Origin of the sequence: Nocardia suismassiliense, assembly GCF_900269665.1 — a bacterium.
Classification (GTDB): Bacteria; Actinomycetota; Actinomycetes; order Mycobacteriales; family Mycobacteriaceae; genus Nocardia; species Nocardia suismassiliense.
In genome coordinates, this window is sequence record NZ_LT985361.1 from 1,811,474 (window position 1) to 1,867,951 (window position 56,478).

Annotated in this window: 58 protein-coding genes and 1 pseudogene (2 of these 59 only partly in view); 39 read left to right on the plus strand and 20 right to left on the minus strand. The window is 67.9% G+C overall.

Going from position 1 to position 56,478, the window contains the following annotated elements:
• The 3 genes from DBO33_RS08085 to DBO33_RS08095 all read right to left on the minus strand — a co-directional run.
• Positions 1–1,440 carry the 5' portion of an alpha-1,4-glucan--maltose-1-phosphate maltosyltransferase gene (locus tag DBO33_RS08085; RefSeq protein WP_107654468.1) on the minus strand. 561 nt of this gene lie to the left of the window's left edge, so only the first 1,440 of its 2,001 coding nucleotides appear in the window; the start codon lies at positions 1,438–1,440; its stop codon lies beyond the left edge, outside the window.
• Positions 1,441–1,492: 52 nt separating this feature from the next.
• On the minus strand, positions 1,493–2,134 hold the full coding sequence (locus DBO33_RS08090) for a LysE family translocator (RefSeq protein ID WP_107654469.1): 642 nt from the start codon (positions 2,132–2,134) through the stop codon (positions 1,493–1,495).
• Between the two features lie 159 nt (positions 2,135–2,293).
• Positions 2,294–2,890, minus strand: coding sequence for a TetR/AcrR family transcriptional regulator (locus DBO33_RS08095; protein WP_107654470.1), 597 nt, complete (start codon positions 2,888–2,890; stop codon positions 2,294–2,296).
• An 80-nt stretch (positions 2,891–2,970) separates the two neighbouring features.
• On the opposite strand from DBO33_RS08095, the gene DBO33_RS08100 reads away from it, so the two are divergent.
• Positions 2,971–3,414 carry a VOC family protein gene (locus DBO33_RS08100; RefSeq protein ID WP_107660072.1) on the plus strand — a complete coding sequence of 148 codons (444 nt, stop codon included), beginning with the start codon at positions 2,971–2,973 and terminating at the stop codon, positions 3,412–3,414.
• A 64-nt stretch (positions 3,415–3,478) separates the two neighbouring features.
• Here the strand turns inward: DBO33_RS08100 and DBO33_RS08105 are convergent, their stop codons facing one another.
• Positions 3,479–3,985: a nuclear transport factor 2 family protein gene (locus DBO33_RS08105; RefSeq protein ID WP_325050702.1), complete on the minus strand. Its 507-nt coding sequence runs from the start codon at positions 3,983–3,985 to the stop codon at positions 3,479–3,481.
• A gap of 421 nt (positions 3,986–4,406) precedes the next feature.
• On the opposite strand from DBO33_RS08105, the gene glgP reads away from it, so the two are divergent.
• The 8 genes from glgP (at position 4,407) to DBO33_RS08145 (ending at position 13,037) form a co-directional block, all read left to right on the plus strand.
• Positions 4,407–6,995 (plus strand): alpha-glucan family phosphorylase, encoded by a 2,589-nt coding sequence (gene glgP / locus DBO33_RS08110; RefSeq protein WP_107654472.1) that lies wholly within the window; start codon positions 4,407–4,409, stop codon positions 6,993–6,995.
• 141 nt (positions 6,996–7,136) lie between these two features.
• Positions 7,137–8,498: an NCS2 family permease gene (locus DBO33_RS08115; protein ID WP_107654473.1), complete on the plus strand. Its 1,362-nt coding sequence runs from the start codon at positions 7,137–7,139 to the stop codon at positions 8,496–8,498.
• A gap of 150 nt (positions 8,499–8,648) precedes the next feature.
• A complete protein-coding gene (locus DBO33_RS08120) occupies positions 8,649–9,188 on the plus strand; it encodes a DoxX family protein (RefSeq protein ID WP_107654474.1) in 540 nt (179 codons plus the stop codon).
• Positions 9,189–9,316: 128 nt separating this feature from the next.
• Entirely contained in the window at positions 9,317–9,712 is a 396-nt protein-coding gene (locus tag DBO33_RS08125; RefSeq protein ID WP_107654475.1) for a RidA family protein, read from the plus strand.
• A 161-nt stretch (positions 9,713–9,873) separates the two neighbouring features.
• A complete protein-coding gene (locus DBO33_RS08130; protein ID WP_107660073.1) occupies positions 9,874–10,455 on the plus strand; it encodes a DUF3558 domain-containing protein in 582 nt (193 codons plus the stop codon).
• Between the two features lie 121 nt (positions 10,456–10,576).
• A complete protein-coding gene (locus DBO33_RS08135) occupies positions 10,577–10,954 on the plus strand; it encodes a hypothetical protein (RefSeq protein WP_107654476.1) in 378 nt (125 codons plus the stop codon).
• Positions 10,954–12,273 (plus strand): hypothetical protein, encoded by a 1,320-nt coding sequence (locus tag DBO33_RS08140; protein WP_107654477.1) that lies wholly within the window; start codon positions 10,954–10,956, stop codon positions 12,271–12,273. The genes DBO33_RS08135 and DBO33_RS08140 overlap by 1 nt, the downstream gene beginning before the upstream one ends.
• Positions 12,270–13,037: an ESX secretion-associated protein EspG gene (locus DBO33_RS08145; protein ID WP_199856551.1), complete on the plus strand. Its 768-nt coding sequence runs from the start codon at positions 12,270–12,272 to the stop codon at positions 13,035–13,037. Before DBO33_RS08140 ends, DBO33_RS08145 begins: the two co-directional genes overlap by 4 nt.
• On the opposite strand, the gene DBO33_RS08150 is transcribed toward DBO33_RS08145, so the two are convergent.
• The 4 genes from DBO33_RS08150 to DBO33_RS08165 all read right to left on the minus strand — a co-directional run bounded on the left by DBO33_RS08150 (position 13,038) and on the right by DBO33_RS08165 (position 18,007).
• The gene (locus tag DBO33_RS08150; RefSeq protein ID WP_234390731.1) at positions 13,038–13,733 is read right to left on the minus strand and encodes a methyltransferase domain-containing protein; all 696 of its coding nucleotides are present in this window, start codon (positions 13,731–13,733) and stop codon (positions 13,038–13,040) included. It abuts the gene before it with no gap.
• Between the two features lie 187 nt (positions 13,734–13,920).
• A complete protein-coding gene (locus DBO33_RS08155) occupies positions 13,921–15,963 on the minus strand; it encodes an ATP-dependent DNA helicase (RefSeq protein ID WP_107654479.1) in 2,043 nt (680 codons plus the stop codon).
• A 54-nt stretch (positions 15,964–16,017) separates the two neighbouring features.
• Positions 16,018–16,584, minus strand: a complete 567-nt coding sequence (gene pncA, locus DBO33_RS08160) for a pyrazinamidase PncA (protein WP_107654480.1) — start codon at positions 16,582–16,584, stop codon at positions 16,018–16,020.
• Positions 16,585–16,672: 88 nt separating this feature from the next.
• The gene (locus DBO33_RS08165; RefSeq protein ID WP_107654481.1) at positions 16,673–18,007 is read right to left on the minus strand and encodes a nicotinate phosphoribosyltransferase; all 1,335 of its coding nucleotides are present in this window, start codon (positions 18,005–18,007) and stop codon (positions 16,673–16,675) included.
• 148 nt (positions 18,008–18,155) lie between these two features.
• Here DBO33_RS08165 and clpS point away from each other — a divergent pair, with 148 nt between their 5' ends.
• The 10 genes from clpS to rdgB all read left to right on the plus strand — a co-directional run bounded on the left by clpS (position 18,156) and on the right by rdgB (position 25,182).
• On the plus strand, positions 18,156–18,506 hold the full coding sequence (gene clpS, locus DBO33_RS08170; protein ID WP_107654482.1) for an ATP-dependent Clp protease adapter ClpS: 351 nt from the start codon (positions 18,156–18,158) through the stop codon (positions 18,504–18,506).
• A gap of 22 nt (positions 18,507–18,528) precedes the next feature.
• Positions 18,529–19,098 (plus strand): oxidative stress transcriptional regulator AosR, encoded by a 570-nt coding sequence (aosR, locus tag DBO33_RS08175; RefSeq protein ID WP_107654483.1) that lies wholly within the window; start codon positions 18,529–18,531, stop codon positions 19,096–19,098.
• A 131-nt stretch (positions 19,099–19,229) separates the two neighbouring features.
• Positions 19,230–20,291, plus strand: a complete 1,062-nt coding sequence (locus DBO33_RS08180; protein WP_147136294.1) for a P1 family peptidase — start codon at positions 19,230–19,232, stop codon at positions 20,289–20,291.
• 102 nt (positions 20,292–20,393) lie between these two features.
• Entirely contained in the window at positions 20,394–20,816 is a 423-nt protein-coding gene (locus DBO33_RS08185) for a Mov34/MPN/PAD-1 family protein (RefSeq protein ID WP_107654485.1), read from the plus strand.
• Between the two features lie 34 nt (positions 20,817–20,850).
• Entirely contained in the window at positions 20,851–21,123 is a 273-nt protein-coding gene (locus tag DBO33_RS08190; protein WP_107654486.1) for a MoaD/ThiS family protein, read from the plus strand.
• Between the two features lie 8 nt (positions 21,124–21,131).
• A complete protein-coding gene (locus DBO33_RS08195) occupies positions 21,132–22,094 on the plus strand; it encodes a PLP-dependent cysteine synthase family protein (RefSeq protein WP_107654487.1) in 963 nt (320 codons plus the stop codon).
• A gap of 93 nt (positions 22,095–22,187) precedes the next feature.
• Complete coding sequence (locus DBO33_RS08200; protein ID WP_107660075.1) at positions 22,188–22,922, plus strand: rhomboid family protein; 735 nt, start codon at positions 22,188–22,190, stop codon at positions 22,920–22,922.
• A gap of 69 nt (positions 22,923–22,991) precedes the next feature.
• Positions 22,992–23,756, plus strand: coding sequence for a cyclic nucleotide-degrading phosphodiesterase (locus DBO33_RS08205; RefSeq protein ID WP_107654488.1), 765 nt, complete (start codon positions 22,992–22,994; stop codon positions 23,754–23,756).
• 41 nt (positions 23,757–23,797) lie between these two features.
• Positions 23,798–24,568: a ribonuclease PH gene (gene rph / locus DBO33_RS08210; RefSeq protein ID WP_107654489.1), complete on the plus strand. Its 771-nt coding sequence runs from the start codon at positions 23,798–23,800 to the stop codon at positions 24,566–24,568.
• Between the two features lie 2 nt (positions 24,569–24,570).
• Entirely contained in the window at positions 24,571–25,182 is a 612-nt protein-coding gene (rdgB, locus tag DBO33_RS08215; protein ID WP_107654490.1) for an RdgB/HAM1 family non-canonical purine NTP pyrophosphatase, read from the plus strand.
• A 135-nt stretch (positions 25,183–25,317) separates the two neighbouring features.
• On the opposite strand, the gene DBO33_RS08220 is transcribed toward rdgB, so the two are convergent.
• From DBO33_RS08220 to DBO33_RS08235, 4 genes are all read right to left on the minus strand, one after another.
• Positions 25,318–25,707, minus strand: coding sequence for a DUF3817 domain-containing protein (locus DBO33_RS08220; RefSeq protein WP_407670497.1), 390 nt, complete (start codon positions 25,705–25,707; stop codon positions 25,318–25,320).
• Positions 25,704–26,153, minus strand: coding sequence for a transcriptional regulator (locus tag DBO33_RS08225; RefSeq protein WP_107654491.1), 450 nt, complete (start codon positions 26,151–26,153; stop codon positions 25,704–25,706). Before DBO33_RS08225 ends, DBO33_RS08220 begins: the two co-directional genes overlap by 4 nt.
• 97 nt (positions 26,154–26,250) lie before the next feature.
• Entirely contained in the window at positions 26,251–27,126 is an 876-nt protein-coding gene (locus DBO33_RS08230) for an oxidoreductase (protein ID WP_107654492.1), read from the minus strand.
• 204 nt (positions 27,127–27,330) lie between these two features.
• Positions 27,331–28,737: a lipase family protein gene (locus DBO33_RS08235; RefSeq protein WP_107654493.1), complete on the minus strand. Its 1,407-nt coding sequence runs from the start codon at positions 28,735–28,737 to the stop codon at positions 27,331–27,333.
• A 203-nt stretch (positions 28,738–28,940) separates the two neighbouring features.
• On the opposite strand from DBO33_RS08235, the gene DBO33_RS08240 reads away from it, so the two are divergent.
• Positions 28,941–29,579, plus strand: a complete 639-nt coding sequence (locus DBO33_RS08240) for a TetR/AcrR family transcriptional regulator (protein WP_234391338.1) — start codon at positions 28,941–28,943, stop codon at positions 29,577–29,579.
• On the opposite strand, the gene DBO33_RS08245 is transcribed toward DBO33_RS08240, so the two are convergent.
• Positions 29,564–30,199, minus strand: a complete 636-nt coding sequence (locus tag DBO33_RS08245) for a TetR/AcrR family transcriptional regulator (protein WP_107654494.1) — start codon at positions 30,197–30,199, stop codon at positions 29,564–29,566. The genes DBO33_RS08240 and DBO33_RS08245 overlap by 16 nt on opposite strands.
• Before the next feature lie 100 nt (positions 30,200–30,299).
• Between DBO33_RS08245 and DBO33_RS08250 the strand changes: the two genes are divergently transcribed.
• The 8 genes from DBO33_RS08250 (at position 30,300) to DBO33_RS08285 (ending at position 39,211) form a co-directional block, all read left to right on the plus strand.
• Positions 30,300–30,575 carry a hypothetical protein gene (locus tag DBO33_RS08250; protein ID WP_107654495.1) on the plus strand — a complete coding sequence of 92 codons (276 nt, stop codon included), beginning with the start codon at positions 30,300–30,302 and terminating at the stop codon, positions 30,573–30,575.
• An 80-nt stretch (positions 30,576–30,655) separates the two neighbouring features.
• Positions 30,656–31,609: a sigma-70 family RNA polymerase sigma factor gene (locus tag DBO33_RS08255; RefSeq protein ID WP_107654496.1), complete on the plus strand. Its 954-nt coding sequence runs from the start codon at positions 30,656–30,658 to the stop codon at positions 31,607–31,609.
• 78 nt (positions 31,610–31,687) lie between these two features.
• A complete protein-coding gene (locus DBO33_RS08260; protein WP_107654497.1) occupies positions 31,688–33,721 on the plus strand; it encodes an MDR family MFS transporter in 2,034 nt (677 codons plus the stop codon).
• 83 nt (positions 33,722–33,804) lie between these two features.
• Positions 33,805–34,464, plus strand: coding sequence for a PadR family transcriptional regulator (locus DBO33_RS08265; protein ID WP_107654498.1), 660 nt, complete (start codon positions 33,805–33,807; stop codon positions 34,462–34,464).
• Positions 34,465–34,647: 183 nt separating this feature from the next.
• Entirely contained in the window at positions 34,648–35,850 is a 1,203-nt protein-coding gene (locus tag DBO33_RS08270; protein ID WP_107654499.1) for an FAD-dependent oxidoreductase, read from the plus strand.
• A 73-nt stretch (positions 35,851–35,923) separates the two neighbouring features.
• On the plus strand, positions 35,924–36,691 hold the full coding sequence (locus tag DBO33_RS08275; RefSeq protein WP_107654500.1) for an ABC transporter ATP-binding protein: 768 nt from the start codon (positions 35,924–35,926) through the stop codon (positions 36,689–36,691).
• The gene (locus DBO33_RS08280) at positions 36,676–38,241 is read left to right on the plus strand and encodes a hypothetical protein (protein WP_107654501.1); all 1,566 of its coding nucleotides are present in this window, start codon (positions 36,676–36,678) and stop codon (positions 38,239–38,241) included. The genes DBO33_RS08275 and DBO33_RS08280 overlap by 16 nt, the downstream gene beginning before the upstream one ends.
• Before the next feature lie 46 nt (positions 38,242–38,287).
• Positions 38,288–39,211, plus strand: a complete 924-nt coding sequence (locus DBO33_RS08285) for a LysR family transcriptional regulator (protein WP_107654502.1) — start codon at positions 38,288–38,290, stop codon at positions 39,209–39,211.
• A gap of 160 nt (positions 39,212–39,371) precedes the next feature.
• On the opposite strand, the pseudogene DBO33_RS08290 reads toward DBO33_RS08285, so the two are convergent.
• Positions 39,372–40,163: pseudogene (locus DBO33_RS08290) on the minus strand (helix-turn-helix domain-containing protein).
• Between the two features lie 128 nt (positions 40,164–40,291).
• On the opposite strand from DBO33_RS08290, the gene DBO33_RS08295 reads away from it, so the two are divergent.
• Together DBO33_RS08295 and DBO33_RS08300 are read left to right on the plus strand one after the other, a co-directional pair.
• Complete coding sequence (locus DBO33_RS08295; protein WP_107654503.1) at positions 40,292–40,738, plus strand: hypothetical protein; 447 nt, start codon at positions 40,292–40,294, stop codon at positions 40,736–40,738.
• The gene (locus DBO33_RS08300; RefSeq protein WP_107654504.1) at positions 40,735–41,754 is read left to right on the plus strand and encodes a zinc-dependent alcohol dehydrogenase family protein; all 1,020 of its coding nucleotides are present in this window, start codon (positions 40,735–40,737) and stop codon (positions 41,752–41,754) included. Before DBO33_RS08295 ends, DBO33_RS08300 begins: the two co-directional genes overlap by 4 nt.
• A gap of 9 nt (positions 41,755–41,763) precedes the next feature.
• Here the strand turns inward: DBO33_RS08300 and DBO33_RS08305 are convergent, their stop codons facing one another.
• Together DBO33_RS08305 and DBO33_RS08310 are read right to left on the minus strand one after the other, a co-directional pair.
• Positions 41,764–42,486, minus strand: coding sequence for an HNH endonuclease family protein (locus DBO33_RS08305; protein ID WP_107654505.1), 723 nt, complete (start codon positions 42,484–42,486; stop codon positions 41,764–41,766).
• Between the two features lie 477 nt (positions 42,487–42,963).
• Positions 42,964–43,893: a TetR/AcrR family transcriptional regulator C-terminal domain-containing protein gene (locus DBO33_RS08310; RefSeq protein ID WP_107654506.1), complete on the minus strand. Its 930-nt coding sequence runs from the start codon at positions 43,891–43,893 to the stop codon at positions 42,964–42,966.
• 117 nt (positions 43,894–44,010) lie between these two features.
• On the opposite strand from DBO33_RS08310, the gene DBO33_RS08315 reads away from it, so the two are divergent.
• Entirely contained in the window at positions 44,011–45,150 is a 1,140-nt protein-coding gene (locus DBO33_RS08315) for an FAD-dependent monooxygenase (RefSeq protein ID WP_107654507.1), read from the plus strand.
• Positions 45,151–45,154: 4 nt separating this feature from the next.
• On the opposite strand, the gene DBO33_RS08320 is transcribed toward DBO33_RS08315, so the two are convergent.
• Positions 45,155–46,303, minus strand: coding sequence for a TDT family transporter (locus DBO33_RS08320; protein ID WP_107654508.1), 1,149 nt, complete (start codon positions 46,301–46,303; stop codon positions 45,155–45,157).
• A 70-nt stretch (positions 46,304–46,373) separates the two neighbouring features.
• Here DBO33_RS08320 and DBO33_RS08325 point away from each other — a divergent pair, with 70 nt between their 5' ends.
• A complete protein-coding gene (locus tag DBO33_RS08325) occupies positions 46,374–47,285 on the plus strand; it encodes a LysR family transcriptional regulator (RefSeq protein WP_107654509.1) in 912 nt (303 codons plus the stop codon).
• Between the two features lie 3 nt (positions 47,286–47,288).
• Here DBO33_RS08325 and DBO33_RS08330 read toward each other — a convergent pair whose 3' ends face one another.
• The gene (locus tag DBO33_RS08330; protein WP_234390732.1) at positions 47,289–47,954 is read right to left on the minus strand and encodes a phosphate signaling complex PhoU family protein; all 666 of its coding nucleotides are present in this window, start codon (positions 47,952–47,954) and stop codon (positions 47,289–47,291) included.
• Positions 47,955–48,095: 141 nt separating this feature from the next.
• Between DBO33_RS08330 and DBO33_RS08335 the strand changes: the two genes are divergently transcribed.
• Positions 48,096–48,899: a transglutaminase-like domain-containing protein gene (locus DBO33_RS08335; RefSeq protein WP_107654511.1), complete on the plus strand. Its 804-nt coding sequence runs from the start codon at positions 48,096–48,098 to the stop codon at positions 48,897–48,899.
• A gap of 6 nt (positions 48,900–48,905) precedes the next feature.
• Here DBO33_RS08335 and DBO33_RS08340 read toward each other — a convergent pair whose 3' ends face one another.
• Complete coding sequence (locus DBO33_RS08340) at positions 48,906–50,066, minus strand: FG-GAP repeat domain-containing protein (RefSeq protein WP_107654512.1); 1,161 nt, start codon at positions 50,064–50,066, stop codon at positions 48,906–48,908.
• Between the two features lie 192 nt (positions 50,067–50,258).
• On the opposite strand from DBO33_RS08340, the gene DBO33_RS08345 reads away from it, so the two are divergent.
• On the plus strand, positions 50,259–50,654 hold the full coding sequence (locus DBO33_RS08345) for a nitroreductase/quinone reductase family protein (protein WP_107654513.1): 396 nt from the start codon (positions 50,259–50,261) through the stop codon (positions 50,652–50,654).
• 7 nt (positions 50,655–50,661) lie between these two features.
• Here the strand turns inward: DBO33_RS08345 and DBO33_RS08350 are convergent, their stop codons facing one another.
• A complete protein-coding gene (locus DBO33_RS08350) occupies positions 50,662–51,654 on the minus strand; it encodes a DUF4189 domain-containing protein (protein ID WP_107654514.1) in 993 nt (330 codons plus the stop codon).
• Between the two features lie 276 nt (positions 51,655–51,930).
• Here DBO33_RS08350 and DBO33_RS08355 point away from each other — a divergent pair, with 276 nt between their 5' ends.
• The 5 genes from DBO33_RS08355 to DBO33_RS08375 form a co-directional block, all read left to right on the plus strand.
• On the plus strand, positions 51,931–53,022 hold the full coding sequence (locus DBO33_RS08355) for a calcium:proton antiporter (protein WP_199856552.1): 1,092 nt from the start codon (positions 51,931–51,933) through the stop codon (positions 53,020–53,022).
• Between the two features lie 428 nt (positions 53,023–53,450).
• The gene (locus DBO33_RS08360; RefSeq protein ID WP_107654516.1) at positions 53,451–54,287 is read left to right on the plus strand and encodes an ABC transporter permease; all 837 of its coding nucleotides are present in this window, start codon (positions 53,451–53,453) and stop codon (positions 54,285–54,287) included.
• A 1-nt stretch (position 54,288) separates the two neighbouring features.
• The gene (locus DBO33_RS08365) at positions 54,289–55,155 is read left to right on the plus strand and encodes an ABC transporter permease (protein ID WP_107654517.1); all 867 of its coding nucleotides are present in this window, start codon (positions 54,289–54,291) and stop codon (positions 55,153–55,155) included.
• 5 nt (positions 55,156–55,160) lie between these two features.
• A complete protein-coding gene (locus DBO33_RS08370; protein ID WP_199856553.1) occupies positions 55,161–56,186 on the plus strand; it encodes an MlaD family protein in 1,026 nt (341 codons plus the stop codon).
• Positions 56,183–56,478, plus strand: the 5' portion of a protein-coding gene (locus DBO33_RS08375; RefSeq protein WP_107654518.1) for an MlaD family protein. The gene runs 706 nt beyond the window's last position; only the first 296 of its 1,002 coding nucleotides appear in the window; it begins with the start codon at positions 56,183–56,185; its stop codon lies beyond the right edge, outside the window. The genes DBO33_RS08370 and DBO33_RS08375 overlap by 4 nt, the downstream gene beginning before the upstream one ends.

Below are 56,478 nucleotides of genomic sequence, written 5' to 3' on the forward strand. Positions count from 1 at the left end.
GAACATGCCGGGGCCGCCGTGCTGCAGGCTTTCGTGCAGGATGTCGGGTGTATTGACGAACAGGTTGGGTCTGGCCTCGTCCGCCTTGGCGGCCAGTTCGTTGCCGAACTGGGTCAGTTCCCATTTCGCGATGCGCCAGGTGAAATACGTGTAGGACTGGCTGAATCCGCGCCGCGCGAGACCGTACAGCCTGGCCGGGCGGGTGAACGCCTCGGAAAGGAAGATGACGTCGGGGTCGGTGCGGCGCACCGTGCCGATCAGCCACTCCCAGAAGTCGGCCGGCTTGGTGTGCGGGTTGTCCACCCGGAAGATCTTGACGCCCAACGCGATCCAATGCCGGACCACGCGCAGCACCTCGGCGTACAGGCCGTCGGGGTCGTTGTCGAAGTTGACCGGGTAGATGTCCTGGTACTTCTTCGGCGGGTTCTCGGCGAAGGCGATGGTGCCGTCGGGCAAGGTGGTGAACCATTCCGGATGCGCGGCGACCCACGGATGGTCCGGCGCGCACTGCAGCGCCAGGTCGAGTGCCACCTCGAGACCGAGTTGCGCTGCGGTGTCCACGAACTCGGCGAAGTCGGCCTCGGTGCCGAGCAGCGGGTGCACGGCGTCGTGCCCGCCGTCCTTTGACCCGATGGCCCACGGCGACCCGACATCGTCCGGTTCGGCGACGAGAGTGTTGTTGCGGCCCTTGCGATTCACCTCGCCGACCGGATGGATCGGCGGCAGGTAGACCACGTCGAAGCCCATGGCGGCGATGCGCGGCAGTTCCTTCGCGGCGGTGGCGAAGGTGCCGTGGATCGGCTTGCCCGCCGCGTCCCGGCCGCCGGTCGAGCGCGGGAAGAACTCGTACCACGAGCCGTACAGTGCCCGTTGCCGTTCCACCTGCACGGTGTGCTGCGGGCCGCGAGTCACCATGTCGCGCAACGGGGTCGCGCGCAGGATCTCGGCGATCTCCTCGGCGAAGGCCGGCGCCACCCTGGCGGGCAGCTGCTCGTCGCTGCGCAATGCGGCGGCCGCGGCACGCAACCGCTCGAACTGTTTCTTCGGCACGGCCTGCGCGGCCCGGTCGAAGAGCCTGGCGCCGATCTCCAGATCGTTGGCGAGGTCGGCGGCGGTCTGGCCGACCGCGAGCTTGGCCTCCACCGCCGAGCGCCAGGTGGCGATCGGGTCGCTCCAGCCCTCGATGCGGTAGGTCCATGCGCCGGGCAGGTTGGCGGTGAACGTGGCGTTGAACACGTCCGGTTCGAGATCGGGCGTCATCCGGATCCGGATCGGCCGGGAAGAATTCGGTGCGCGCACGGTCAGCGTGGCGGCGACGGCGTCGTGGCCCTCGCGCCACACCACGGTGCGCACCGGGAAAACCTCCCCGACGACGGCCTTGGCGGGCCGTCCGCCTGCGATGTACGGGGCAGTGTCATCGATTGCGATGCGGCCGGTCACGGACCCAACCTACCGTCAGAGCGCCATTCGTGTGATCAGCGCGGTCGGCTGATCAACGCGCGTCGGCGGCCAGCCCGAGGCCGAGCGCGATCAGGATCGCGCCGAGCGCCCGCTCGATCCGCTGCCGGATACCGGTGCGCCGCAACCAGCTGCCCGCCTGGTCGGCGGCCAGCACGATGCCCACGCACCAGGCCGTGTCGACGACGAGCTGAATCGCCACCAGGATGAAAATGGTCGGCAGCACCGGGCCGCTGGACGGCAGGAATTGCGGCAGGATCGTCAGCCCGAACACCGCCGCCTTCGGGTTCGCGGCGATGGAGACCAGGGAGGCGCGGAAGGCCGCGGCAGGGGTCCGGCCCGCGGGCAGCAGCTTCGTCATGGTGCTGCCGAACTCGTCGTCGGTGCGCGCACCGCGCCAGGCCTGCACGCCGAGCCAGATCAGCACCACCGCGCCGATGATGTGCATCGCGGTGTTCATGTAGCGATTGGCGACCAGCAGCACGGACAGGCCGGCGGCGCCCGCCAGGTTCCAGGCGAGCACGCCGATCTCGTTGCCTGCGACCGCGGCCAGGCCTGCCTTGCGTCCGTCGCGGACCGCGCGCTGCAGGAACAGGGCCGTTGCGGGGCCGGGTAGCGCGGCAAGGATGACGCAGGCCAGGAGGAATTGGGGGAGGACGGTCACCCAGTGCGGCATTCGTCGATGCTGTCATGTCGGTCGGTTGGGCCGCCAGCAGATTTCGGCGACCGCCGGGGCTGATGGGCACGGTCACCTCCCGCCCGGCCGCGTGCTTCGATCGCGACCGATCGCGGCCGAGTGCGCATGCCGGAACCGTCGCCCGGCCCCCCGCTGTGGTCACCCAGGCGAGGTGCGACAAGTTTCGAGCAGGCGGCGCAGGGCGGCGGTGGTGTCGGCCAGTGCCTGGGGATCGTCCGAGGTGGCCACCCACAGCGCCGCCTCGTTCATCGCGCCGGACAGCAGGTGGGTCAGCGGGGCGACGGGCTGGTCGGCCAGCACACCCTCGTTGATCAGCGCCGTCAACGCCTCCTCGAGATGACGGCCCGATGCGGCCGCGTCCAGTGCACGCCATTCGTGCCAGCCGAGGACCGCGGGCCCGTCGATCAGCATGATCCGCGCCAGCTCCGGATCGGTGCAGGTCGCCAGGAACGTCGTGCACCCGGTGACCAGCTGCTCCCAGCGGTCCTCGACAGCGTCGGCGGCCGCTGCCACTCGTTCGCCCACCTCGCTCTGCACCTGTTCGAGGACCGCCGCGAACAGCTCGGCCTTGCTGTCGAAGTTGTGGTACAGCGCGCCCTTGGTCACCCCCGCCGCCCTGACGATCTCCGACAAACCCACGGCCCCATAGCCTTTCGCCGCGAACAGGCGCCTGCTCTCGCGCAGCAGCGCGTTGCGGGTCTCCTCGCGTTGCTGGGTGCGGATCTTGCTCGGCATCGCCCACCTTCCCTGTTGACATACCGATGGTACGTGAACTAACTTAGCTCACATACCAACGGTATGTGAAAGGTGAGAACGTGAAACTGAGCAGCTTCTACCCGGTCATCGGTACCTCCGAGGTCGCGGCAGCCCGCGACTTCTACACCGAGTGGCTCGGCTTCGAGATCACCTTCGAGGCGGACTGGTACGTCAGCCTGCGGCGGCCGGGGGACGTCACCTACGAGCTCGCGCTGCTCGACTACACCCATGCGACGGTGCCCGAGGCGTACCGCAAGCCGGTGCAGGGACTGATCCTGAACTTCGAGGTCGCCGACGTGGATGCCGAGTGGGACCGCATGGTGGTCCAGGGTGGGCTGAAGGCCGAACTGGAGATTCGCACCGAGGACTTCGGGCAGCGGCACTTCATCGTCGCCGACCCGAGCGGGGTACTGATCGACATGATCACCGAGGTGCCGCCCGCGGGCGAGTACGTCGAGCAGTTCAGCCCCGAGTACACCGCCGAAAAGTTCAGCGGGCAGTAGTGATGAGCGCGGCCCCGGCGAAAGGCCGGGGCCGCGTGGACGATTCGGTCATGGGCCTGGCGGATCAGGCAGCGGGGACCTTGTCGAGGAAGCCGTAAACCTTTGCGATACGCCCGTTCTCGACGACGGCGACATCGAAGCCGATCACCACCGGTTCGCTGTCGACCGGGCCGAGACCCCAGGTGAAGCGGACCTGATTGTGGTGCGCGTCGACCGGTCCGGCCAGCTTGAACACCCACCCGGGGAACTTGGTCTGCACCGCGGCGATGCCCCCATCGATCTCCGTGTGACCGGTCACGGCCATCAGCGGATCGACGTAGGTCGCCTGCTCGGTGAACACCCGGGCGACAGCCGCCTTCCTGGCGGCGGGATCGGTGGCGTTCCACGCCTCCAGGTACTGGGCGACAACAGTATTCATATCGACCTCCGGTGCCGCAGTCTGCGAGCTACCCGAAGGCGGCGCCGGCGCGGGGTCCGCGGTAGCGCATCCGGTCCCCAGCCCCAGCGCGATGATCGCGGCCGTCGCGAGGACGATCGCCTGGCGCGGCGTACGGCGGATAACTCGACTCATGATGTGTCCTTCGCAGTGCTCGTTGCTCGTCTTGCTAACGGGAACAACGCTATTGCCGCAGGACACGCCCCGAATCTGTCATCCATAAGTACTTTCGGCAGTCGACTACTGGTGTGGACGCGGTGCGGGCAAGTCATGGCTCGCGCACCGAATCTTCTTCGGCCGCGCCAGCGGCTTCTACCGCAGGCAACGCCCCTCACGGTCCTCCAAGTGGCCTGGCCGGACGCTTCTTGGGAAGACCAGGCGCAGGAACGCGACCGGGGCAGACAACCACAGCTGTGGCTGACGCCCGAGGAGCATCCTGCGGGAATCTGGGCCGACTACGCGCGGAATTAGACGGTGGCGGGTCTACCGGCGGTGATAGCCGTGAGCTCTACCGCCGGGGCGGCCGGGTGGGGAAACGTTCGGTAGGGTTCGGCGGGTGAAGGCATTGCGTCGATTCACCGTCCGTGCCCATCTGCCTGAGCGGCTGGCCGCCCTCGGCGAGCTCGCTACGAATCTGCGCTGGTCGTGGCATCCGCCTACGCAGGATCTGTTTGCCGAGATGGATCCGCAGCGGTGGCTGGAGATGGGGCACGACCCGGTGCGGATGCTGGGGGAGGTGCCTGCCGCGCGGGTGGACGAGCTGGCGGCCGACCCCGAATACGTGCGTCGGGTGGATGCCGCGGCGGCGGATCTGCGGGACTACCTGGCGGCGCCGAGCTGGTTCGAGCGGCGGGCGGGGGAGGAAGGGGTGCGCGGGATCGCGTACTTCTCCATGGAGTTCGGCGTGACCGAGGTGCTGCCCAACTACTCCGGTGGCCTCGGCATCCTGGCGGGCGATCATTTGAAGGCGGCCTCCGACCTGGGCCTGCCGCTGATCGGTGTCGGCTTGCTGTACCGCTCCGGCTATTTCCGGCAGACGTTGTCGGCGGACGGATGGCAGACCGAGCACTACCCGGATCTGGATCCGCAGGGTCTGCCGTTGCGGCTGCTCACCTCGGACAACGGTGGGGCGGAGACCGCGCCGGTGTTGATTCACGTGGCGATGCCCGATCAGCGGGTGCTGCGGGCGCGGGTATGGATCGCGCAGGTGGGACGGGTGCCGCTGCTGCTGCTGGACTCCGATATCGCGGAGAACGATCCGGAGCTGCGTGCGGTGACCGACCGGCTCTACGGCGGCGATCAGGAGCATCGGATCCGGCAGGAGATCCTGGCCGGTATCGGCGGGGTGCGGGCGGTGCGCGCCTACACCAACGCGGCCGGGCTGCCCGATCCCGACGTGTTCCACATGAACGAAGGGCACGCGGGGTTCCTCGGCGTCGAGCGCATTCGCGAATTCGTCTCCGCCGGGCAGGATTTCGACACGGCGCTGGCCGCGGTGCGAGCGGGCACGGTATTCACCACGCATACCCCGGTTCCCGCTGGTATCGATCGTTTCCCGATGCCGATGGTTCGCCGCTACTTCGGGGGAGCGCACGGCGAATCCGAATCCGCCATGCTCCCAGGGCTTTCCGTGGACCGCATCGTCGCACTGGGCCGCGAGGCGGATCCTTCGGTGTTCAACATGGCGCACATGGGCCTGCGACTTGCCCAGCGCGCCAACGGCGTATCGAAACTGCACGGCGAGGTCAGCCGGGAGATGTTCGCCGCACTGTGGCCGGGGTTCGACGCGGCCGAGGTGCCGATCGGCTCGGTCACCAACGGCGTGCATGCGCCGACCTGGGCGGCGCGCGAGTGGTTCGACAAGGCGCGCAAGCACATCGGCGCCGAACTCGTCGAGGAGGCGCGCGGCTGGGAGCGGCTGCGGGATGTCGACCTCGGCGAACTGTGGTCCACCCGTAACGCGTTGCGCGCCATCCTGGTGGCCGAGGTGCGGCGCCGGGTGCGCGCGTCCTGGCTGGACCGCGGCGCCGCCGAGGCCGAATTGGGCTGGGTGGACAGCGTTTTCGACCCGGACGTGCTGACCGTCGGCTTCGCCCGCCGGGTGCCGACCTACAAGCGGCTCACGCTGATGCTGCGCGACCCGGAACGGTTGCGCGCCAGGCTGCTCGACCCCGAGCGGCCGATGCAGCTGGTGGTCGCGGGCAAGAGCCACCCCGCCGACGACGGCGGCAAGGCGCTGATCCAGCAGGTGGTGCGTTTCGCCGACGATCCCGAGGTGCGTCACCGCATCGTCTTCCTGCCCGACTACGACATGTCGATGGCCCGCTACCTGTACTGGGGTTGCGATGTCTGGCTGAACAATCCGCTGCGCCCGCTGGAGGCGTGCGGCACCTCGGGCATGAAGTCCGCGCTCAACGGTGGCCTCAACCTGTCCATCCGGGACGGCTGGTGGGACGAGATGTTCGACGGCGAGAACGGCTGGGCCATCCCGACCGCCGACGGCGTCAGCGACGAACACCGCCGCGACGATCTCGAGGCCGGCGCGCTCTACGACCTGTTCGAGCGCACCGTCGCACCCCGCTTCTACGACCGCGACGCCGCCGGGATGCCGGTGCGCTGGGTCGAGATGGTGCGGCACACCCTGCAGACCCTCGGCCCGAAGGTGCTCGCCTCCCGCATGGTTCGCGACTACGCCGTCGAGTACTACGCCCCGGCCGCCGACGCCTACCAGCGGGCGACCGCCGACGAGTTCGCCGAAGCCCGCGCCATCGCCGACTATCGGCGCCGCGTCGAAGCGGCCTGGCCGTCGGTGAAGGTGATCCAGGTGGACAGCGCGGGCCTGCCCGATACGCCGATCATCGGCGCGCGGCTGTCCCTGACCGCGCGCATCGACCTGGGCGGATTGCAGCCCGGCGATGTGGTGGTGCAGGCGGTGCTCGGGCGGGTGTCCACCTCCGACGACCTCTCCGACGTGAGCACCGTCGCGATGACGCACGCCGGATCCGACGCCGGTGTCGAGCTTTTCACCGTGGACACGCCGGTGCCGCTGTCGGGCGCCGTCGGCTACACGGTGCGGGTGCTGCCGCACAACGCGTTGCTGGCCTGCGACGCGGAGCTCGGATTGGTCGCCGCGCCCAACGCGTGAGACCGGCCGCAGGGGCCACACCAGCCCTTTCGTGACACGGACGGTCCGAGCGGGATCGGTCGGGTCGAATTCCGCGATTCGGTGAATCGTCGGCTACCGTGCCTGGGCACGCCCGTACCACTCCCCGACTGGAGACCGCCCATGGCCACCGCCGTACCGACCGAGCCCCGAGGTCGCATCGACGCGTTCTTCGGCATCAGCGCGACTGGCTCGAGCATGAAACGCGAACTCATGGCGGGCACGGTCACGTTCCTGGCCATGTCCTATGTGCTCGCGGTGAACCCGTCGATCCTCGGCGACGAGGGTGCCCTCGGCGACAAGGGCATTCCCATGCAGGCGGTGTTCACCGCGACCGCCGTCGCCGCGGTGTTCGGCACGCTCGTCATGGGACTGTGGGCCAAGTATCCGATCGCGCTCGCACCGGGCATGGGGCTCAACGCGTTCTTCGCCTACTCGGTGGTGCTCGGCATGGGCATTCCGTGGGAGGTGGCGCTGTCCGGCACCCTGCTCTCCGGCATCATCTTCTTCCTGCTCGCGGTCACCAAGGTGCGCGAGCGAATCCTCAATGCGATTCCCATGCAGATGAAGCTGGCCGTCGGCGCGGGCATCGGGTTGTTCGTGGCGTTCCTCGGCTTGAAGAACGCGGGCATCGTGGTGAACAGCGAGGCCACCCTCGTCACCCTGGGCGACTTCACCAAGGGCACCACGCTGCTCGCGCTGTTCGGGCTCGTGATCACCGTGGTCTTCCTCGTCATCGGCTGGCACGGTGCGGTGCTGTACGGGATCGTGCTCACCGCGGGTGTGGGCATCGTCAGCGGGCTGGTCGATCTGCCCAACGGTGTCGTCGCGGCGCCGAAGGGGCTGGACCAGACCTTCGGTCAGGCGATCATCCACCTGCCCGACGCGTTCACCGGCCAGATGGCCGTCGTTGTTCTGACCATGCTTTTCGTGGACTTCTTCGACGCCTCCGGCACCCTGATCGGCGTCGCCAACCAGGCGGGTCTGCTCGACAAGGACGGCAAACTGCCGCGGGCCGCGAGCGCGCTGGCCGCCGATTCCGTCGGCACCATGGCGGGTGCGGTCATCGGCACCTCCACCACCACCGCCTACGTCGAATCCACCGCGGGTGTGTCCGCGGGCGGGCGCACCGGATTGACCGCCGTCACCACCGCGGGGTGGTTCCTGATCGCCATGTTCTGCTACCCGATTTTCGCGGTCGTCGCGGGATCCGGCGAGGTCACCGCCCCGGCGTTGATCGTGGTCGGTGTGTTGATGTCTCGCGCACTCGGCGAGATCGACTGGAATCGGCTTGAATACTCGGTACCCGCATTCATCACGATCGTGATGATGCCGCTGACGTACTCGATCGCGAATGGCCTGGCCATGGGAATGCTGTTCTACCCGATTGTCATGGTCGCCAAGGGCCGGATCAAAGACGTGCACCCGGCGATGTGGGCACTGCTGGTCGTATTCCTGGGTTACTTCTTCTTCCTCACGGAGTGAACCGAACCGGGGGCGGAAAACGTAGTCAGGAATAAGACCAGGGTCTTGGAAGTTGTGATGGCCCGTGCGAGAATCGGACCGCAGTCCGCTTCAACGCCGAAGCCATTTGACCAGCTGTTTGGAATCTGACTTGCAGGGACGAGGACCAGCATGACCACGAAATCCGTACTGGAAAGAGCTACCACCAACACCGAACTGGACGGCGTCGCCGCCGACATCGGACTCCTGATCATCCGCGTCGCGTTCGGCGGGCTCATGGCCGTGCACGGTGCCCAGAAGCTGTTCGGCTGGTTCTACGGCTACGGCCTGGAAGCCACCTCCGCAGGCTTCGACGGCATGGGTTACAACCCCGGCAAGGTCTTCGGCACCCTCGCCGGCCTCACGGAACTCGGTGGCGGTCTGCTGCTCGCCCTCGGCCTGCTGACGCCGCTGGCCTCCGCCATCGTGCTGGGCACCATGATCAACGCGATCAACGCGCTGTGGCCGATGGGCCTCTTCGGTGAGAACACCTACGAGATGCCGTTGCTGTTCGGCGTCGTAGCCGCGGGATTCGCCTTCACCGGCCCCGGCAAGTTCTCGCTGGATCACGGCCGCCCCTGGGCGCAACGGGGATTCGCGGTCGGCGCGGCGGCGATCGTGCTCGCCGTGATCGCCGCGGTGATCACCCTCATCCTGAAGTGGGTCATCTGACCTACTGACCACACCTCTCGATCGCGGCGCGGTGACCCACTCGGGTCACCGCGCCGTTCTCATGTCACAGTCCGCGACGCTGCGTCGTCGTCTCCTTGTTCGGAACAGTTGAGAAATAGGAGACGGTGATGGCTATCGAGATCAGCAATCCTGCGGAGCTGCACGATCCGACCGGGTTCGGGTACAGCCATGTGGCGCGGGTCAGTGGGGAGCTGGTGCTCATCGCGGGCCAGTACGACTCGGATGCGGAGGGGCATACCACGAGTGCGGATTTCGGGGTGCAGGTCGACAATGCGTTTGCCAACCTCGGGATCGCCTTGCGCTCAGTGGGATTGGACTTCGCGGATGTCGCGCAACTGCGCACGTTCATTGTCGATCACAACCTCGACAAGCTTGCGGTGATCGGAAAGAAGATCGCGGAGATCTGGGGTGAGCGTCCGCCGGTGCAGACGTTGGCGGGTGTTGCCGCGCTCGCGTTGCCGGGGATGTTGTTCGAGGTGGATGCGGTAGCCGTGCGCGGCTGACCGGGGTCGGCCGCCGAGTTCCGCGGGGTGGGGTTGGCGCGGGATTCGGCGGCCGGACTGGAACGATCCAATTGGATTGCTCTAGTTTGAAGGGGAACCAGGGGGAGATCGTGTGCGTCTTATCCTGTGTCGGGGTGTCCCGGGCCGAAGTCAGGAGAGATATGCGAACCGCCATTGTGTCGCCGAAGGTTGCGGTGCGGACGGTGCTCGCCGGGGTGGCGGTGGTCGGGTTCGTGGTGGGGTGCTCGCCGACCGAAGAGGGGACGCCTACGACGGAGGTCAGTGGGAAGCCGACCAGTGGTGAGCCCACGGTGCAGTACAACCCGTGTACGGATTTATCCGATGACGCGTTGCGCACCGTCAAGGTGGACGTTGCCTCGAAGAAGACCGTGACTGACGCTCCGTCGGGTCCGGTTACCTGGCGAATGTGTCAGTGGGCTTCGACTGACGGACCGTACGCGGTGACCGTGGGTGCGAGCACGCACACCCTCGACGAAGCCCGAAAGAACGACACCGTCACCGGGTTCCGCGACGTAAAAGTCGGCCCGCGGGCAGGCCTGATCTACCAGGACAAGGCCGACGAGAACAAGCTGCGGTGCTACGTGAGCATGCCCTCTTCGACGGGCATGTTCGTTGTGATCGTCGGCTGGTTCTATGGCCAGCGCGCCTCTCTCCCGCAGGCGCCACCATGCGACCTCGCTGCCCAGCATGCGGCACAGCTAGAGCCTTACCTGCCGAAATAGACGTCGATGAATCGGCTGGCCACTGCCGGTAAATATCGGGCGACCTTCGCGGTCGGCAGTAGGTGCGATTGAAAGCGATGGAGGAGAGATGTCAGAGTCGGACCAAGACACTGAAGCTCAGATGCAGGGCATGCTGACGCGTTGGCAAACACTGAAAACGCAGGCCGAAAGCGGCGAGCTTCGGTTGGACACCGAGACCGGTACAGCGTTGGCTCGACACGCCCAGCGAATGAGCGACCAGCTCAGCCTCATGATGGACAGGGCAAGCAGTCTCGCCTTCTTGTCCGGTTTCGGCACCCTCCATTCTGCGGACGCCCTCCGCAACAAGTTCGCGCAGAAGGCCAACAACGGCAACGATTCAGCCGTCAAACGACTGCAGCAGAGCATCGATGTAGTCACCCTGATGAAGGAAACCTACGAGCTGGCCATCGGCAAGCTCCAGGAATCCGACCAGTCCGCCGCGGACAAGCTCGCCGCCTTGAACATGGGCGGTGCGTAATGGCTTCCTTCAACGACTGGCTCGTCGCGATCGGCGCCGGCCGTCTCACCGGCTCTCCGCACGAGGCGGACAAGAACAAGCAGACCGATCAGCAGCGTGCTGCCGACGAGAAGACGAAGTGGGATCAGGACCGCGGTTTCGTCAACAACGAGTGGTCGAGTTTGCTGTCCGAGTACGGCAGCGGCACGTTCGACGCGCCGGCCATCAAGGCGCAGGATCCGTTCGAGACGATGTCGCATCAGCAGATCTACAACGCGCTCGAAGGGGTGCAAGAGGGCGAGATCAACGCGAAGGCCGATGGCTGGCGCAATCTGTCCACCGATGCGCGTAGCGCCGTCGAAGAGTTCAAAAAGGGTGTCGAGCAGGACATTACGGAGCACTGGAACGGTAAGTCGGGCACGAGCGCGATCGATGCGACGCGCGAATTCTCGACGTCGTTCGCGAAGCTCGCCGCCACGTTCCAGATGGTCGGACACGGTCTGGACCTGACGCAGGGGCACTTGGCGCAGGCGAAAGCCAGTGTGGGGAAGCCGGATAGCTATACGGTCGGCGATCGACTCATCGACGCTTTGCCCTTGCAGAACGTCATCAAGGGTCCCACTCATCGCGCGCAGGAGGCGGAGAGCGAGGCGCGGTTCGTGATGACCCAGTACTACCGCCCCGGCGTGAACGAGGTCGACCAGATCACGCCGATCCTCCCCGAACCCACCACCACAGTGGACAAGAACAACCCGGGTGGCCCGATCAGCAACCCGAGCTCGAACCCGACCGGCAACCCGACCAGCGCCGATCCGACCGGCTCGCCGACTTCGACGGACCCGAAATCCGCGGACGACACGAAAAAGCCGGACACCACCACTCCGCAGTCGACCCAGCCGGCCAGCACGAACCAGAACCCGACCTCGGACAAGCCGACCAGCACAACTCCGGCTTCGACCACCCCAGGGACCCCTAGCAATACCGACGACCCGACGAAGTCACGCAACCCGTCGACTCCGTCCAACACTCCGTCGACGACCTTCCCCGGCACCCCGTCGCGCACCCCCGGCACTCCGAGTTCCACCCCGTCCCCGGGAAAGAGCGTGCCGGGCAAAGCAACCACGCCCACCACCACGGCCGCATCGACCGCCGCCCGCGCGGCGTCGACGGGCAAGGCGGGCGCGGCAGGCATGCCAGGCATGGGTGCGCCCGGCGCGCGCGGCAAAGGCGACGAGGACGGCGAGCACAAAACCCCGGATTACCTGATCTACGACCGTGGTTCGGAACTGCTGGGCACGCAGCCGCCCGCGCTGCCGCCGGGCGGGGTCATCGGCGGATGAGTGAATCCCGCTGGCGCCTGGACGGTTTGATGTTCGAGCTGGCGCTGGAGGCGCTCGGCCGGGACCGCCTGCCCTATCCGTTGCGCTACACCGTTGACGGCGTGGAAGCGTACGAGGACTATCAGCGGCTGCGCGAGAATGCCGCGCGGCAGCTGTCGGGGTTCGCGACTCCCGACTTGTTCAATGCCTTGAATGTGTTGCTGGAGCCGCAGGTTCGGGTCGAAGTGCACGGATTCTTCGGGCGCGACTTCAAACAGGTGGTCCGCGTGCACGCGGGTATGACGGCGCGCGCCGCGACCATCGCGGTCCAATTGCCCGGTCCCACGCAGGAATACGGCCGCGATATTCTGCTCAGCCGCTGCCCGCCGCAGGCTTTGCCCGGGCAGATCGCAGCGCAGTTCCCGAATTGTGTCGGCGGCAAATATCCGCCGATCAGTGGGCGCCGCTCGGATGTGCACCGGGTGGAGTACGCGAAGCACCCCACGCGCCTTTCACACACCGAGCAACTCAATCGCATCGTGCGCCGCCCGCGCTCCGGGCTCGGCGAAGTCGGCGTGTTCGCCGGCGGCGCGATCGACAGCAGGCCGACCACCGACGGTCGTGGTTTCCACTGGATGGATTACCTGCCCGCCGACGGCCGCTACCTGCTGCACAACCACGGCGATGACGAGTTCACCCTGACGCCGGGGCCGACCGAGGAGCTGCAGCGTCAGCTGCACCGGCTCATCGAAACCACCTACCGCGCGGTGGCACACAGCTGGTGATCAGGGGTGTAAGACGAGCATAGTGTGCGCCCCATGGTGGAATTCGTAGCCGGTTTCGCGCAGGCTGGTTCGGATGCCTTTGTCTTCGAGTTCCTTTCGCACGTGCGCGACCAGGTCGTCCAGTTGGTTACCGAGGTGGTCGACCAGCGGATAGGCGCGAACCTCACCGGTGCCGACCCTGGCCAGCTCCAGCAGGGCGGTCAGGTGGAAGTCGGCGTTCAGCCGATCGGCGTAGGTGAACAGCAGGTGGGAGCTGAGGACCAGGTCGAAGCTGTTATCCGGGAAGGGCAGCGACGGCAGTTCGGCGGCGACGTACCGACCAGGGTGCACGGTTTGATCGGCCCCGAACAGCAGGGCGGCGGCCTGGCGCATGTCGCGGTGCTGCTGCGGGCCGCCATACCAGTCCCACCGGTATCTGGCCGAATGTGCCGTGGCCCAGCTGCTTCCGCGGTCGGTCTCGGCGACCGCGAGAATCCGTAGCTCCTCGGCGGAGCGGGCGTAGACCGGATCGGCGGCGGTGACGTGGGCGCCGAGTGCACTCGCCTCGGCCGTGAAACTCGCTGCGCCGCCAGGGCAGTCGAGAATACGGCCGTGCAAATCGGCGTCGGAGAGCATGAATATTGCGCGATACTCGGCCAATGATCTTGCGCTGACCAGAAATTCGCCTAGGACATCACTGTCTGTTGGGTGCTTCATCTGGAAACGGTCTCATGTGCGGACCGCGCGCGAGGGAGGATTTGTGGTGTCCCCGCGCCGCGTGCAGGGCTTGGCGCGGGGACCGCCGATACATTCGGTGTGGGAATTGGGGTTCACCGAAGTACCACCCTTAATTTACTTCTGTTCGGAAGTATGCGCGAGTATCGGCGCGGCGATGTGCGCGGTATCACACCGCGTTTTCGGTGAGTCGCTTCAGTGCCTTCACCACGACCTCGGGGTCGGCGGTCTCCCAGTACGGCGGTAGCGAGGCGCGCAGGTAGCCGCCGTAGCGGGCGGTGGCCAGCCGGGAGTCGAGGATCGCGACCACGCCCCGGTCGTCGACGCTGCGCAGCAGTCGGCCGGTGCCCTGGGCGAGCAGCAGCGCCGCATGGTTGGCCGCGATCGCCATGAACCCGTTGCCGCCGCGCGATTCGACCGCGCGCTGGCGTGCGGTGAGCAGCGGATCGTCAGGGCGTGGGAACGGAATTCGATCCAGGATGACCAGGCTCAGCGACGGACCGGGCACGTCGACGCCCTGCCACAGCGACAGCGTGCCGAACAGCGAGGTCTCCGGGTCGTCGGCGAACTTGCGGACCAGCGCACCGGTGGAGTCGTCACCCTGGCACAGCACCGGTGTGTCCAGCCGCTCGCGCAACGCCTCGGTCGCCGCCTTGGCCGCGCGCATCGAGGAGAACAGGCCGAGCGTGCGGCCGCCCGCGGCCTTGATCAGCCGCTCGATTTCGTCCAGGTAGGCGGGCGCGAGGCCGTCGCGCCCGGGCGGCGGCAGGTGCTTGGCGACGTAGAGAATGCCGGACTTGGCATGGTCGAACGGCGAGCCGACGTCGAGCGAACTCCAGCGCACCTTGTCGGCGTCGGCGGGTGCCGCGGCGCCGTTGGCCATGCCGGGATCGGACTGGCTCGACGACTGCGCGGGCAGTCCCCAGGTGATCGCGAGCCCGTCGAACGAGCCGCCGATCTGCAATGTCGCCGAGGTGAGGACCACGGTCGCGGTGCCGAACAGCCTGCTGCGCAACAGTCCACCCACCGAGAGCGGCGCCATCCGCAGCGAGCGCCGGGTGACCCCGCGCATCTCGTCGGCGGACAGCCAGATGACGTCGTGGCGTTTCGCCGGATCCGGTTCGTCGAACGCGGTGAGCGCGCGGACCGCGCTGTCGTGGATCTCATCGATCGCGGCGAGCGCCTGGGTGCGGGCGGCGGCGGTCTCCACGTCGCCCTGCTGAGTGGTGCCGCCCTGCGGGGCCAGCGCGGTGCGGGCGTTCCAGGCGGCGTCGCGGATCAGCGCGAGCACCGGGGCGACGCCGTCGGGTATGCGCTCCCAGCGGGCGGCGGGCAACTCGTCCAGCACGTCGTGCCACGCCTCGGCGGCGCCTTCGAGGCGGTCCACCTCTTTCTCGTCGATCAGCTTGGCGCAGCGCCGCGCGGCCGCGCTGATCGCCGTCGAGGCCAGCTCGGCGGTGGCCACGCCGGTGACACGGTCGACCAGTTCGTGGGCCTCGTCGATGACCACTACGTCGTGTTCGGGCAGCACCTGGATGCCGCTGATCGCGTCGATGGCCAGCAGCGCGTGGTTGGTCACCACCACGTCGGCCTGCGCGGACTCCGCCCGCGCGCGTTCGGCGAAGCAGTCCTGCCCGAACGGGCAGCGCGACTTGCCGAGGCATTCGCGCGAGGAGACGCTCACCTGTTTCCAGGCGCGGTCGGTCACGCCGGGCACCAGCTCGTCCCGGTCGCCGGTCTCGGTGTCGGAGGCCCACTCGTTGAGCCGCTGCACCTCGCGGCCGAGCCGGGAGATGGCGAACGCGTCGAACAGCTCGGCCTCGGGCTCGTCCGGGATCACGCTGTTGATCTTGTTCAGGCACAGATAGTTGTTGCGGCCCTTGAGAATCGCGAACTTGGCCGCGCGCCCGAGCGGCTTGCTCAGCGCCTCGGACAGCCGGGGCAGATCGCGATCGACCAGCTGGCGCTGCAGCGCGATCGTCGCCGTCGACACCACCACCGTGCGCCCGGTGCGCACCGCGTGCCGCAGGCTGGGCACCAGGTAGGCCAGCGACTTGCCGGTACCCGTGCCGGCCTGCACCGCCAGGTGCTCCTTGGTGTCGATCGCGTGGTCCACCGCGGTCGCCATCGTCACCTGCCCGACGCGCTCTTTCCCGCCGAGCGCCTGCACGGCAGTGGCCAAAAGATCGGGGACGGCGGGGAGTTCGGGCACCCGAGCAGCCTACTGCCCGGGACCGACAGCACAGGCGGCCGTCACGATGATCGGTTACCCGGAAACGCTTCCTTCGAGGTCGACGCCCGCGGCGCGCATATGACCCAGCGCGGCGTCGGTCGTGTCGCGGGAAACCCCGGCCGTCAGGTCGAGCAGTACGCGGGTGTCGAAGCCTTCGATGCGCGCGTCCAGCGCGGTGGCGCGGACGCAGTGGTCGGTGGCGATGCCGACGATGTCGACCGACTCGATGCCGTGCGCGCGCAGCCAATCGGCCAGGGTGGTGCCGTCCTCGGCGGTGCCCTCGAAACCGGAGTAGGCGGCGGAATACTCGCCCTTGGAGAAGACCTGCTGGACCGCCGCGGTGTTCAGATTCGGGTGGAAATCCGCGCCCGGCGTACCCGCGCGGCAGTGCGGCGGCCACGAGTCGACGTAATCGGGCTGCGCGGAGAAGTGATCACCGGGGTCGATGTGATGGTCCCGGGTCGCGACCACCGCGGTGTAGTGGGCGGCCGCGAGCAGGTCACTGATGCGCGCGGCGACCGCGGCGCCGCCCGCGACGGCGAGCGACCCGCCCTCGCAGAAATCGTTCTGCACGTCGACGATGATCAGGGCTCGGGTCATGCTGACCTCCCGCGGTGTGAACTGAGTACCCGTATTGCATTGTGCCGCTTCGCGAGACTGCCGACCCGGGCGGACCGGCAGGCGGTGGTCAGCTCACGAAGGTCGTCGGCACGGCGGGTTCGCCCGCGGACAGCTTCAGGCCTTCCCACGGCAGGCTGATCAGCCCGTTCGCCACGTGATCGCGGCTGTCGGACAGCGTCGGCAGATCGTCGACGAGCTTGCCCTCGCGCACCAGCGGGACCAGCAGCTCGCGCGCCTCGAACCCGTTCACCTCGGGCATCGGCCCGGCCGCCGGGTAGACGATCTCCTCGACGATCGTGCCGGTCTCCCTGGACAGCCTGATCGCCTTTTTGGTGCCGCCGCGCGACTCCTTGTGGCTGCTGCGCTTGGCGACCGGCACGCCCTCCACCTCGACCAGCTTGTAGACCATGCCCGCGGTCGGCGCGCCGGAGCCGGTCACCAGCGAGGTGCCGACGCCGTACACATCCACCGGCTCCGCCCGCAACGCGGCGATGGCGTATTCGTCGAGGTCGCCGGACACCACGATGCGGGTCTTGGTCGCGCCGAGCCCGTCCAGCTGATCGCGCACCTGCCTGGCCAGCACGCCGAGATCGCCGGAGTCGATCCGCACCCCGCCCAGCTCCGGCCCGGCTACCTCGATCGCGGTCGCCACGCCGCGGGTGATGTCGTAGGTGTCCACCAGGAGAGTGGTGCCGATGCCGAGCGCGTCGACCTGGCTGCGGAAGGCGGCTGCTTCGCTCGCTGCCGTGTCGGGCGCTCCGGCGCCTGCCGCCCCCGCATGCAGAAGCGTGAACGCATGCGCACTGGTGCCCGCGCCGGGCACGCCGTAGCGACGCACCGCCGCCAGATTCGAGGTCGCGTCGAAGCCGGCCAGATAGGCGGCCCGCGAGCTGTCCGGCGCGGCGAGCTCATGGGTGCGCCGCGACCCCATCTCGATCATCCGGCGCCCGCCCGCCGCGCTCACCATCCTGGCCGCCGCGGACGCGATCGCGCTGTCGTGGTTGAGGATCGACAGCACCAGCGTCTCCAGCACGACGCACTCGGCGAAGCTGCCGCGCACCGACAGGATGGGGGAGCCGGGGAAGTACAACTCACCCTCGGCGTAGCCGTCGATATCGCCGCTGAACCGGTAGTCCCGCAACCACTCCACCGTCTTGGCCGGCAGGAACGGCGCGACCACGGCCAGCTCCGGCTCGCCGAACCGGAAACGCTCAAGGGCCTCCAGCACCCGGCCGGTACCCGCGACCACGCCGTAGCGGCGGCCGTGCGGCAGGCGGCGCGCGAACACCTCGAAGGTGCAGCGGCGATGCGCCGAATCGTCGGCCAGCGCGGCGGCCAGCATGGTCAGTTCGTACTGGTCCGTCAGCAGAGCGGTGCTGCCGACGCCGTCGCGGATGTCCACGCAGCCACTGTAGACAGAGCGGTCCGGTATAGAGCGCTTGCGAGTGCGATACATGATAGGTGGGCGCTCGCTCGGTGACTTGTGAAATGCTCGAATCAGGTCCGATCGGGGTGTTGCTCATCCGGAGTCGAGTCGTACCCTTGACGTTATGGCCTTGTGCAACATAGTCGGAGGCGGCGTCGGGGTAGGCGCCGTGGACGCGACACTGTCAGCGGCACAGGCGACCCCCGAGGCGGTCGAATACACCGAGATCTTGGAGGCAGAAGATCGCCCGTGGGTCACTGTGGTCTGGGACGACCCGGTCAACCTCATGCACTACGTCGCCTACATCTTCCAAAAGCTTTTCGGCTACAGCAAAGCGAAGGCGACCGAGCTGATGCTCTGTGTGCACAACGAGGGCAAAGCGGTCGTCTCGTCGGGTTCGCGGGACAAGATGGAACATGACGTCCAGCGGCTGCACGCCGCCGGACTCTGGGCGACCATGCAGCGAGACGACTGACCAGGACGACTACCCTGACGCCGTGCGGAAGTGGAGCAGAAAGAACTCGCTGAGCGGTCTCAAACTGCGATCCGAGATGGACGCACGCGAGGCCAATGTGCTGCGCTCGCTGGTCGGTGCTGTCTCCGGACTGCTCAGCGAGCGCGCCGAAGCCGCGCCCGAGGACGACCTCGCCGCGCTGACCGGGTTGCGTACCGGCAACACCGCAGTGCCGGAGGATCCGCGGCTGCGCCGATTGCTGCCGGACTTCCATCGCAGTGAACCCGGTTCGCCCGACGCAGACCGCGCCGATCTCAACAGCGCGCTGCGCGGCCTGCACGAGCCGGAGATCATCGACGCCAAGCTGGCGGCGGGCAGCGTCATCCTGAACACCGTGCCGACATCGGGCGGCAAGATCGTGCTCACACCCGAGCAGGCCGACGCCTGGCTGACCGCCCTCACCGACGTGCGCCTCGCGCTGGGCACGGTGCTCGGGATCGACGCCGACACCCCGGACCATCTGAGCCCGGACGATCCGCGCGCGCCACACCTGGACGTGTACCACTGGCTCACCTGGATGCAGGACTCGCTGCTGCAAGCCCTGGCCCCCTGAGGCAAGCCCGGCCCCCTGAGGCGCCGGCTCCCTGAGACCCGCGGCACCGTCCCGCGCGAACCGGACCGGACAGGTAGAACAGAACCTGTATGCGGGCGCAGTCGCGCCGCGACCGAGAGTCAGGAGCAACTGTGCAGGTGCAAGCGGGGCAACGTAATTCGCTCACCGACGTGTCCGGTCTGCTGGTCGGGCACCACTACGCACTCGACCCGGACGCGACGCTCGGCTCCGGCGCGGCGACCGGCTCCACCGTCGTCTTCGCCCCCGGCGGCGCGACCGCCGCGGTCGACGTGCGCGGCGGCGGGCCGGGCACCAGGGAAACCGACGTGCTCGACCTGGCCACCACCGTGCGCCAGGTGAACGCGCTCCTGTTCACCGGTGGCAGCGCGTACGGGCTCGCGGCGGCCGACGGGGTGATGCGCTGGCTCGAAGAGCGCCGCGAAGGTGTCCCGATGGACGCGACCGATCCGAGCCGGGTGGTGCCGATCGTGCCCGCCGCGGTGGTCTACGACCTGCCGTTGGGCGCGTGGGACATTCGGCCCACCGCCGACTTCGGCTACCGGGCCGCGGACGCCGCGGCGCTCGACTTCGAACGTGGTGTGGTCGGCGCGGGCGTCGGTGCGCGAGCCGGTGCGCTCAAGGGCGGCATCGGCTCCGCGAGCGTGGTGATCGGCGAGGGTGTGGCGGCCGGGGCCACGGTCTCCGCGCTGGTCGTCGCCAACTCCGCGGGCTCGGCCTTCGATCCGCGCACCGGCCTGCCGTGGGGCGTCGGCACCGACGGGCCGGATCATTTCGGCCTGCGTCCACCGACCGCCGAGCAGCTGGCCCACGCCAACACGCTGCCTGCGAAAGGCATGCGGCTGAATACGACCATCGGCGTGGTGGCCACCGACGCGCCGCTGAACCCGACGGGTTGTCAGCGCCTCGCCACCGCCGCGCACGACGGGCTGGCCCGCGCGATCCGCCCCGCGCACGCCCCGTTCGACGGCGACACCTTCTTCGCGCTGGCGACCGGTAACTGGGAGCCACCGGAGAGCTTCCCGCTGCCGCCCGCGTTCCCGCCGGACGTGTTCCTCGTCGACGTGCTGTGCACCGCCGCGGCCCTCTGTGTGGAACGCGCGATCGTCGACGCGATCCTGTCCGCGCATTCGGTGGGCGAAGTCCCCGCGTACAGCGCACTATTTCCCCGCTAATCGCGGGGAATCCGGGACCGGGCGACGGACCCCGGGGAATAGCCGAATATTCTCACTCGTTGTCGACTGCGACAGGGTCGGCATTGCGAAAGGGTTCGACTAGTGCTGGTGATCAGGGCCGACCTCGTGGCGGCGATGGTGGCGCACGCGCGCGCCGATCATCCCGACGAGGCGTGCGGCATCATCGCCGGACCGGAGGGTTCCGATCGCCCGGAACGCTTCGTCGCCATGGTCAACGCCGAGCGCTCACCCACCTTCTACCGGTTCGACTCCGGTGAGCAGCTGAAGGTGTGGCGGGCGATGGACGACGCCGACGAGACGCCGGTGGTGATCTACCACTCGCACACCGCCACCGAGGCGTACCCGAGCCGCACCGATGTGTCCTACGCGTCCGAGCCGTTCGCGCACTACGTGCTGATCTCCACCCGCGACCCGGAGCAGCACGAGCTGCGCAGCTACCGGATCGTCGACGGCGAGGTCACCGAGGAATCGGTGCGGATCGTCGACGCGTACGAAACCGACTGAAACCGATGCTTGTTCGTGCAACCGAGGAGTCCCCATGCCGGTAACCGTGTCCATCCCGACGATCATGCGTTCGCTCACCAAGGGCGAGAAGCGCGTGCAGGCGCAGGGCGCCACGCTGAGCGCGCTGATCGATGACCTCGACGCGAACCATCCCGGCCTGGCTGAGCGCCTGCTCAAGGACGGCAAGCTGAACCGCTACGTCAACATCTACGTCGACGACGAGGACGTGCGTTTCTCCGGCGGCCTCGACGCCGAGGTGCCCGCCGACGCGAGCGTGACCATCCTGCCTGCCGTCGCCGGAGGCTGAGGCGACCCGTGGCGCGTTATGAATCGCTGATCGCGACCCTCGGCAACACCCCGCTGGTCGGCCTGCGCACCCTGTCCCCGCAGTGGGACGGCGACAACCACGTGCGGCTGTGGGCCAAGCTGGAGGACCGCAACCCGACCGGCTCGATCAAGGATCGGCCCGCGCTGCGCATGATCGAGCAGGCCGAGGCCGACGGCCGGCTGACGCCCGGTTGCACCATCCTGGAACCCACCAGCGGCAACACCGGCATCTCGCTGGCCATGGCCGCCAAGCTCAAGGGCTACCAGCTGGTGTGTGTGATGCCGGAGAACACCTCGGTGGAGCGGCGGCAGCTGCTCACCATGTTCGGCGCGCAGATCATCGATTCCCCGGCCGCGGGCGGCTCCAATCAGGCCGTCGCGCTGGCCAAGCAGATCGCCGCCGAGCACCCGGACTGGGTGATGCTGTACCAGTACGGCAACCCCGCGAACGCGCTGGCGCATTACGAGACCACCGGCCCGGAGATCCTGGCCGACCTGCCGGAGATCACGCACTTCGTGGCGGGCCTCGGCACTACCGGAACGCTGATGGGTACCGGGCGTTTCCTGCGTGAGAAGGTGCCGGACATCGAGATCGTCGCGGCCGAACCGCGCTACGGCGAGCTGGTCTACGGGCTGCGCAACATCGACGAGGGCTTCATTCCCGAGCTGTACGACGAGTCGGTGCTGACCACCCGTTTCTCGGTGGGCCCGTTCGACGCGGTGAAACGCACCCGTGAGCTGGTCGGCGAGGAGGGCATCTTCGCCGGCATCTCGACCGGCGCCATCCTGCACGCCGCGCTCGGTGTCGCCCGCAAGGTGGCGAAGGCGGGCAAGCGCGCTGACATCGCGTTCGTCGTCGCCGACGGCGGGTGGAAATACCTGTCGACCGGCGCGTACGACGGGACCCTGGAAGAGGCCGAGGAACGTCTCGACGGGCAGCTCTGGGCGTAACTGCCCGCAGGCGGTCGCGCCGGTACCCTCGTCAATAGCGGGACGACGGTCGTTAGCTGCATCGTCGTGCTCCTGCTCGACGAGGAGGCTGCGATGACCGGTGGTTCGGGAATCGGTTCGTCATTCGACCCTGATCGGATCGCGGCGATCCGTGCGCGGTTGGGGAAGCCCGGTGCGACGGTGCCGCGCACGACAACGCCCCCGGTGCAGTCGAACAACTTCGCTGCCGTCCGGCAATTGTGGTTGCGCGCCGGTGTGCTCGTCGCGGGATTCGTCGCGCTGTTGTACGGCATCGAAGGCGTGGACACCCTCGATAACAACGGACTCGACAGTGCGGGCATCCACCCCCGAGAGGCCGACGGGCTGTGGGGCATTCTGTTCGCACCGGTTCTGCACTATGGCTGGCCGCATTTGATCGGCAACACCCTCCCCGTCCTGGTGCTCGGCTTTCTCGCGCTGGCCGCGGGCATCGGCCGTGGCCTCGTGGCGACCGCGATCATCTGGATCGTCGCAGGCCTGGGCACCTGGCTGACCGGTGCCACCGGCAGCGTGCACCTCGGCGCGTCGGCCTTGGTGTTCGGCTGGTTGACGTTCCTGATCTCGCGCGGGTGGTTCGCCCGTAATGTCGGGCAAATCGTGCTCGGACTCGTGGTGCTGGCGCTCTACGGGTCGTTGTTGTGGGGCGTATTGCCGGGCCAGGCTGGAATCTCTTGGCAGGGGCACCTTTTCGGGGCGATGGGTGGAGTGCTCGCCGGCTGGGTACTCTCTGGTGATGCACGCCGGAATCGTCGCGGGAATCAGGCCGGAGTCATTGCGTCGCCACGGTGATTCAGCGGCTCGTCGAGAAATGTGGGGGATAGTTTCTTGATGGAGAATTCGTCGTGGGAGCATGGGGGAATGCGCCTAACCGTCCTCGGGTGCTCGGGCAGCGTGTCCGGCCCGGACTCCCCAGCGTCGGGCTATTTGCTGACCGGGCCGGATATGACGCCCGTGGTGATCGATTTCGGGCCCGGCGTGCTCGGCGCGTTGCAACGGTATGCCGATCCCGGTGAGGTCGACATCTTCCTCACCCACCTGCACGCCGACCACTGCCTCGATCTGCCCGGCCTGCTGGTCTGGCGGCGCTACCACCCGACACCGCCGGTCGGCCGGGCCATCGTGCGCGGACCGTCGGACAGCGCGCAGCGCATCGGCAACGCCTCGGCCGAGGTCGGCGGCGAATGCGACGACTGGTCCGACGTGATCGACCTGCAGCCGTGGAATGCCGGCGAGCAGATCGAATTCGGGCCGGGTCATATCGTGTCGGCGAGCCGGATGTTCCATCCGCCGGAGTCCTATGGTCTGCGGATCGTGACGGCTGCCGGGCGCACCTTCGTCTATACCGGTGACACCGCGATGTGCGATTCGGTCAAAGAACTCGCCCGAGGTGCCGACATTCTGATGGCCGAGGCGTCGTGGACCCACGACCCCGCGAATCGGCCACCCGGCATTCATCTTTCGGGCACCGAGGCGGGCATGATCGCCGCCGAGGCGGGTGTCAAAGAACTGTTGCTCACCCACATTCCGCCGTGGACCTCTCGCGAAGACGTGATCGCCGAAGCCAAGGCGCAGTTCTCCGGACCCGTGCACGCCGTCGCACCGGGTGAGACGTTCGATCTCTGACCGCCGGAGCCGCGCGAAGGTGCGGCAGTTAAGCTCTGCGCGTGTCTAGACGAGCCGATGGCAGGGCGGACGACGAACTCCGCGAGGTAAGGATCACCCGTGGATTCACCACGCATCCAGCGGGTTCGGTGCTGGTCGAGTTCGGTCAGACGCGGGTGATGTGCACCGCGAGCGTCACCGAGGGCGTGCCCCCGTGGCGCCGCGACTCCGGCCTCGGCTGGGTCACCGCCGAATACGCGATGCTGCCCGCGGCCACGCACACCCGCAGCGGACGCGAGTCGGTGAAGGGCAAGGTCGGCGGCCGCACCCAGGAGATCAGCCGCCTGATCGGCCGTTCGCTGCGCGCCTGCATCGACCTGGCCGCCATCGGCGAGAACACCATCGCCATCGACTGTGACGTACTGCAGGCCGACGGCGGCACCAGGACCGCCGCCATCACCGGCGCTTACGTCGCGCTCGTCGACGCGGTCACCTATCTGGCCGCCAAGGGCGTGCTGGCCGACCCGCAGCCCATCTCCTGCGCGATCGCCGCGGTGAGCGTCGGCGTGGTCGACGGCCGGGTGCGCCTGGACCTGCCCTACGAAGAGGATTCGCGCGCAGAGGTCGACATGAACGTGGTCGCCACCGACACCGGCACCCTGGTCGAGATCCAGGGCACCGGCGAGGGCGCCACCTTCCCGCGCTCCACCCTGGACAAGATGCTGGACTCCGCGCTGGTCGGCTGCGAGCAGATCTTCGGCATCCAGAAGGAGGCGCTGGCCCTGCCGTATCCCGGTGTGCTGCCGGAGCCGTCCGAGCCGAAGAAGAAGTAGTCATGGCGCGCCGGGTACTGGTGGCCAGCCGCAATGCCAAGAAGCTGAACGAACTGCGGCGCATTCTCGCCGACGCGGGCATAGCGGGCATCGAGATCGTCGGACTGGACGACGTGCCCGCCTACGACGAGGCGCCGGAGACCGGCGCGACGTTCGAGGAGAACGCGCTCGCCAAAGCACGTGACGGTGCTGTTGCTACCGGATTGGTTTGTGTCGCAGACGATTCCGGCATCGAGGTGGACGCGCTCAATGGCATGCCGGGTGTGCTCTCGGCGCGCTGGGCCGGGCGGCACGGTGACGACGCGGCCAACAACGCGCTGCTGCTCGCGCAACTCGGCGATGTGCCCGACGAGCGGCGCGGTGCGCGGTTCGTATCCACCTGCGCGCTGGTCGTGCCGGAAGGCGCGGAGATCGTGGTGCGCGGCGAATGGCCGGGTTCGGTCGGCCGGAAACCGCTGGGGGACGGTGGGTTCGGCTACGACCCGCTGTTCATCCCGGAGGGTGGCGACACCTCCGCCGCGCAACTGAGTCCCGCTGAAAAGGATGCGGTCTCGCACCGAGGCCGCGCGCTCACCCAGCTGTTGCCCGCGTTGTCCGAGCTCGCCGAGAGCTGAGGACGGGCCGGGCGCTGAGCACTCGCCGCAGGTCGGCCCGCCGATGACGTGAGCCGCACAACTTCTGATTTCCCGCATACGGAATCGCATGCGATTCCGTATGCGGGAAATCAAAAAGTGTGCGGCGGTCGCGTGCTAGATACCGAACTCTTCCTTGACCTTTTTCGCGTTGACGTGCTCGACGAAGAAGGACAGCAGCGGGATGGTGCCTGCGAGCAGGGTGCCTACGGTGCGCAGCACCGGCCAGCGCACCTTGACCGCGAGGTCGGCGGTGACCAGCAGGTAGACGAAGTACACCCAGCCGTGCACGACGGCGATCCAGCTGGGGGTGTGCACGTGGAAGCCGTACTTGGCGATCATCTCGCCGGTGAGCAGCAGCAGCCAGAGGCCGGTGATCCAGGCCAGGGTGCGGTACCGCAGCAGCGCGGACTTGATCTTGGCGGTGTCGGCGCCGCCGGTGCGCGCGGGTGCCAGGGTGCGCTCGGTGGCCGCGGTGCTCTCGGTGGAATTCTCGCTGGCGGTCAACCGGCGCTCCTCTCGGTGTCGCGGGTATGCAGGCCCGCCTCGCGGACCTGATCATCGATGTCTTGGGCGTGCAGTTCGGCCAGATACCTGTTGTATTCGGCGAGCACCGGGTCGTCGTCGCGGATGGCCTTCGGCCGTTCCGGCAGCAGGCCGGCCGGAATCTCGCGCGGCGCAGCCTTTTTCGGGCTGGGCCTGGGCTGGTCGCCGGGGTTCTCGCTCTCCTCGGCTTCGCGTTCCAGCCGGACGAACCGGAAGTAGGCGAACACCGCGAACGCCGCGAACAACGGCCACTGCAGCGCGTACCCCAGATTCTGGCCGGTGCCGCTGGTCGATTCGAACCGCTGCCACTGCCACCACGCCAGCGCCAAGCAGCCGAGGGCAGCGACGATCACCAGCGCGATGAGGGCCGGGCGATTGTGTGCCGAGCGGCGGGGTGAAGCGGACACGGCTACTACGGTACCCGTCTACTACGCGGCCCGTAGGAGCAGGTGGGCGGTCGGAATCCGCAACGACCCGCCCACGTCGGCAGGCGGGTCGCTGGGCTCAGAACTTGTAGGTGACGCCCGTCAGTCGCTCGGATTCTTCCCAGAGCCGCTTCCAGAGTTCCTTGTTCTTGGACAGCCGGCTCGACGGCGACGCCTCCACCGGCCCCTGGGTCTGGAAGAACCGGCGCGGACCCCAGTAGACCTCGGGATCGGCGTCCGGCATTGTCGCGGCGAACAGCGAGGAGTGCGCGGCCTTCTTCGGCGGGTGCCCGATGAGCGCGACGAACGGCTTGATGATCCGGTCGACCGGGGTCTCGGTCCTGGCGAACAGGTCGGTGGCCGAGACACCGGGGTGCACCGCGTAAGACCGCTTGGCGGAACCGGATTCGGCGAGCCTGCGCTGTAGTTCCCTGGCGAACATCAGGTTCGACAGCTTGGCCTGCGCGTAGGCGAGATTGCGCTGGTAGCGCCGGTTCTCGTAGTTGAGGTCGTCGATCCACAGCTTGGGGGTCTGCTTGTGCGCGATGCTGGCCAGCGTCACCACCCGGTCGCGGATGCGGTCCAGCAGCAGACCGGTCAGCGCGAAGTGGGCGAGGTGGTCGACGCCCCATTGGGTCTCGAAGCCGTCCTTGGTGCGCGAGAACGGCACGTTCATCAGGCCCGCGTTGTTGATCAGCACGTCGATCTCGCCTGATTCGTCGGCGAATTTACGTACCGACGCCAGGTCGGACAGGTCGAGCTCGGCGACGCGGACGTCGCCGGTGATGCCGTCGGCGACCGCCTGGGCCTTGGCCGCGTTGCGGCAGGCCATGATGACGGTCGCGCCGTTGGCCGCGAGGACCTCGGTGGTCACGGCGCCCAACCCGCCGTTCGCGCCGGTGATCACGAAGGTGCGTCCGGTCTGATCCGGGATTTCAGTAGGTTTCCACGCCATGAAACAACCTTACTCTGGAGTAAGTTTCCGGGGAAGGGGTTCACCCCGGTTCGATGACGAGTGTCTCAGACGGAGGTGATACCTGTCACTCGGCCGGGTGCGGAAACCGCCGCGAGAGAGCACAGTCGCAAGCGATCACAGCAGCGCGCCCGGCAAATCGCACGGCCTTCGTCAAAGATCACAACCCGCGCACGCGAAGTTCACTCAGCGTCCGCTGCCGATTGGTTGCTGGAACACGGCCGCCAGGGTCGTGCCGACCGTGTCGCTCCATACCTGCCAGGTCGCCGGGTCGAGCATCATCGAGCCGACATCGGTGGTCGTCACCCCGGGTGCGACGGGTTTGCCGGCGAAGCGGTCGCGCAGCCACAGCAGCGCGCGCGGCGCGCCGATCGGGTCGAGCGTCAGGTGCTCGCTGAAGTGATCGCGGATGTATTCGACGCGGGCGTTGGGGTCCTGGGCGTAATAGGCGACGAGGTCGTTGACCGGGCCGACCGGGATCAGCCAGTCCGGGTTCGCCTGGAACATGAACATCGGCATGTCCGGCACGGCCTTGCCCATCTTGGTCTTGTCCAGCACCGCGGTGACCGTGGGATCGCTGAACGGATTCTTGGCGAGCATGCCGATGTTGTCGGCGAACGGGAAGAAGATGGACTGGTAGCTCGCGCAGAGCTGCTCCTTCGCCGCCATCATCAGCTTGCCGAGGCCGTTCATGTTGGTGTCGAGGAAGTTTCGCAGCTCCGGGTATTCGCGCGAGACGCCGAGCGCACCCGCGAAGATCAGTCCGGCGGAGAGGTTGCCGTTGGCCATCTTCAGCGCGGCCGACAGGTCGGCGGGGATGCCGCCCTCGGCGACGCCGACGATATTCAGTTCCGGCGCGTAACTGCGCTTCAGCTCGGCGGCGTGGCCGGTGGCGATGGCGCCGCCGGAGTAGCCCATCAGCCCGACCCGGGTTGCGTTCCCGGACAACTCCATCGGATCGAAGGTGGTCGCGGCGCGGATGCCGTCCAGGGTGATCCGGCCCGCCAACGGCCCTGCGGCATAAGCGGAATCGGGTCCTTGATGATCGGGCACGACCACCGCCCAGCCCTGCGCCAGCGCCGCCTGGACCTCCAGGAACTGCGCCGCTACCAGGATCGAGCCGGTGAGCGTGGCGGGGATCGAGCCCATCTGCAGCTGATAGGACGGCATGCAGTAGTTGCCGGTGGAGTCCTCGGCGATCTGGTAGGAGAACAGCGGCCGATCGGCGACGTGACCGCGCGGCTTCAGCACCGTGGCCACCGCGGCGATCGGCTCGCCGCGGGTGTTGGTCGACCGATACGACAGCTGCCAGGAATCGACGTTGACCGGTATCAGCGACAGATTCGCCACGTGCACCTGGCGGGCCGCGATGATCTGGCCGGGTGCGAGATCCGCGTAGGTTTCCGGTGCCGGGCGATAGAACGCGGGATCGAAGCCGGGCGGCATCGGCGGAATCGGGAACTGCAGTGCGGGCTGGATCGGCGGCGTATCCGGCTCCGCGACGGCCGCCCCGGCGAGGGCGAAGGGCAGCCCGGCCGCCAGCACGGCGAGGGCCGCGAGCAGCTTCGATGCGTGCTTGCGCGGTGTAACCACAGATCAACCTCTTTGTTGCCCGGGCGCACATGTGAGCCCAATCGGTTTCAGACTGTTGACGAGTATGCATCGCCATGACGTGAATCACAAACATCGGTGGCCGAGACGTGCCTCGCAGCGGGGGTGCACACCTCTCGAAGCCGGAGCGAATGCGCAGGTACGCATGGGTCGGGCCGCGCCTCGGATACGGTGGGAGCGTGACCATGGTTGGCAGGCAGTACGGCGGACGCGCCGTCACGGAGCGCAAGGCCGAACGCCGCGAGCGCTTCCTGGACGCGGCGACCCGGATCTTCGCCGAACGCGGCTACGCGAACTGCTCGCTGGCCGACGTCTGCGCCGCCGCGTCACTGTCCAAGCGGCAGTTCTACGAGGAGTTCCAGACCAGGGAAGACGTGCTGGTCGCCGCCTACGACCGAATCCAGGACGAGGCGGCCGCCGTGCTGCTCGCGGCGCTGACCGACCTCGACCCGCGCTTCGACATGACCGCGGCGATGACCGCGATGGTCTCGGCCTATCTGGGGTCGATCGGCTCGGACCCGTATCGCGCCAAGGTCGCCTTCATCGAGGTCGTCGGCGTCAGTGACCGGATGGAGCGGCATCGGCGCGAACGGCGGCACGCGTGGGCGCAGCTGCTGGACACCAAATTGGTGCCCACGGTGGCGCCCGGCGCTCGGATTCGCGGCGGAAGTGCCTGGGGCGCAAGCGCACTGATCGGCGCGATCAACGGCCTGGCGCATGAATGGGTGCTGGCCGACCCGCGTCCGTCGGTGGGGGAGCTGGTGGAACTGCTGGTGCCGATCGCGCTGTCGCTGATGGAAGTTCCGGATCAGCGCACGGCGTAAGTAGCCAGCGACGGGGCCAGCGCGTCGAACGCGATGGTGATGTATTCGGTGAGAGCTGCGGCGATTTCGTCGTTCGGCTGACCGTCGAGGGTTCGGCGCATGGTCTCGTCGAACAGCACCCGGTGCACCCCGCCCAGTTGAGCCGCCGCCACCCGCGGCGTGATATCCGTTGCCGCCGCACCGGTTTCGGCGGTGAGCGTCGCGGCTAGGGCCTGCTCGCGCTCGTCGTGGAATTCGCGCAGCCGCGCCGTCAGTGCGGGACTGTCGTTGATCATCTTGGCGAACTCCGGTCCGGAGAAGCCGACCACCGGATCCTGTTCGGCCGCTGCCGTCAGGTAGGCGCTGCGCAGTGCCGCCAACGCGGACTCGCCGGGTTCGCGTTCGCGAACGGTGCGCGCGAGCTGGTCGATGAACACGTCCGCCAGGTCGAGCGCCAGGTCCTCTTTGCGCGGGAAGTAGTTGGTCACCGTCATCTTGGCGACCTGTGCGGCGGCCGCGACGTCGGCGATCGTCACCTTGTCGAAGCCGTGCTCGAGGAACAGCATGGTCGCGTGATGGGAGATGTTCTCCCTGGTCTGCAGCTTTTTCCGGTCCCGCAGGCCCAACGTCTCGGTACTCATGACATCACCATAGCTGATACCGACCAAAATTTATGCTTGACATATTTTTATGTCTGTTCTAAGTTTGTGCTCGTCGTCAGAACGAAGGAGCAGCACCTCGATGAACCACGGACTTGTCGAAGCAACCCCGGCCCGCACCAGCTCCACCACCGACCGAAAGGGACCAGCCACCATGGCCGACAAGACCACCGCACAGACCACCATCGACGCCGTGCTCGAGCGCTTCGCGCCGACCGAAGCCGCGACCAAGCGAAAGAAGTCGCGCGCCAACGCCTTCCCCGGCACGCAGCGACTCGACCGAAAGGTCCTCTCGCCCAACCGGACCGCCTTCCGGGCGGCCCCGCAGCGCCCGCTGCGCATCCCAGGTCGCGGCTGACCAGCCGAGCACTGCCCCCGCCGGTCGTCGGCGCAGCACCGCGCCGACGACCGGTTCGCTCCCTTCGGAAGGACTCACCCGTGACCAAGCTCTGCACCGCCCGCCCGGCTCGCGTGTCCGGCACCGTCAGCGAAGACCCGGTCAACGACTACCTGCGGCTCATCGCCCGCACCCCGCTGCTCACCGCCACCGAAGAGGTCGAGCTCGCCCAGCGCATCGAGGCGGGGGTGCTGGCCGGCCAACGGCTCGCCGACGAGGCCGAGCTCGACCCGGCGGAACACCGTGCACTGCGCCGGCGCGTCATCGACGGTCAGCGCGCCAAGGACCACATGGTCGAGGCCAACCTGCGCCTGGTCGTCTCGATCGCCAAGCGTTACCCGACGCCCGTCGGCATGTCGCTGCTTGACCTGGTGCAGGAGGGCACCGTCGGCATGATGCGCGCGGTGGAGAAGTTCGATCACCACCGCGGGCTGAAGTTCTCCACCTACGCCACCTGGTGGATCAAGCAGGGCATCGGCCGCGCGCTGGCCGATCAGGGCCGCACCATTCGCATCCCGGTTCACGTCGTCGAGGTGCTGAATCGGGTGGTCCGCACCCAGCGGGCGCTCACCCAGCAGCTCGGCCGCGCGGTCAGCCCGGCCGAACTGGCCGTGGAACTCGACATGACGCCGGAGAAGGTGCGCGAGGTGCTCGATCATGCGCGCGAACCCATTTCGCTGCACACGCCGGTCGGCGAGGACGACACCGCCGAGCTGGGTCAGCTCATCGCCGACACCGCACCGGACCCATCCGATGCGGCGCTGGCGTCGGCGGTGCGGGTCCAGCTCGATAAGGTTCTGGCCGCATTGTCCGAGCGCGAAGCCGAGGTGATCGCCCTGCGTTACGGTCTGCACGGCGCCGAGCCGAAGACGCTCGACGAGGTCGGCAAGACCTATGGAGTGTCGCGCGAACGGGCCCGCCAGATCGAGGCCAAAGGCATGGCCAAGCTGCGGCAACCGACGCGGGCCAAGGTGCTCGAAGGCCTGCTCGGCTGAGCCCGGCCGCCACCGCCCGTCGAGTCGCTGCCGTGTCGCTGGACGGACAGGAGGGCGGATCAAGACCATACTGAGTCGATGACCGGTGCAGTCGCTGTCGCCGAGAAAGCCCCCGAGCCGATGAGCCGGGCGAAGACCAACATTGTGTTCGCCACGATTGTGCTGGGCATGCTGCTGGCCGCGCTCGATCAGACGATCGTGTCCACCGCGCTGCCGACGATCGTCGCCGACCTCGGCGAGGCGGGGCACATGGCCTGGGTGGTCACGGCCTATCTGCTCGCCGAGGCGGTGGCGACCGCGCTGGCGGGCAAGCTCGGCGATCTGTTCGGCCGCAAGCTGGTCTTCCAGCTCAGCGCGTTGATCTTCATCATCGGTTCGATGATCGCCGGCCTGGCGAACGGGATGATGATGCTGATCATCGCCCGCGGCATCCAGGGCTTCGGCGGCGGCGGACTGATGGTCACGGCGATGGCGCTCATCGCCGACACCATCCCGCTGCGTCAGCGCGGCAAGTATCAGGGCGCGCTCGGTGCCGTTTTCGGTGTCACCACGGTGATCGGGCCGACGCTCGGCGGCCTGTTCACCGACCACGCTAGCTGGCGCTGGTGCTTCTACGTCAACGTGCCGATCGCGATTCTCATGATCGTGATGTCGGCCCGCACCATTCCCCGGGTGCGCGCGGTCATCAAGCCGATCATCGACTACGCGGGCATCGGGCTTGTCGCCGTGGCGGTTTCGACGCTCATTCTCGGGCTCGAATGGGGCGGGCAGGAGTACCCGTGGGGCTCGTCGATGATCCTCGGACTGTTCGCGGCCTCGGTGGTGCTGTTCGCGGCGTTCGTGGTGATCGAACTGCGGGCGAAGGAACCCATGCTGCCGATGGGCTTGTTCCGCAGCCGGGTGTTCACGGTGTGCTCGATCCTGAGCTTCATCTGCGGTTTCGCGATGCTCGGCTCGATCACCTATCTGCCCGCGTATCTGCAGTACGTGGACGGGGTTTCGGCGACCATGTCCGGCGTGCGCTCGCTACCGCTGGTGGTGGGCCTGCTGGTCACCTCGATCCTGTCCGGCCAGGTGGTCGGCAAGACCGGCCACTACCGGTACTTCCCGATCGTCGGCACGCTGGTGATGGCGCTCGGGCTGTACCTGATGTCGACCATGGGCCGCGACACCGGCTTCTGGGAAGAATCGCTGTACATGATGGTGCTGGGTCTGGGCATCGGCCTGACCATGCAGGTGCTCACCATCGTCGTGCAGAACACCGTGCCCTACGCGCAACTCGGCACCGCAACCTCCGGCGTCACCTTCTTCCGCACCCTCGGAAGTACTTTCGGCACCGCGATTTTCGGCACCCTGTACAGCAACGAGATCGGCCCGAACCTGCGCGAGGGGCTGGCGCAGGCGAAGGTAGTGCCGCCGGAGGTGGCGGCGAATCCGCAGTCGCTGCAGGCGGTGCCCGACGACGTGGCGGCACCCATCATCGACGCCTACGCGAAGACCATCGACCACGTCTTCGTCTGGGTGGTTCCGGTGGCGCTGGTCGGCTTCGTGGTCGCCTGGTTCCTCAAAGAAGTGCCGCTGCGTGACAGTGCCCGCACCGGCGCGGGCGATGTCGGCGGCGGCTTCTCGGTGCCCGACTCCGCGGACCGGGTGGTGCAGCTGGAGCGGGCCATCGCCGGAACCCTGCGCAAATCACATGCCGAGGGACCGATCGGGCCGCGCATCCTCGCCGACGCGGGTAGCACGCTGAGCCGCGGTGAGGCCTGGGCGCTCGGCCAGGTCTACCTGCGCGACCGCGTCAAGGGCGGTGCGACGATCGACTCGGTCGCGCGGGCGCACAAGCTGCCCGACGACGTGCTCGAGCCGATCTATCGGCGGGTGGCCACCAAGGGATACCTCATCGATGACGGCCGGGAACTGCGGCTGACCGACCAGGGCCAGGCCGAGCTGGACCGGGTGAAGGCCGCGTGGCGCCGGTGGCTCGACAGCTCGCTCGACGACTGGAACAACGACGATCCGGCCGATCGCGCGCTGTTCGACCAAGCCCTGGACAACGTCGCCGCCAAGCTGCTCGAGGAAGAAACCGGCGAGCACGAGCCCGCCCGCGCCTGAAAACAACCCGCATTGCGATCGCGCCACCACCTTGCGTGGCGAATACTCGTGCACGTATATTCGTAGACGAGTAAGGAGGTGCGATGGCCAAGAAGCGCAAGGTGAACAACCTGCTCGCGCTCGCGGTGCTCTCCGTGATGGTCGACCGGCCCAAGCACCGCTACGAGATCGCCCAGACGCTGCGCGACCGCGGCAAAGACCAGGACATGGACATCAAGTGGGGTTCGCTCTACACCGTCGTGCAGAACCTCGCGAAGGTCGGTTTCCTGGAGGTCGTCGGCAGTGAGCGTGACGGTGCCCGGCCGGAGCGGGTGATCTACCGGATCACCGACGCGGGCCGCGCCGAACTCACCGACTGGACCAGGGAATTGCTCGCCGAGCCGGAACCGGAACAGAACCGGTTCGTCGCAGGGCTTTCCGTGCTCGCGGTGCTGCCTCCCGACGAGGTCGCCGAGTTGCTCGGCCGGCGCATCGAGGCGCTCGACCGGCTCGTCGACTCGGGGCGCCGGGAACTCGACCAAGCTCTGGCCGGCAAACTGCCGCGCCTGTTCATCATCGAATCCGAATACGGGCTCGCGATGCTGAAAGCCGAAGCCGCCTGGGCCCGTTCGCTGCGCGACGAACTCGTCGACGGCACGTTCCCCGAGGTGGACTGGTGGCGGCAGGTGCACGCCGAAAACATCCCGGTGGCGGAAGTCATCGCGTCCGTAGAAAGGGGGATGACCGAACAGGAATCGTCCTGACCACGAGACCGGGCCCGGCGGGGTGCGGCAACACCGCCGCCGAGCCCGATTGAACAGTCTCGAACCGCGCCCGCGTACGCGCACCCGGCTACAAGGCTGGCAACCACAGGATAACTGGGTGCGTTGCGTACGGGCCGGTTCGGGGATTCGAAAAATCCGCAGTACCCGAACCTGGAGACACCCATGTCTGAAACTCGAACCGCACTGGTCATCGGCGGCGGCATCGCCGGACCGGTCGCCGCGACCGCCCTGCTGAAGGCGGGCATCGATGCCCGCGTCTACGAGGCCTATCCCGGACCATCCGACAACATCGGCAGCGGGCTCGCGCTCGCACCCAACGGCATTGCCGCCCTGGACATAATCGGCGCGGGTGACGCCGTGCGCGACATCGCCGTGCCGGTGCCGAAGATGGGCCTGTCCGTCAACGACAAGGACATGCACATGCCCGGCCTGTCCGGCCTGCCGCCACTGCAACTGGTCGATCGCGGCGAACTGCACCAGACGCTGCACGATCACGCGGTCGCCGCCGGTGTGCCCTTCGAATACAACAAGCGCCTGGTCGATGTCGTCGAGACGGAGTCGGGCATCACCGCCCGGTTCACCGACGGCAGCACGGCCACCGCCGACGTACTGATCGGGGCCGACGGCATCCGATCCACGGTGCGCGGTTTGATCGACCCGCAGGCGCCGGGGCCGGAGTACCTCGGCATGCTCGGCTTCGGTGCGCTGGTCGACTACGACGGCGAGATCCCGGCCGACACCATGACCTTCGCGTTCGGCAAGAAGGCCTACTACCTGTACGGGCCGGGCGGCGACGGCCGGGTGATGTGGGGCGCGAACCTGCCGCACAAGGAGTACCTGTCGCTCACCGCGGCCCGGGCGATCCCGAAATCGCACTGGCTCGACATCCTGCGCGAGACCTACGCCGAGGACACCCCCGGCGGCGAACTGGCCAGGCGCACCACCGAGGCGCAACTGGAAGTCATCGGCGCACTGCACATCATGCCGCCGGTGCCGCACTGGTTCCGCGGCCGGATGGTGCTGGTGGGCGACGCGGTGCACGCGCCGTCCAACAGCTCCGGTCAGGGTGCGTCGCTGGCCATCGAGAGTGCCGTCCAGATCGCTCGCTGTCTGCGTGACCTGCCGGTACCGGCGGCGTTCGCCACCTATGAGCAGCTGCGCCGCGGCCGGGTGGAGGCCGTCGCGGCCCGTGCGGCGAAGGCCAACCACAGCAAGACCCTCGGCCCGGTCGCACGCAAGATGATGCAGCTGCTCGCTCCGGTGTTCATCAAGATGATGAACCCGGAGAAGACCATGGGACCCGAGCAGCGCTACCGGATCGACTGGGATGCGCCCGCGCAGCAGGAATTAGCCGTAGCGGCCTGATTCGCCCGAACCGGGCGGGCTGGTGGTCCGTACTCTGTGGAGCACATCAAGTCGAGCGCACTCCGGGGGAACGATGCAACCTGACCACCAGCCTGCCCTGCACCTGACGGGCCTGTGCAAACGCTTCGGCGGTCCATGGGTCGTCGACAACGTGAGCCTGGCGGTCCCGCCGGGCTCCTTCTTCGGCCTGGTCGGACCCAACGGCGCGGGCAAGACGACGACCCTGTCGATGGCCTGCGGACTGCTGCGGCCCGACAGCGGCCGCGCCGAGATCTTCGGCGCCGACGTGTGGGCCGACCCGGTGCGCGCGAAAACCCTGGCGGGCGTTCTACCGGACGGACTCGCGCTGCCGGAACGGCTCACCGGACGGGAATTGCTCACCTACACCGGGCTTTTGCGTGGCATGCCGGAGCGCACGGTGGCCGAGCGCGCCGACGAGCTGCTCGCGGTGTTCGAATTGACCGGGGCCGAAGGCACTTTGGTGGTCGACTACTCCGCGGGCATGCGTAAGAAGATCGGTCTCGCGACCGCGCTGCTGCACGCACCGAAGCTGCTGGTGCTCGACGAGCCGTTCGAGGCGGTGGATCCGGTGTCGGCGAGCACGATTCGCACCATCCTGCAGCGTTTCGTCGCCGCGGGCGGCGCGGTGGTGCTGTCGAGTCACGTGATGGCGCTGGTGGAGAACCTGTGCGACCAGGTCGCGGTGATCACCGGCGGCCGGGTGGTCGCGGCGGGCACGCTGGAGCAGGTGCGCGGCGGAACCACGTTGGAGGAGGCGTTCGTTCGCCTCGTCGGTGGTCGGGTCGGCGGCGAGGACGGACTGTCGTGGCTGGCGTCCTGATCCGCATGCGGCTGCTGCTCACCAGGCGGGCGCTGACCAACGGCTGGCAGGGCTTCACCTTCGTGACCGGCATCCTGGCCGGTGCTGTCGTCGCGATCGTCACGGCGGCGGTGATCGGTTTCGCGGCGCGCGACGGCGACGTGACCCATGGAACGACCATCGCTGCAACGCTTTTCGGCATATGGACGCTCGGCTGGCTGTGCGGTCCGGTGCTGATCGGCAGCAGCGACGAGACCGTGCAGCCGGAGCATCTGCGGCTGCTGCCGATCAGCCATCGCGGGCTGGCCGCCGGGCTGCTCGCCGCGGCATTCGCGGGGCCCGCGCCGGTGATCAACCTGATCGCCTTCAGCGGGTTGATCGTGTTCGCGGCGCAATGGGGTTGGGCGGCAACGCTGGTCGCGCTGATCGGGGTGCTGCTGCACCTGGTGTTCGTGGTGCTGCTGTCGCGGGTGGTGCTGGCCTGGGTCGGTGCGGCCATGCGGTCGCGGCGCGGCAAAGATCTCGGCGTGCTGCTGGCCGGGCTGGTGGGCCTCGCCTACTACCCGTTGAGCTGGTTGCTGGGGCACGTGAGCGAGCTGCGGGACGTGCCGTCCGGTGTCGCGACGGCGCTGCGCTGGTCGCCGTCCGGTTGGGCACCGGCCGCCGTAGAAGCTGCGGCACAAGGGGATTGGCTGATCGCGCTGCTGGCGCTGGTCGCGCTGGCCGTGGCGTCGCTCGGGTTGTGGCAAGCGTGGTCGGTGCTGCTGGCCCGGCGCCTGGCCGCGCCGATGAACTCGGTGGCAGGCAGCAGCGGCGGTGGTCTGCTCGGCCGGGTGCGACAGGGCGGACCGGTCGGCGCCGTGCTGGTCAAGGAGCTGCGCGCCTGGTGGCGGGACAGCCGGCGCCGGGCCACGCTGCTGCCGGTGCTCGTGGTCGGCATCCTGATGCCGGTGTTCCCGGCCGTCCAGGGCGGCAGCGCGGGTGGCGTGCCGTTCGCGGGTGTCACCGCAGCCTTGTTCGCCGTGCTGGCCGCCGCCAATCTCTACGGTTACGACGGCACCGCGCTGTGGCAAACCCTGGTCACCCCGGGTGCGGCCCGCGCGGACGTGCGTGGCCGCCTGCTGGCTTTGCTGCTGGTGGTCGGGGTGCCCACGCTGCCGCTCGGTTTGATTCTGCCGGGGGCGCTCGGCCGGTGGGAGATGTATCCGTGGGTGCTCTCGCTGTATCCGGTCGCGCTAGGTGTCGGGGCTTGCTCGGCGCTGATGCTGTCGGTCATCGCGCCGTATCCGTTGCCGCCGCGCACCGGTAATCCGTTCTCCGGTTCCGGTAACCCGGGGTGCGCGAAGATGCTGATCCAGTCCGTCATGATTTTCGGGCAAATGTTCTCGGTGCTGCCGGTGGTGGCCATCCTGCTGGTCGGTCGCGCGACCGAGCTGAAGGCGGTCGAATGGCTGGCGGTCCCGGTCGGTTTAGGTCTCGGGATCGCGGCGGCCGTGCTCGGTGCTCGCATCGCTGAGCGGCGGTTGGCCACGGGTGGGCCGGAGCTGCTCGCCGCCGTTCGCCCGAAGTGAGCAAGATCGGCCTTCAGCAACATCGGCGAGGCAATAGACTTGTCCGGTGAGCGATAGGGATTCCGATGGCAGTTTGGATCTGAATCAGTTGCGCACATTTCTGGCCGTGCACCGGGCGGGGTCGATCACCGCGGGGGCCCGGCTGGTCGGATTGTCGCAGCCCACGGTAACCGCGCAACTACAGGCACTGGAGAAGCGGCTGGAGCAACGCCTGTTCGAGCGGCTGCCGCGCGGCGTCGCGCCGACGGCGGCCGCCGCGGAGTTGGCGGCGCGGATCGCCGAACCGTTGGACGCCTTGAACGCGGTCGCCGGACGGAATGTCGCGGCGCAGTTCGAAGCGCAGCCACCGGTCCGGTTGGCAGGCCCTGCGGAAATGCTTGCGGTGCAGGCGCTTCCGGCGTTGGCGCCGCTGGTGGCGGACGGTGTCCGGCTGACCGTGACGGCCGGGCTCTCGGAAGATCTGCTGGCCGGGCTGCGCGCCGGTCACCACGACATCGTGGTGTCGACCGTGCGCCCGCGGGGCCGGACGGTGGTCGCCGAGGCGTTGTCGGACGAGGAATTCGTCCTGGTCGCCGCGCCCGCTGTCGCCCAGCGGATCGACCTCGCGCAGCTGCGCGCCGAGGGTCCGGCCGCGTTGACCACGGTCCCGCTCGTCAGCTACGCCGCCGATCTACCGATCCTGCGCCGGTACTGGCGGCACGTCTTCGGCATCCGGCTGGCCGGCGAGGCCGCGGTGATCGTCTCGGATCTGCGTGCTGTCGCCGCCGCGGTCGCCGCGGGCGCGGGGATCAGCGTGCTGCCGCGTTATCTGTGTGCGGCCCAGCTGGATTCGGGCGCCCTGGTCACCCTGCTCGACCCGCCGGACCCGCCGATCAACACCGGCTTCCTGGTCCGCCGCCCCGGCACCGTCGCCCGCCCGCACGTCGACCTCGTGCACGCGCACCTGCGCGCCGCCGCCCGCACCTGGTAGCCGCACACTTTCTGATTTCCCGCACATGGAATCGCATGCGATTCGGTATGCGGGAAATCAAAAAGTATGCGTCGCAGCGGACTTCGGGCCGATGGAGGCGCGGTAGCAGTGTGCGGCGGATCGAGAGTGTGCCAGCCGTGTGTCCCGGGTGGAGGGTGCGCTAGGCGCGGGCCGCGCGGGTGCGGAGGATGTCGGCGGTCTGCGCGTCGGCGGGGAGGAACGCTTCCAGGTGCAGTTCGGCGAGGGTGATGTCGGTGGCGGTGGCGAACGAGGTGAGGGTGGTGATGAGTCGCAGCTCCCCGTCGTCGCTGCGCAGCCGCAGTGGCACCGCGAAACCGAGGTGGTCCGGGCCTGGTTCGGCCTGGGGCAGATAGCCTTCCAGTTCCTCGATCAATTCGCCGAGGGCCGCGTCGGGGCTGCGGGACACCTGGCCGCGCAGTGCCTCGATGACGTGCCTGCCCCACTCGGGCAGGTTCGCCACGCGCTTGGCCAGCCCGTCCGGATGTTAAGCGAGGCGCAGCACATTGATCGGCGGCTCCAGCAGTTCCGGGGCTGCCCCCTCGGTGAGCACCTCGAAGGCCGCGTTGGCGGCGAGCAGGATGCCGCGCGGGCGCACCACCAGCGCGGGGTAGGGCTGGTGGCCGTCCAGAATCGTTTTCAGTGCCTCGCGTACCGGACCCAATTCCGGTGTGTCGAGGTTGGATTCGGGAAAGGCCGGCGCGTATCCCGCCGCGAGCAGCAGGCTGTTGCGTTCCCGCAGAGACAATTCCAGCGACTCCGCCAGCCGCACCACCATGGTGCGCCCGGGCCGCGATCGACCTTGCTCCAGGAAGCTCAGATGCCGCTGGGTGGTGTCCGCCCGGATCGCGAGGTCGAGCTGGCTGACCCGGCGCAGGGTCCGCCAATGCTTCAGCTCACGGGCGAATCCGGGTGCTGCGATCGCCGTTGTCATGTGCACAGTCTTATCCGATGGGGGCTCGCTCGCGATTCCGCGGAGGGTATGAGCAGCAGCTTCTCCACGATTCGGCTATTCCCTGCCGGGAATCGCGCGGTATCGGCGAGACGGCAAAACTCTGTTCCATGAGCAAGCAACTGAACGACAACGAACTGGCCCGCTTCGCCGAAGAGTACGCGGCGCAGTGGAACGAGTCCGACCCCGAGGCCCGGCGCAAGCGGATTCGGGAACTGTGGGCGCCCACCGGTGCGCAGACCCTGGTCGACCCGCCGGCGGAGATGCGGGAAGAGGCTGAGCGCCTACAATTCCCGATGCCCGCACTGAAGGTGCGCGGCCATGACGCCATGGACCGCAGGATGACGCGGGCCTACGAGATGTTCATCGCGTCGGGCGAGTACGAGTTCGCCGTCGCGGCACCGGCATTCCGTTTGCCCGCCGGACTCGTCGGGGTGAGCTGGACCATGGTGGCCAAGGCCGACGGTGCGGTCGCGGGCGGCGGCTTCGAGGTCATCGGCCTCGACGACGAGGGCCGGATCCTGTCCGACCACCAGTACATCGAGGGCGTGCGATGAACGGCCTTGCGTATCACCTGGATCCACTGCGCGGACTCGACGGCCTGACCACGGCGGCGCAGAACCTGCCCGAGCCGGGCCCGAACCAAGTCGTGATCGAGGTGCTGGCGGCCTCGCTCAACCGGCGCGACCTGATGCTGATGGACGGCGACTACCCGCTGCCCGCCACGCCGGGCATCGTCCCGCTCTGCGATGGCGTCGGGACGGTGATCGCGGTGGGCGAGAACGTGACCCGGGCCGAAGTGGGTGACCGGATCACCGCGAGCTACTTCGTGCGATGGATCGACGGGCCGCAGCGGCTGGCCACGGTCATCGAGCAGTACGGCGCCACCTTCCACGGCATGCTCGCCACTTACGCGGTGCTCGAGCAGGATTCGGTGGTGCACGTGCCCGAGCACCTGACCGATATCGAAGCGGCGACGCTGACCTGTGCGGGAGTCGTTGCGTGGGCGGCACTCACGAAGCCGGTGCCGGTGGCGCCCGGCGACACCGTGCTCACGGTGGGCAGCGGAACCGTGGCGCTGTTCGCCGTGCAGCACGCCACAATGCTGGGCGCGCGGGTCCTGTCGATAACCTCCAACCCGGTCAAGGCCGAACGGCTGCGCAAGCTCGGGGCGGACGAGGTGATCGATCGCACCGAGACACCGGACTGGGACGCGGCGGTCCAGGAACTGACCGGCGGCGACGGCGTCGAGCACGTCGTGGACACCGTCGGGCTGCCGACACTGTCGAAATCCGTTCGCTCCGGCGCATACAACGCGCAGATCACCATGATCGGTGCGATGCCGACCGCGGTGGCGGAGCCGGTCGGCGAGGTGTTCGGCACGCAGTACGTATCGATCCGCCGCGTCGCCGTCGGCAGCCGCACCGACTTCGAGGCGATGAACCGGGCGATCAGCGAACACCGCATCCGGCCGGTCATCGATCGGGTGTTCGCGCTCGACGATGCGGTGCAGGCGTACCGCTACTTCCGCGACGACGACCCGTTCGGCAAGGTTGTCGTGCGCATGTCCTGAGCGACGCTCTCAGGGGCAGGTGCTGAGTTCCCGTGTCATGGCATCTTTCTCGGCCTGGGTGACCCAGAGCTGGTAGGCCGCTTTGACCTGGATCTGCCTGGTCAGGTAGGCGCAGCGGTAGCCCTTGCTCGGCGGCAGCCAGCTGGCCGCGTCGGAGTCGCTCTTGGACTGGTTGGTCGGGCCGTCGACGGCCTGCAGGTTCAGCGGATCGTTGGCCAGGTCACGGCGGCGCGCCTCGGAAAGCTGTTGCGCGCCTTTCTGCCAGGCGTCCGACAGCGCGATGACGTGGTCGATCTGCACGTCGTCGGAGGTCTTCGGGCCGCGGACGAACTTGATGGTCTTGCCGGTGTACGGGTCGTTCAGGGTGCCGGTGGCGACCACGCAGCGGCTGTTGTCCTTGAAGGTGACCTCGGTGAGATCCCGCTGCAGGATGTCGTTTCGGGTGTCGCACTTGTTGTGGCCACCGGGGACGGACACGTCATCGGTCCAGGCGGGGCCGAATTGTTCACGGGGGTAACCGGGTTTGGGGGCGCGGCCGGCCACCCGGATCGTCTCCAGCAGGGCGAGGGTGTCGCGGCCGGGCATGCTGGCGGGCGCGTCGGCGCAGAGGGTGGAGCCGCACTGCGCGCTCGCTCTGGGGGATTCGACTCGGTTCACGTAGTAGTAGGACACTCCGATGAATGTCGCGATGGCCAGCCCGATCAGAGCGAGCCGCTGCACTGTGAACTTCATCGAGCTTCCTAACGCCAACCACCTGAACTATATCGGGCGCCAACGTATCCGGCGGCCGAGGTCGTGGAAGTGATTGGGGGGTATGACGTTCCGCACAGCCAAGGGGGCTGGATACAGCACCACCCTCGAGTCGCCGTGCCGGCGCCGACTCGAGGGTGGCTGATCACGAGGGAGATCGACCGTCGCGCGGGGGTGCGAATGGGTGTCCAGTCCATGTTCCGCACCCACCGACACCGCGGGTCCGATGAGGGAGGACCCGAGCTGTCGAACCGCGCCGGGCGAGCTCGCTCGTGATGATCGTGAGTAGCTTGTTGCTACGTATTGAGACAGTAGATAGCGGGACCTGATCTTGGCAAGCCGATCGCTCTGATTCGGGATTATTCTCAGGTTCATTTCAGAATGATTGTTAGTTCTACTGGATTCGTACGGATATGGCGGTCGGTTGCGTGCCGCGTCGACGTGCAGATCCGGCACCGTTCAGTCGCGCGGTGCCACCGAGGCGGCGAACCCGTCCAGGAGATGTTGCAGGCCGAATTCGAAGAGCCGGTCGATGTCGAACTGAAAGTCGTTGCGCTCGTTGAGCCGTGCGAGCGTGGGAAACTGCCCGCCGGCCAGGAACTGCTCGAACTCCGGCTCGCGCACATCCCACGGTTCGACCGGTGCGCCTGCCCGGCGTAGCCCGGCTTCCAATTCCAGGTTCACGGCGATGCCGCGCACGTAGCTGTACAGCGAGACGTGCGCGTAGATCACGGCGTCCGGACCGAGACCGAGGTCGTCGAAGGCGCGCACCGCCCATTCGGTGTGCGCCAGCAACTTCGGCGTCGGATCCGGCTGATTCACCCAGATGGCCGCGACCACCCACGGATGCCGGTGGTACATCGCCCATTGCAGGCGGGCGAGCACTTCCAGGCGTTCGCGCCAGCCCGCGGGCGCCGGGTTCGGGAAGTCGGCTTCACCGAAAGCCGCGTCCGCCATCAGCAGCACCAGTCGATCCTTGCTGCCCACGTGGCGATACAGCGACATGGTCGGCACGCCGAGTTCGGTGGCCACGCGGCGCATCGACAGTGCCGCAAGCCCTTCGGCGTCGGCGATGGCCATACCCGCGCGCACCACCAGCTCCGCGGTCAGTTCGGTATCGCGGCTGTGCTCGCGCGCGGGTGCGGCCTGCGGGGTGTCCACCACGGTGCCGACACCCGGGACGGCACGCACCACTCCTTCCTGGCGCAGCACGGCCAGCACCTTGGTCGCGGTGGCGATGGCGACGCCCCACTCCTTGGTGATCTGCCGTGCGGAGGGCACCCGGTCGCCGGCCCGCAGCTCGCCGGAGGTGATCCGCTGCTGGATCTCCGCGGCGATACGCAGGTAGGGCGGGGTGGCGTCGGCGGCGCCAGCTGTACTAGTACGCATGGCACGAATACTAACCACTTCACCAGCACAGTGTGCGCTAGTACGCTATGTACAACGTACGGGCTGTCATGTACGTTGTACTCCGACAGCTCGAAGCGCAGCAGAAGTGAGAACGCCATGACGAACAAGAACATCCTGATTTCCGGCGCCGGAGTCGCAGGCCCGGCGCTGGCGTACTGGCTGCGCAGGCACGGCTACACCCCGACGGTGGTGGAGCGGGCGGCGGCACCGCGCCCCGGCGGTTATGCGGTCGACTTCCGCGGCCCGGCGATCACGGTGCTCGACCGGATGGGGATCCTCGACGAGGTGCGCAAGTACAGCACCACCATTCGCGACAGCAAGGTGGTGGACAGCGACGGGCGCCACCTCGTGACCATGCCGGCGGCGATCTTCGCCGGTGAACTGGAGGTGCTCAAGAGCGATCTGACCGACATCCTCTACGCACTGACCAAGGACGAGACCGAGTACCTCTTCGACAACTCGATCACCGCGCTCGACGAGGAAGCCGACGGCGTGCTGGTGCATTTCGAACGAGGCGAGCCGCGCCGGTTCGACCTCGTGGTCGGCGCGGACGGGATGTACTCGAAGGTGCGGGCCCTCGCCTTCGGCGAGCACGCGGACTACCTCCACCACTTGGGCGTCTACAACGCCATCTTCGCCACCGACAACTTCCTGAACCTCGACTACGAGGGCTTGGCCTGCCAGCTCGGCAACGGCAGGTCGGCGAATGTGTTCAGCGCCAGGGACAACACCGAGGCCCGCGCCGCGCTGTACTTCGCCGCGGAGCTGCTCGACTACGACCGGCGTGATCTCGATGCCCAGAAGCGGCTCCTGGCCGAACGTTTCGCGGGGGACGGCTGGGAGATGCCGCGCCTGCTGGAGTATCTGGCCGCGTCGTCGGACCTGTACCTGACGCCGGTCAGTCAGGTCCGCATGGACACCTGGTCGACGGGCCGGATCGTGCTGCTCGGCGACGCCTGCGCCTGCGCGTCACCGCTGTCCGGTCGCGGCACCTCACAGGCTCTTGTCGGTGCCTATGTCCTGGCGGGTGAACTGGCCACCGCCGCAGGTGATTACGCCGCCGCGTTCGCCAGTTACGAGAACCAGCTGCGCGACTACGTGAAAGTCAACCAGGCAGGTGCTGAGGAAGTGGTCGGCATGATGTTCGCCGAACCGCCGCCGCAGGAGGTGTTCGACGCGATGGCCGCCAACCCGCCGGAGGCCGATCCCGAACTCGTCACCTTGAAGAACTACTGATCGGTCAACGGGGCGCAGGGGCGGGCCGAAGCAGCGCGCCGTTCAGTACGCCGCGAGCAGTGCGCACCGCCACCGCCGACCACGCGGCGACCAGAGCGACATAGAGGATGATCGCGATGGCGGCGAAAAGGTTTGCGCCGGTGTGGGTGTAGAGCACGGTGCTCCCGGTGACACAGGTGCCGAGCGGGAAGGTGAAGCCCCACCAGGTCAGGTTGAAGGTCAATTCGCCTGCACGATAGGCCTTTACGGTGACCGCACTCGCCAGTGCCAGCCACAGCATGGCGAACCCCCAGGTGGCGAGGCCGAAGATGACCGAGAAGACCAGCAGGCCCTTGGCGTAGAGGTCGGGCATGGCCGCGGGGGCCACAGTGGCGAGCAGGCCTGCGGCGGTGACGGATTGACCGAGCGGCCCGAGCACGATCCACAGGGTGGGCACCATGCTCGCGGCCGGGGTGCCGTGATGCACCAGCCGCGACCAGATCATGGTGATGGTGACCAGGGCGGCGATCAGGCTGAGGCCGAACATCGCGACACAGAGCAGCAGCATGGTCATCCGCAGCTGACCCGCGGGGGTGTGCGGGATGAGCAGGGCGCCCATCGCGGCGGACACCATCGGCGGGACCACCGGCATCAACCAGCCACCGAACGCGGCATCGGCGCCGACGCGGTGCCTGGTGAACATCCGGTAGGGGACGGCGAAGGCGGTCAGCAGGCCCAGCACGGTGCCCGCGATCCACAGCACCCAGTCGATCGCCACCGCGGCGGGCATGCCGATCACGTCGGAACCGAGCAGCAGGGTGCCGCCGCCGACGGTCAGCAGCGCCATCGGCGGTGCGCCGAAGAACTGCGACATCACCGGGTGGTTGCGATGGTCGCGGGCGGTGTCGGGGAAGCGCACCCAGTGGGCGACCCACGCGACGCTCAAAGCCACCAGCAGCGCGGCGGCCAGCGCCCACACGACAGTCGCGGCGCCGCGCAATCCGGGGAACTGCCACGGCAGGGTGGCCGCGGCATTGGCGACGATGCCTGTGCCCATCACCGCGGCGAACCAGTTGGGGCCGAGCTGGCGCAGCGAGCCGGACCGGCGCGGACGGTGGTCGAGCTCGCCGACCAGACGCCGAGGTGCGGGGCGGAAGGTCACGGTGGCGGTCATGTCTCCAGCGTCGCCGGATGCCGTCGGGTCGGGTAGCGGGCATGTTCCTATGTATGCATAGACTCGTTCTATGCCCCTGTCGCCGCGAGTTCCCGACCTGGCCGCGCTCGACCTGCTGCTCTCGGTCATCGAGCTGGGCAGCCTCGGCCGGGCCGCGGCGGCACACGGCATCAGTCAGCCCTCCGCGTCCTCGCGCATCCGATACCTGGAGAAGCTCGTCGGCGTGCCGGTGCTGGAGCGCACCACGCTCGGCTCCCGGGCGACCCCTGCCGGTTCGCTGATCGCGGAGTGGGCCCGCGGGGTGATCCGCGCGGCCGAGCAACTCGACGCCGGAATCGATAGCCTGCGCGCCGAACGCGACTCGCATCTGCGGGTCGCGGCCAGCCAGACGATCGCCGAGTACCTCTTCCCCGCCTGGCTGATGAAGCTGCGGGCCGGCGCGCCGGGCACCGCGATCGCCTTGGAGTCGGGCAACTCCGTCGAGGTCGCCGAGCAGGTCCTGGACCACAAGGCGGCCATCGGTTTCATCGAGAGCCCGCAGAGCTTCCGCGGCCTGGAGTCCCATGTCGTCGCGCACGACCGCTTGGTCGTCGTGGTTGCGCCCGCGCACCGCTGGGCCCGGCGCGGCTCCGTGGGCCGCGCCGAGCTCGCCGAAACCCCGCTGATCCAACGGGAATCCGGCTCCGGCACCCGGAACTGGTTCGAGCACGCGGTGTCTCGCGAAATCGCCGGCTGGCGACCCGAGGTCGCGCTGGAGCTGTCCTCCACCACCGCCATCAAGACCGCGGTGGCTTCGGGCGCGGGCCCGGCCGTACTGAGTTCCCTGGCCGTGGCAGCCGAAATCGCCGCGGGCACCCTGGTATCGCCGAAGATCACCGACTTGGCACTGGAGCGCACCTTGCGCGCCGTGTGGCCGACCGGACAGCGGCCGACCGGTCCGGCCCGCGACCTCTATACGATCGCCCGCGCCACCGCCCGGTAGCGCCTACGCACTGTCGGCAGGCTGGGCGGTCGGTGGAACTCCGGTGTCCAGGAAGCGAATCAGGCGATCGATGCGGGCGGTGTGGTCGACGCAGCGTTCGAGGTGGTTGGCGAGCAGCGCGATGGTGATGGCGGCGGTGGTCGACTGCTCAGGGCCGGGGGCGGCGAGGGCCGAATGTAGCTGCTTGTGCAGCAGTTCCATCGCATGCAGTCCGGGATCCTGTTCGGCGGGCGGTTCTTGGTGACCGGTCGCGACGGCCTGACCGCTGAGTGCGGTGCGGGTCGCGGCGAGCGTGCCCATGGCGGCCAGGATGTCGAGAATCGGTTGCGGCGCAACATGTCCCGGATGGCTTTGATAGACCTGGTCGGCGACCCGGCTGAACAGCGCGCCGATCCGCGACAACTCGGTAGCGATCTGGATGGCGGTGACCACGTGACGCAGGTCGCGGGCGACCGGCGCCTGCAACGCGAGCAGCACCACCGTGCGCGCCTCGCACGCGCCGTACATCGTCTGTAGTCGCTCATCGAGTGCGAAAACCTCATACGTGGCGGTGAGATCGGCACCGACCAATGCGTCGGTCACCCGCTCGGCCGCGTCATGGGTAAGCCTGCACATCAACGTCAAATCATTGGTCAACGCGACTAGCTCGCGAGTGAACTGGGTGCGCACGCGCAAATTCTCGCCCATAACCGCGCGGCCGGTCGCATTAATCCCCACCTGGCCATGAATTGACGGTGCAGATGATGCCAACTCGCCGTTATCTAGTCGAGAATAGGCAGGGCACTTGACCGCGACGGACAGGATTGTGGTGTGAAGCGCGATGTCTCAGCTCAGCTCGAGGTGGCGATCACCGCGCCGACCACCCTCGAATTCCAGATCGCCGTCGCCCGCCAGCCGAACCTGGACCTGACCGAGTCGCTGGTGTTCGAGCTGGACGGCTGGCCTATCACGCCCTGGGAAATACTCGGCCCGCACGGCACCCGCATCCACAAATTCTCGGTCGGCCCGGGCACGGTGCGGGCGCACTACCGCGCGACCGTGCTGGGCCACGCGACACCGGAGACCACCACCGACTACGACCGCGCGCTGTACCTGCGGCCGAGCCGGTTCGCCGAGTCGGACAAGCTGCTCGGCTTCGCCGCCACCGAATTCGGTTCCGGCACACCGGATGCCCAGCTCGCCGTGCTGGTGTCACAGTGGGTCGGCCGCCGGATCCGCTACGTCGCGGGCAGCAGCGACCCGATCGACGGCGCGGTGGAGACGCTGCTGTCCGGGGCAGGCGTGTGCCGCGACTTCGCGCACCTGGTCGTGGCGCTGCTGCGCGCGGTGAAGGTGCCCGCGCGGGTGGCGTCGGTGTACGCACCGGGCTGCGCGCCGATGGACTTCCACGCCGTCGCCGAGGCCTACATCGACGGCGCCTGGCGCGCCCTCGACGCCACCGGCCTGGCGCCGCGCTCGACCCTGGTCCGGATCGCCACCGGCCGGGACGCCTCCGATATCGCGTTCCTGGACAACCACGGCGGTGAGATGAAGGTGCGCAGCCTGCAGATCCACGCCACGGTGGACGGCCTGCTGCCCTTCGACGACAACCTCACCCCGACCGCGGTCTGCTGAGCGCGATCAGGAGATGTTCTTCAGGAACGACACCGCGTTCGCGCTACCCGCCACCACGATGTCGAGCTTGCCGTCACCGTCGAAGTCGGCCACGACCGGCGTCTGCGGCTGTGCCGTGACGCTGAAATCTCCTGTCTTGCTGATGGTTCCGCCGTTGCCGGTGAAGATCACCATTTTGGAGTTCAGCACGGCCGACATCGCGGCATCGAGCTTCCCGTCCCGATTGAAGTCGCCGGCGGCGATGCTGGTCGGGCCGAGGCCGGAGATGTTCACCCGGTCGGTCTTCTTGAAGTCACCCTGACCGTCCGACAGCAGCAGCGTGGTGCTGAAGGAGAACGAGTCGGCGGTGATCACGTCATCGATGCCGTCGTTGTCGAAATCGGCCGCGCGCACATCCTCGGTGATCAAGCCGCTGGTGCTCGCGCCGCGCCGGGTGAAGCTGCCGTCGCCGTTACCGGTGAACACGTGCACCTGTTGCAGCACGTCGTTGTTGATCGCGATATCGATCTTGTTGTCCGAGTTGAACTTTCCGACGGTGAACGCCGCGGCGACGCCGGGGATCACGCTGGTCGGCCCGCCTTCGAGGGTGCCGTCGCCCTTGCCGAGCCAGGTCTTCACGCCGGCCGGCACCAGGCTGAGCACATCGGCCTTGCCGTCGCCGTTGGCGTCCGCGACGATCACTTCCTGTTGTGCGCCTTCGAGTGTCAGGTACTTCTCGGCCGGCTTGAAGGTGCCGTTGCCGTTGTTCAGGAAGGTCGCGACCGTCGTCCAGGCCTGCGCGACGACGTCGGGCTTGCCGTCACCGTTGAGGTCGCCGACGCCCACCGCGCCGAAACCGTTGCCCGCGTCGCCCACCCTGGTGCCGGTGTTGAACCGGCCGTCGCCCCGGCCGGTCATCAGAATCGGCCCTGCCCCTTGGAAATCGGCCGAGACGATATCGGCCTTGCCGTCGCCGTCGAAGTCGGCGGTGACGGTGCCGATCGCGGACGGACCGGGCCCCCACGACGGAAATTGGCCACCGGAGGGCGAATCCACCTTCGGCGCGAAATTGATCGCGCCCGCGGCATGCGCGGGAGCGGGGGCGGTCAGGACGGAGCCGAGTAGGCCGAACGTCGCGGCGGCCGCGGCGAGAATCACGCCGCGCGGGCGAGGGGAGGGAGCGTACATGAATTGTCCTGGTGTGCGCAGTGATAAAGCCGGGACCCGGACTTTATGACGTGCGTCACAGTGGAACAGCGGTTATTCCGATAATTCGTCGGATTGCCCACCGCGCTGGTATTCGGCTGTGGCACTGTGCCAACGGTTTCGGGCCAACGGTTTCGGTGCTCGCCGCCCACGCCCCGGTGCTACCGTCGCCGCATGCCGAGCAAGCGCGATATTCAACATCGAGTGGTCACCACGTTGCAGCGCCGCGTCGTCAATCCGTTGCAGCGCAAGGTACCGGCCCAGCAGCTGCTGGAAACCGTCGGCCGGGTGAGCGGACAGCCGCGCGTCACCCCGATCGGCGGCCGCAAGAAGGGCAACGAGTTCTGGCTGGTCTCCGAGTTCGGTGACCGCTCCCAGTACATCCGGAACATCAAGGCGAACAACCGCGTTCGAGTACGCCTGCACGGCCGCTGGCACACCGGCACCGCGCACCTGCTGCCCCAGGACGACGCGCGCGCCCGGCTGCGCGAGCTGCCCCGCGGCAACAGCGCGGTGGTCCAGCTGGTCGGCACCGACCTGCTGACCGTCCGCGTCGACCTGGACGATTAAGCGCGCGCTACTCTTTCGCGCACTTCGACCAGAACTGGAACGGCCCCGCGAGATCGAAAGCGGTCTGTCCCCTGGCCACTGCCTTGTCCTGCGCTTCGGTGATGGTGCTGCCCCAGTCGGAGGCCCAGCCACCGTTGCTGCCGAAGGCGAACGCGACACAGTTGTCCTTCGACCAGACCGGCTCCTGACACGAAGCGCCGCAGGCGATTTGCGCCTGCCCGATCGCGGCGTCCTGGCTGATCGAGCTCCTGACCCAGTGCACCTCCTCGGTCGCCTCGTTGTAGGCGGCCGCGATCCACACGTTGGTCGCCTTGGGCGTGGTCGGCGGTGCCGTGCTGATCGGGGGCAGTTTGGCACTCGTCCGGGTGGTCGGCGCGCCAGCGGTACTGGTGGCGACGGCGAAGCTGGTGGTGTCGGCGCCGCTCGCGTCGACCCGGTCGTTCTTGGCCGAGTTCTTCAACACTTTCAGCCCGATGACCCCGCCGATCACGAGCAGGGTGAGCAGGATCGAACCGATCACGGCGAGCACCTTGCCACCGCCGCCGCCACCCGAGCCGGGTCCGCCGGGTCCGTACTGCGGCGGGAACCCCTGCCCGGGCGGACCGGGTGGGAAGCCGCCCTGCTGCGGCGGATATTGCTGCGGCGCTTGCTGATACATCGGTGCTTGCTGATACGGCGCCTGCTGGTATTGCGGTGCCTGCTGATACTGCGGGACCGGGTACTGCGGGACCGACGGGTACGGCTGCCCTTGCGGATCGTAGGGCTGGCCCTGCTGGTACGGATCCTGCTGACTCAACGGGTTCAGCATCGTCGGATCCGCGGGTGGCACCGGTTGGTAGCCCTGGTTCGGTTGACTCAGCGGGTTCAGCATCGTCGGATCCGCGGGCGGTACCTGCTGATACCCCGGATCCGGTTGGCCGAGCGGATTGAGCATCGTCGGGTCCGCGCGGTGTTGAGGCGACTGCGCCCCGCCGTCGGCGGCGCCCGGCTGATTCAGCATGGTCGGATCGGCGCGCGAGTAGCCAGGAGCCTGCTGTTCATCCTTCGCTGCGCTCTGTTGCGCGTGTGGATCGTATGGCTGCCCGGGGTATGGGCCGGGTGGGTTTGACATGCGTCCCCGCTGCTGGTTCGTCTCGATCAAGGCCGAGCCAGGGTATCGACTCGGCGCTCGGTTATCTGCCCCTGCCAGTGGGGGCATTGTCCGATTCGGTGCCATTTCCGGGCCGCCACACCGCGCTGACCTGTGTGCGGAGGGTTAGCTGCAACGATGGATCTCATGATCCGTGTGTTGACCGACCGCTGGACCGTGTTCGTACCTATCATCGCCGCCCTCGCGCTGGCCGTAACGTGGGGACGAAGTCTCTCCGGAGTGGCGGTGGTCGTGGTGGCCGCCGCGCTGATCGGCGCAGTGCTCGCGGCGGTCTATCACGCCGAGGTGGTCGCGCACCGGGTCGGCGAGCCGTTCGGGTCGCTGCTGCTCGCGGTGGCGGTGACCGTCATCGAGGTGGCGCTCATCGTCACGCTGATGATCTCCGGCGGCGACAAGGCCGCGTCGCTGGCCCGCGATACCGTCTTCGCCGCGGTCATGATCACCTGCAACGGCATCTTCGGGCTGTCCCTGCTGGTCGGCGCGCTGCGCAGACGGGTGGCGGTGTTCAACGCGGAGGGCACCGGCGCGGCCCTGGCCACGGTCGCGACGCTGGCCACGCTCAGCCTGGTGCTGCCGACCTTCACCACCAGCCAGGCCGGGCCGGAGTTCTCCGCCGGACAGCTCGCCTTCGCCGCGGTTGCCTCGCTCGCGCTCTACGGGTTGTTCGTCATGGTCCAGACGGTGCGGCACCCGGACGACTTCCTGCCCGTCGAGGGCAACGGCGTGGTCACGGATGAGGACGTGCACAGCGAGTCGCCCACCGCCAAGGCCGCGCTGCTCAGCCTGGTGATGCTGTTCGTCGCGCTGGTCTGCGTGGTCGGGCTGGCGAAGGTGGTGTCGCCGTCGATCGAGTCGGCCGTCGCCGACGCCGGCCTGCCGCCGTCCGCGGTCGGCGTGGTGATCGCCCTGCTCGTGCTGCTGCCGGAGACCCTCGCCGCGGTGCGGGCCGCGCGCCGCGATCAGGTGCAGATCAGCCTCAATCTCGCGCTCGGCTCGGCCATGGCGAGCATCGGCCTGACCATCCCGGCGATCGCCGTGGCCACCATCTGGCTGGACGGGCCGCTGGTGCTCGGGCTCGGCGCCACGCAGATGGTGCTGCTCGCGCTGACGATCGTGGTCGGTGTGCTCACGGTCGTGCCCGGCCGGGCGACGCTGTTGCAAGGCGGCGTCCACTTGGCCCTGTTCTCCGCGTTCGTCTTCCTCGCGGTGAGTCCGTAGGCCATGTGATTCGACTCACGCGAAGCGAGTCACGTCAGGCGCTGTGGGCGGTGTGCTGACTATTGGCCCAGCTCCGGCCCTTTAGTCGGTGCGTGGCCGTCCCGCTTGTCCCATTTGCCGACTACGCCCTTTCGTAATCGGTCCGTGATCTTGCTGGCAGTTAGCTAAATCACATGACGCACGTCACAGTTATGCGAAAACGTGCTGATAACTCGTACCAGAACGGCCATTTACTTCCATCGTGTGCTGTTGACCGGGCAACGAAGCTAGTCACCGGCAAGCGTTGAGGAGGCGATGGTCACACCGTGATCAGCTTTACTGTTACCAGGTGTCACCGATAGCTTCATGGTGGCAGTGACGCCCATCATGGAGAGAACGACTGTGAAACCTGAGACACACCGGCCCGGCTCGGGCCCCGAGTGGCGTCTATGACCCGGGCGCGCACGAGTGCCACCGCCGTCCGCGTCGTCCGCAAGAACTTCTCCGACACTGTCGTTTCGTCGTTGCGGACCTTCGGTCGCGCCGTGGACATCGCACGGGAATCGGTGACCGGCACGGTCACCGGGATCGCGCGCGGCCAGTTCGAGTGGCGCGAGGCGACCACCCAGGCCTGGCGATTGGTCACCGTCACGGCCATCCCCGCGATTCTGATCGCCATCCCGTTCGGCGTCATCGTCTCGATTCAGGTCGGCAATCTCATCCACACGCTGGGCGCGGACTCGCTGCTCGGCGCGACCGGCGGCCTCGGCGTGATCAAGCAGGGCGCCCCGCTGGCCACCGGATTCCTGCTCGGCGGTGCCGGCGCCGCCGCCATCGCCGCCGATCTGGGCGCGCGCACGATCCGCGAGGAGATCGACGCGCTCAACACCATGGGCATCAGTCCGATTCCGCGCCTGGTGATTCCGCGATTGGTCGCGATGATCCTGGTGGCACCGCTGCTGAACATCCTCATCATCTTCGTCGGCATCGTCGCCGGTTACGCGGTCGCGGTGGGCGGTCAGAACGTCACGCCGGGCAGCTACTGGGCCACCTTCGGCTCCTTCACCACCGTCGCCGATGTCTGGGTCTCGCTGCTCAAGGCGGCCCTGTTCGGCTTCCTGGTGGTGGTGATCGCCTGCCAGCGCGGGCTGGAGGCCAAGGGCGGACCGCGCGGGGTGGCCGACGCGGTGAACGCGGCCGTGGTGCTGTCGGTGGTGTCGATCGCCGTCGTCAACCTGGGCGTCACGCAGGTGGTCGAGATGTTCCTGCCGACGAGGTTGGTCTGACATGTCCGCATCGACCTATGTGCCCAAGGGTTTGGGCTGGCTCGCCCGCTTCTATCAGCGCCGCGGCCTGTTGCTCGCGCGGTTCGAGGCGCTCGGCTTCGTGCTGGCCTTCGTCTGGCAGGTGCTCTCGTCGATCCCGTCGACGATCAAGCACTACCGCGACGAGACGCTGCGCATCATCTCCGACATGACCTGGGGCCGCGGCTCGGTCATCGTCGGCGGCGGCACCGTGCCGATGATGATCGTGCTGGGCCTGGTGATGGGCGCTTCGGTGGCCGTCGAGTCGTTCACCATGCTGAACATGCTCGGCATGGGCCCGGTCACCGGCATCGTCTCGGCCTACGCGACCACCCGTGAGCTCGCGCCGATCGCCGCCGCCATCGGCTTCGCCGCGCAGGCGGGCTGCCGCATCACCGCCGAGATCGGCTCCATGCGCATCTCCGAGGAGATCGACGCGCTGGAGGCGATGGGCTTGCGCTCGGTGCCCTTCGTCGTGACCACCCGGGTGATCGCGGGCGCCATCTCGATCGTGCCGACCTTCCTGATCGGGCTGATCCTGGCGTACCTGTCCTGCCGCGGCCTGATCACGTTGGTGCACGGGCAATCCGCGGGCGTGTACGACCACTACTTCTTCCAGTTCGTGGCCGGGTTCGACGTGATCGCCGCGGTGATCAAGGTGGCCATCTTCGCCACGGTGGTAATCCTCATCCACAGCTACTACGGCTTCTTCGCCACCGGCGGGCCCGAGGGCGTCGGTATCGCCTCCGGCCGCGCGGTGCGCGCCTCCTCGGTGGCGATCGTGGCCATCGACATGGTGCTCACCATCGTGCTGTGGGGTTTCAACGCGACGATCAGCTTCACGGGGTAATGGCGATGCCGAAGTATGGATTGCCCGGAGTGGCGGTCGACAAGCAGCGATCCCGGCTCGTCGGCCTGATCGCGGTCGCAGTGATCGTGGCGGTGGTCGCGGTCCTTGCGCTGCAACGCGAGCTGCGCACCGACGACGGGATGCACATCGCGCTGCACACCGAACAGGTCGGCGACGGCATCCTGGCGGGCACCCCGGTGCGGGTGGACGGCGTGCAGGTCGGCACGGTCACCGGGGTCGACCCGGCCGAGCGCGGCACCCAGCGCATCGGGTTGCGGCTGGATCGTTCGCAACTGCACGGCATCGACGACAGCATGCGGGTCGACTACGCGCCCGCGAACCTGTTCGGCATCAGCGAGATCGAGCTGCGCCGCGGCACCGGCGGATCCGCGCTGCGCGACGACAGCGTGCTCGACCTGACCGGCGCCAACTCCGCCGCGATCTTCGACGCCACCATGGGCAGCATGCTGCGCAGCCTGTCGGCGTCCGGTGACTCGGTGCTCACCCCGCAGATGGCGACGGTGATCAGCCAGGTCTCGCACGACATGAAGGCGTTCACCCCGCTGGCGCAGGCGATCATCCAGACGGCTCAGATCGTCACCGACAACCAGCGGATGCCGTTCTCCCAGTTGGCCGCCGCGCTGGGTCCCGCGTTCTACGGCGCGGGCAACTTCGCGGGCGCCAACGAGGTGATGGTGGACATGATCCGCAATATCCCTCGGCTGCAATCGAATCGGGAGTCCTTCGATGCCGGCGTGCGCATGCACACCGACACGTTGCTGCCCGGTATCGCCGACCTCGGCACCGCACTGGGCAACGATCTGTCCGGCGTCACCGACATGCTCGCGCCGGTGCTGACGCTGCTCGCGCAGATGGTGCCGCAGCCGCGGCAGTCCGGGGCCGACCTCACCGAGTTGCTGCGCCGACTGCGCGCGGCCATGCCCGACACCCCGAACGGTCCGGTGCTGAACGCCGAGATCGACCTGAGTGGCATGCCCGTCCTGGCACCGCTATTGGGAGGTGCCCGATGAAAGTACGTTCCGCCGCTTGGCGGCTCGGCCTGTTCGCGGCGGTGATGATCGGCGTGCTGATCATCGTCTGCACGGCGATCAAGCGCCCGGTATCGGGGCCGACCGAGGATCACAGCGCCCTGTTCACCGATGCCAACGGCTTGAAGGTCGGCGACGACGTGCGCATGTACGGCGTGCAGGTCGGCAAGGTGAACGGGATCGAGCTGGACGGCGTGCAGGCGCGAGTTCGCTTGTCGCTCAAGACCGATGCGTCGATCTACGACAACTCGAAGCTGGCCATCCGTTACCAGAA

Coding starts and splice junctions, on each gene's coding strand:
- DBO33_RS08090 (WP_107654469.1), bottom strand. CDS start 2,134: ATGCCGCACTGGGTGACCGTCCTCCCCCAATTCCTCCTGGCCTGCGTC.
- DBO33_RS08095 (WP_107654470.1), bottom strand. CDS start 2,890: ATGCCGAGCAAGATCCGCACCCAGCAACGCGAGGAGACCCGCAACGCG.
- DBO33_RS08105 (WP_325050702.1), bottom strand. CDS start 3,985: ATGAGTCGAGTTATCCGCCGTACGCCGCGCCAGGCGATCGTCCTCGCG.
- DBO33_RS08115 (WP_107654473.1), top strand. CDS start 7,137: ATGGCCACCGCCGTACCGACCGAGCCCCGAGGTCGCATCGACGCGTTC.
- DBO33_RS08120 (WP_107654474.1), top strand. CDS start 8,649: ATGACCACGAAATCCGTACTGGAAAGAGCTACCACCAACACCGAACTG.
- DBO33_RS08125 (WP_107654475.1), top strand. CDS start 9,317: ATGGCTATCGAGATCAGCAATCCTGCGGAGCTGCACGATCCGACCGGG.
- DBO33_RS08130 (WP_107660073.1), top strand. CDS start 9,874: ATGCGAACCGCCATTGTGTCGCCGAAGGTTGCGGTGCGGACGGTGCTC.
- DBO33_RS08135 (WP_107654476.1), top strand. CDS start 10,577: ATGCAGGGCATGCTGACGCGTTGGCAAACACTGAAAACGCAGGCCGAA.
- DBO33_RS08140 (WP_107654477.1), top strand. CDS start 10,954: ATGGCTTCCTTCAACGACTGGCTCGTCGCGATCGGCGCCGGCCGTCTC.
- DBO33_RS08145 (WP_199856551.1), top strand. CDS start 12,270: ATGAGTGAATCCCGCTGGCGCCTGGACGGTTTGATGTTCGAGCTGGCG.
- DBO33_RS08150 (WP_234390731.1), bottom strand. CDS start 13,733: ATGAAGCACCCAACAGACAGTGATGTCCTAGGCGAATTTCTGGTCAGC.
- pncA (WP_107654480.1), bottom strand. CDS start 16,584: ATGACCCGAGCCCTGATCATCGTCGACGTGCAGAACGATTTCTGCGAG.
- clpS (WP_107654482.1), top strand. CDS start 18,156: ATGGCCTTGTGCAACATAGTCGGAGGCGGCGTCGGGGTAGGCGCCGTG.
- DBO33_RS08190 (WP_107654486.1), top strand. CDS start 20,851: ATGCCGGTAACCGTGTCCATCCCGACGATCATGCGTTCGCTCACCAAG.
- DBO33_RS08200 (WP_107660075.1), top strand. CDS start 22,188: ATGACCGGTGGTTCGGGAATCGGTTCGTCATTCGACCCTGATCGGATC.
- DBO33_RS08205 (WP_107654488.1), top strand. CDS start 22,992: ATGCGCCTAACCGTCCTCGGGTGCTCGGGCAGCGTGTCCGGCCCGGAC.
- rdgB (WP_107654490.1), top strand. CDS start 24,571: ATGGCGCGCCGGGTACTGGTGGCCAGCCGCAATGCCAAGAAGCTGAAC.
- DBO33_RS08230 (WP_107654492.1), bottom strand. CDS start 27,126: ATGGCGTGGAAACCTACTGAAATCCCGGATCAGACCGGACGCACCTTC.
- DBO33_RS08240 (WP_234391338.1), top strand. CDS start 28,941: ATGGTTGGCAGGCAGTACGGCGGACGCGCCGTCACGGAGCGCAAGGCC.
- DBO33_RS08245 (WP_107654494.1), bottom strand. CDS start 30,199: ATGAGTACCGAGACGTTGGGCCTGCGGGACCGGAAAAAGCTGCAGACC.
- DBO33_RS08250 (WP_107654495.1), top strand. CDS start 30,300: ATGAACCACGGACTTGTCGAAGCAACCCCGGCCCGCACCAGCTCCACC.
- DBO33_RS08260 (WP_107654497.1), top strand. CDS start 31,688: ATGACCGGTGCAGTCGCTGTCGCCGAGAAAGCCCCCGAGCCGATGAGC.
- DBO33_RS08265 (WP_107654498.1), top strand. CDS start 33,805: ATGGCCAAGAAGCGCAAGGTGAACAACCTGCTCGCGCTCGCGGTGCTC.
- DBO33_RS08270 (WP_107654499.1), top strand. CDS start 34,648: ATGTCTGAAACTCGAACCGCACTGGTCATCGGCGGCGGCATCGCCGGA.
- DBO33_RS08275 (WP_107654500.1), top strand. CDS start 35,924: ATGCAACCTGACCACCAGCCTGCCCTGCACCTGACGGGCCTGTGCAAA.
- DBO33_RS08295 (WP_107654503.1), top strand. CDS start 40,292: ATGAGCAAGCAACTGAACGACAACGAACTGGCCCGCTTCGCCGAAGAG.
- DBO33_RS08300 (WP_107654504.1), top strand. CDS start 40,735: ATGAACGGCCTTGCGTATCACCTGGATCCACTGCGCGGACTCGACGGC.
- DBO33_RS08305 (WP_107654505.1), bottom strand. CDS start 42,486: ATGAAGTTCACAGTGCAGCGGCTCGCTCTGATCGGGCTGGCCATCGCG.
- DBO33_RS08310 (WP_107654506.1), bottom strand. CDS start 43,893: ATGCGTACTAGTACAGCTGGCGCCGCCGACGCCACCCCGCCCTACCTG.
- DBO33_RS08315 (WP_107654507.1), top strand. CDS start 44,011: ATGACGAACAAGAACATCCTGATTTCCGGCGCCGGAGTCGCAGGCCCG.
- DBO33_RS08320 (WP_107654508.1), bottom strand. CDS start 46,303: ATGACCGCCACCGTGACCTTCCGCCCCGCACCTCGGCGTCTGGTCGGC.
- DBO33_RS08325 (WP_107654509.1), top strand. CDS start 46,374: ATGCCCCTGTCGCCGCGAGTTCCCGACCTGGCCGCGCTCGACCTGCTG.
- DBO33_RS08340 (WP_107654512.1), bottom strand. CDS start 50,066: ATGTACGCTCCCTCCCCTCGCCCGCGCGGCGTGATTCTCGCCGCGGCC.
- DBO33_RS08345 (WP_107654513.1), top strand. CDS start 50,259: ATGCCGAGCAAGCGCGATATTCAACATCGAGTGGTCACCACGTTGCAG.
- DBO33_RS08350 (WP_107654514.1), bottom strand. CDS start 51,654: ATGCTGAATCAGCCGGGCGCCGCCGACGGCGGGGCGCAGTCGCCTCAA.
- DBO33_RS08355 (WP_199856552.1), top strand. CDS start 51,931: ATGATCCGTGTGTTGACCGACCGCTGGACCGTGTTCGTACCTATCATC.
- DBO33_RS08360 (WP_107654516.1), top strand. CDS start 53,451: ATGACCCGGGCGCGCACGAGTGCCACCGCCGTCCGCGTCGTCCGCAAG.
- DBO33_RS08365 (WP_107654517.1), top strand. CDS start 54,289: ATGTCCGCATCGACCTATGTGCCCAAGGGTTTGGGCTGGCTCGCCCGC.
- DBO33_RS08370 (WP_199856553.1), top strand. CDS start 55,161: ATGCCGAAGTATGGATTGCCCGGAGTGGCGGTCGACAAGCAGCGATCC.